Origin of the sequence: Micromonospora sp. LOL_023 (genome assembly GCF_048060115.1) — a bacterium.
Classification (GTDB): Bacteria; Actinomycetota; Actinomycetes; order Mycobacteriales; family Micromonosporaceae; genus Micromonospora_E.
In genome coordinates this window covers 1-55,544 of the sequence record NZ_JBHMIM010000048.1, presented here as the reverse complement: position 1 = coordinate 55,544, position 55,544 = coordinate 1, and the positions used below count along the sequence as shown (strand labels likewise).

Here is a 55,544-nt window from a genome sequence, read left to right as displayed (position 1 = left end):
GGTGGAGTCGTTCTCGACCCGGCGGGCGGCCAGCGCATGGACGTCGCGCTCGCGCAGCAGTACGTAGTCGCGGCCCTGCAGCTCGACCTCGGAGCGTTCCTCCGGGTCGAACAGCACCCGGTCACCGGTGACGATGGAACGCACGTTCGGCCCGACCCCGACGGCCGTCGCCCAGGACAGCCGTTTACCGACGGAGGCGGTGGCCGGGATGACGATGCCGGCCATGGATCGGCGCTCGCCCTCGTTGCCCTCCAACTTGACCAGCACCCGGTCATGTAGCAGGCGAATCGGCAGTCCGTTGTCGTGCGGTGCGTCGGCGGTGGTCACGCCCGAACCGTACCGCGTGGTGGCGGCCGGCCGGCCCCCGGTGGTTGCCGTCATCCCGCCTGATGGTTGGCCGCTGGTGGCGTTGGGCACATGGGGGACAGTTCAGGGTCTGCGCAGGTCCTGCGGGTCGCTGCGGACCGTTACCGTATACGGACCAACACTCCACGGAGGTGCGCTTGAGCCGGGTTCAGCAGATGAGGCGGCGGCTGCGTCAGGCGTACCAGGCCGGTCGCGATTCGGTGCGCGCCGCGCGCGACCGGGAGCGGTCCCGCCGGGGTGCGCGCGCCGGCAACGGTGACGATCTCGACTCGTTGAGCGACGAGTTGGTGGAGGACGTCCCGCCACCGGGCGATGGCCACCTGTCGACCACGAGCCGCGATGACGCGGACGTGCCGCACGCACTGCGGATCGCCGCCGCCTGGTCGTGGCGCCTGATCGTCATCGGCCTCCTCGGTTGGGCGCTGCTGCGGGTCATCGGCAGCGTTCGGATCGTCGTGATCCCGCTGCTGGTGGCATTGCTGCTCGCTGCGCTGCTGGCACCGGCGGTGGGCTGGCTGCTGCGTGTCCGGATGCCCCGGACCCTGTCCACCGCCGTGGTGTTGATCGCCGGCCTGGCCGGGGTCATCGGCACGCTCACGATGGTCGTCAACGAGTTCATCACCGGCCTGCCGGACCTGAGCGTCAAGGCACAGGATGGCATCGGGCAGATTCAGGAATGGCTGCGCACCGGCCCGCTGAAGGTGTCCGACGGACAACTCGACGAGTACATCGACGCCGGCCAGAACTGGATCAACGAGAACACTCAGACGTTGACCAGCGGGGCGGTCTCCACCGCCGGTACGGTCGTGGAACTGTTCACCGGTGCGTTGCTGGTGCTGTTCGCCACCTTCTTCTTTCTCCGGGACGGTCAACGGATCTGGCGGTTCATCGTCGGGTTGTTCCCGACCGCTGCCCGCTGGCGCGTCGACGACGCCGGGCGCGCCTCCTGGATGACGCTGGTCGCCTACGTCCGGGCCACCGTGCTGGTGGCCTTCATCGACGCGGTGGGCATCGGCATCTTCCTGGTGCTGTTCGACATTCCGTTCGCGTTCGCGCTCGCCGCGCTGGTGTTCCTCAGCGCGTTCATCCCGATCATCGGTGCGACGCTGTCCGGCATCGTGGCGATCCTGGTGGCGCTGGTCGACAGCGGCTGGGTCACCGCGTTGATCATCCTGGGGGTGGTCATCGGGGTGCAGCAACTGGAGGGAAACGTACTCCAACCGTTGATCATGGGCAGGGCGGTGGCGATCCACCCGTTGGCGGTGGTGCTGGCGGTGACCGCCGGTGTGGTGCTGGCCGGCATCGTCGGCGCGCTGGTCGCCGTACCGCTGATCGCGGTGCTCAACACGGCGGTGCGTCGGCTCGCCCGGCGGCGGCACGTCGCCGGGCCGCCATCGTCCCCGCCCGAGGCCGTGGTGGTCACCTCGACCCCGTCGTGAGCGTCAGCTGCCTGCCAGCCGACGCAACGCGCCGTGGACCACCTCCGGCCGGGTGGTGTACCAGAACGGCGGCAACGACCGGCGCATGAACGCGCCGTAGCCCCGGGCGGTCTCCAGCCGGGAGTCGAGCACCGCGACCACACCCCGGTCCCCGGCGGAGCGGATCAGCCGGCCGGCGCCCTGGGCCAGCCGGATCGCCGCGATCGGCACGCTGACCGCGGCGAAGCCGGAGCCGCCGGTGGCGTCCACGGCGGCGGCGCGGGCGGCGGCCAACGGCTCGTCCGGCCGGGGGAACGGCAGCCGGTCGATCACCACCAGTTGGCAGGCGTCGCCGGGCACGTCCACGCCCTGCCAGAGCGACATCACCCCGAACAGGCAGCTGGCCCGGTCCTCCCGGAACCGGCGGACCAGTAGCGGCAGCGCCTGCTCACCCTGTACGTGCACGGTCAGCCCGGTCCGCGCCCGGACCAGCTCCGCGGCCTGCTGCGCGGCCCGCCGGGAGGAGAACAAGCCGAGGGTACGCCCGCCGAGCGTGCCGATCAGCGACAGCAACTCCTCTCCGGCCTGGGCCGGCAGCCCGGAGACGGTCGGTCGGGGCAGGTGCGCGGCGACGTACAGGATGCCCTGCTTGGGGTAGTCGAACGGGGAACCGACGTCGAGTGCCCGCCAGGACAGGTCCTCAGGGGTGATCATGACCGGTGGCGGGTTCTTCGCAGCCTTGGCCGCCGACGGGGTGGTCTTGGCCGTTGGCTGCCCGGCGACGTCGGCCGGAACCGGGCCGACGGTCTCCAGGCCCAGCGAGCGGGCGACGGTGTCGAACCGGCCGCCCAACGCCAGCGTCGCCGAGGTCGCCACCACGGTCCGTTCCTCGTACAGGTGGGTGGCCAAGGTGCCGGCGACCGACAGCGGCGCGACGACCAGCGCCCGGCGGCCGGCGGCCGGACCGTCCGGTTTCTCCACCCAGGCCACGTCGTGATCGGCCTCTTCGAGCAGCCGCTGCGCGGTGGTCGACAGCTCGTCGAGCGCCGCCTTGGCCTGCTGTTTGCGCACCGGGTCCGGGTCGTCGGCCTTGACATCGCCGATCTTGTCCAGTGCGGCCCGGGTCGCCGAATCCAGCAGGGTGCAGGCCTCGTGCAGCACCTGCGGCAACCCGGTGGTCAGCCGCCCGGCCGGCGTCTCGGCCAGGGCGACGGCGAGGGCGTCGCCGGCCTCGACGAGTGCCTCGGCGGTCTCCGGTTGCAACAGCGGCCGGGCCCGGCGGCCGGCCCGGTCGATCACGTCGGGGGTGAGTTCGGCCTGGGCGGCGGACGAGACCCGGTCGGCCAGTTCGTGGGCCTCGTCGATGATCAGCAGCTTGTGCGGCGGCACGATGTGCCGGCCGGCGATCATGTCGACGGCGAGCAGGCTGTGGTTGGTGACCACCACGTCGGCCTCCCGGGCCCGGGCCCGGGACGCCTCGGCGAAACATTCGTCACCGTACGGGCAGCGGCCGGCGCCGACGCACTCCCGGGCCGGCATCGACACCTGCCGCCACACCTGGTCGTCGACGCCGGGATCCAGCTCGTCGCGGTCGCCGGTGTCGGTCTCCATCGCCCAGTCGTTGAGCCGCTGCACCTGCTTGCCGATCCGGCCGGCGGCACCCAGCCACTGGGTGCCGCCGCCGTTGCCGCCGCCGGAGGAGTCGAACAGGTCCTCCGGCTCCTCCTCGGCGGAGCCCTCCAGCCGGGCCAGGCAGAGGTAGTGGTGCCGACCCTTGAGTACGGCGAACGTCGGCCGGCGGCGCAGGATCGGCTCGACCGCGTCGGCGAGTCGGGGCAGGTCGTGCTCGACGAGCTGGGACTGCAACGCGAGGGTGGCGGTGGAGACCACCACCGGGCCGTCGACGGTCAGCGCCGGTGCCAGGTAGGCCAGCGACTTGCCGGTGCCGGTGCCGGCCTGCACCAGCAGGTGGGTGCGGGTGCGGACCGCCTCGGCGATCGCCGCCGTCATCTCCTGCTGGCCGGGTCGGTCGCCGCCGCCCGGGACCGCGCCGACGGCGGCGGCGAGCAGCTCTGCCGCGTCGGGCCGGCCGGAGCCGGACCGGCTGGCCGGCCGTGGTGCGGGCGCCGAGGTGGGCGCGGTGCTGGTCGTCGTCGCAGGGGTCACCCGGGTGAGGGTACCGACCGCGGCCGGCGACTGGTCGGCTATCCACAGCGGGTTGCCTGGCATCGGCGATCCGGGTCGCCGCGCGCACCGGGTGTCACCTGCACGTTGCCCGTCGGCGGGTTCCGATCGGTTAGGGTGCCAGCATGTCGAGCGATGTCGTGCAGGTGGTCTATCGCAAGTACGACGGCTCGGCCCACCGGGACTATCCGGCACGTCGGTTGACTGAGGACGATCTCGGTGTCTGGCTGGGGGTGGACCGGGGCACCAGGTCGATCTACCACGGTCGCCCGTCGGTGGAGCAGATCCCGTTCGTCTTGCTGGTGCCGCGTCAGCAGTGGTGGACCTGCATGTTCAACCCGCCGCCGCGCACCAGTGAGGTCTACTGCGACATCGCCAGCCCGGCGCGCTGGGAGGACGAGTCCACCGTACACATCATCGATCTTGATCTTGATGTGGTGCGACGTCGGGAGACCGGCCTGGTGGAGCTGCTCGACGAGGACGAGTTCGCCGAGCACCGGGTCCGGTACGGCTACCCGCAGGACGTGGTCGAGTCGTCCTGGGCCGCCGCCCGCTGGCTGCTCGACGCGCTCGGCGACGGCACCGAGCCGTTCGCCGGGGCGTACCGAAAATGGCTCGCGTCGGTCTCCTGACCGGCTGACCCGGCGCCGGTAGCTGGGCGGGTGGGCAGCGGCCCGCCCCCTGGGCGATGATCGTCGGATGACTGCTGAGCTGAGCGACGTACCTGTCCGGGAGCTGCTGCGGATCGGCGTCGGCCAGCCGGTCGACCTGGCCGCGATCGACCCGAGGTCGACCCCGGGGCTGCCAGGGCTGCCGGTCACCGGCCCGGACCGCAAGGCGTGGGCGCGCGACGAGGTGCGCCGGCTCGGCGCCGGGCTGGCCCGCCAGCAGGAGATGCTGTTCGCCCAGGCGGTGAAGGCGCCGGCGAGCGCCCGGCGGGTGCTGCTGGTGCTGCAGGCGATGGACTGCGGCGGCAAGGGCGGTGCGGTCAAGCGGGTGGCCGGTGCGATGAACCCGCTCGGCCTGCACATCCGGGCCTTCGGGGCGCCGACCGCCGAGGAGCTCGACCACCACTTCCTCTGGCGGGTCCGGCGGGCGTTGCCGGCCCCCGGGTACGTCGGGGTGTTCGATCGGTCACATTACGAGGACGTGTTGGTGGTCCGGGTCGACTCGCTGGTGCCCGAGGACGTCTGGCGGCCCCGGTACGACGAGATCAACGAGTTCGAGGCCGGCCTGGTCGACGACGGTTTCGTACTGATCAAGGTGTTTCTGCACATCTCCTACGAGGAGCAGCGGGTGCGGTTGATGTCCCGGTTGACCGATCCGACGAAGCACTGGAAGTACCACCCGAGCGACGTCGCGGCCCGCGCCCAGTGGCCGGAGTACCAGGCCGCGTACGCCGAGGCGCTGCGTCGGTGTGCGAGCGACGCGGCACCGTGGCACGTGTTGCCGGCCGACCGCAAGTGGTACCGGGACTGGGCATTGGCGCATCTGCTCCGGGAGCACTTCGCCGATCTGGAGTTGACCTATCCGCCGGCCGATTTCGATCTACGACGGGAGCAGGCGCGGCTACTGAGTGACACCTCAGGTAAACGGAAGATGAACGGCAGCTGACTCGAAGGTGGCCAAGGGTAGGCCGCGGGCGGACACGAATCTTCGGCACCTAGCATTCCCTCCAGTGCCCACGGATCGTTTACCGTGGCCAACCCTGTTCCCGCCGTCTGGACGAGGTCTGCCGACGTGAAGTTCTCCTTCCGCCCGATCGAGGGCGCCTTTTACGAACTCTTCACCAGAGCCGCGCAGAACCTCGTGCGGGGCACCGAGCTGCTCAACGAACTCGCCCTGCCGGGCGTGGAGGTGCAGTCGGTCAGTGAGCGGCTGACCGAGGTCGAGCACGACAGCGACCAGATCACCCACGACCTCTACAAGAAGATCAACTCAGCGTTCATCACCCCGTTCGACCGGGAGGACATCTACCGGCTCGGCAGCCAGCTCGACGACGTGATGGACCACCTGGAAGCGGTCGGCAGCCTGCTCTACCTGTACGGGCTCACCCAACTGCCGTCGCTGCCCCGGGAGATGCACGAACTGATCGCGGTGCTCGACCAGCAGGCCCGGCTCACCGCCGAGGCGATGCCCCGGCTGCGGGCGCTGAAGAACCTCGAGGACTACTGGATCGAGTGCAACCGGCTGGAGAACGAGGGCGACCGGGCGTACCGGATGCTGCTGGTCCGCCTCTTCTCCGGCGAGTACGACGCACTCACCGTGCTGAAGATGAAGGAGGTCGCCGACGAGCTGGAGGCGGCCTGCGACGCGTTCGAGCACGTGGCGAACACCGTCGAGACCATCGCGGTCAAGGAGTCCTGAGCCGCGTGAGTCCCGAACTCGTCGCCGTCCTCGCGGTGATCGCCGTCGCGATGGTCTTCGACTACACCAACGGCTTCCACGACGCGGCGAACGCCATCGCCACCAGCATCTCCACCCGGGCGCTCACCCCACGGATCGCCCTGATCATGGCCGCGATCGGCAACTTCATCGGCGCCCACTTCGGTGCCGAGGTGGCCAAGACCGTGGGCAGCGGTCTGGTCGACCTGCCGTCGGGGGTCTCCAGCCTCGGCATCGTCTTCGCCGGCGTCATCGGCGCGATCACCTGGAACCTGATCACCTGGTACTTCGGGCTGCCGTCGTCGTCGTCGCACGCGCTGATCGGCGGTCTGGTCGGCTCGACCATCGCGGCCTCGGGCACCGTGCTGTGGGGCGGCATCGCCGGCGACGTCCTGCTGCCGATGGTGCTCTCCCCACTGGTCGGCTTCGTCCTCGGCTTTCTCGTCATGCTCGCCGTGCAGTGGATCTTCCGCAACGGCCACCCGGGCAAGCTCAACCGCGGCTTCCGGATCGCCCAGTCGGTCTCGGCGGCGGCCATGTCGGTCGGCCACGGCATGCAGGACGCCGCGAAGACCATCGGCATCGTGGTGCTGGCCCTGTACGTCGGCGGCTACCAGTCCGACGCCGAGACCATCCCCGAGTGGGTCTTCTGGACCTCGGCGACCGTGCTGGCCCTGGGCACCTACGCCGGCGGCTGGCGGATCATCCGTACCCTCGGTCGCAAGATCATCGATCTGCGCCCGCCGGAGGGTTTCGCCGCCGAGGCCGTCGCCAGCTCGGTGCTCTACTTCAACGCCCTGGTGCTCGGCGCACCGATCTCCACCACCCACACCATCACCTCGGCGATCATGGGCGTCGGGGTGACGAAGCGGCTGTCGGCGGTGCGCTGGAACGTGGCCGGCAACATCGTCGGTGCCTGGGTGCTGACCTTCCCTGCGGCGGGGAGCATCGGCGCGCTGATGTACTTCGCCGTCCGCCCGCTGTTCAGCTGACCGCGCCGGCCGACCGGGTCAGCTGGCTGCCTGCCGCGTAGCTCAGCGGACCGGGCGGGCCGCCGGGACGAGCTCGGCGAGCAGCGCCTCGACGCGCTCCCGGATCTCGTCGCGGATCGGGCGGACCGCCTCGACGCCCTTGCCGGCCGGGTCGGTCAGTGCCCAGTCCTCGTAGCGCTTGCCGGGAAACGTCGGGCAGGCGTCACCGCAGCCCATCGTGACGATCACGTCCGAGGACTCGGCGGTCTCCCACTCCAACTTCTTCGGGGTCTGGCCGGTGATGTCGATGCCGACCTCGCGCATCGCCTCGACCGCCGCCGGGTTGATCGTCTCAGCCGGCGCCGACCCGGCGGACCGGACCTCGACCGCGTCACCGCCGAGGTGCCGCAGCCAACCGGCGGCCATCTGGGAACGACCGGCATTGTGTACGCAGACGAACAGCACGCTGGGCTTGGTCATCGTTCTTCCTTCGCAGGGGTGTCGGGGCGTGTCGGGACGGGTCAACGCCGGGCGGCGGCCGGTTCAGCCTTCTCGGCCGGCTCAGCTGGCACCACGACCTGGTCGGCGGCGCGCCCGACGCCGGGGTAGAGCGCCAGCAGCAGCGCCACACCGACGGCCAGCCCGATGACCTGCGCGACCAGGAACGCGGGGATTGAGGCCGGCTCGATGCCGGCGAAGGTGTCGGTGAAACCACGGCCGATGGTGACCGCCGGGTTGGCGAACGACGTCGACGAGGTGAACCAGTAGGCGGCACCGATGTAGGCACCGACCGCGGCCGGTGCGGCGCTTGCCCGGCCCGACCGGGCCAGCGCGAAGACCAGCAGGACCAGACCGGCGGTGGCGACCACCTCGCCGAGCCACAGGTTGCCCGCCGACCGGTCCGTGGTGGACAGGGTGACCGCCGGCAGTGCGAACATCAGGTTCGCCAGGATCGCCCCGGCGATGCCGCCGCTGGTCTGGGCGGCGATGTAGCCGGTCAGCTCCGACAGGGTCAGGCCGGTGCGGCTGCGCCGCCCGAGCAACCAGTCGGCGGCCGAGACGACCGGGTTGAAATGCCCGCCCGAGACCGGGCCGAAGATCAGGATCAGCGCGCCCAGCGCGAACGCGGTGGCGGTCGAATTCTCCAGTAGCTGAAGCCCGACGTCGTCCGGCGACAGGGTCTGGGCCATCACGCCCGAGCCGACCACCGAGGTGACCAGCAGGGCGGTGCCGGCGAATTCGGCCAGCAGCCGGCGCCAGAGTGCGATCGGGTTCACGTGATCTCCGGTTTCCCTCGGTGTGCGGTACGGACGGACGGTCAGCCGGACGGCGTCTGAATCTCGTCGAGGAGTTGGCGTACCCGGCGTTCGACTTCGTCGCGAATCGGGCGTACGGCGTCGAGGTCGTGCCCGGCCGGGTCGTCCAGCTCCCAGTTCTCGTACCGGGTGCCGGGAAAGACCGGGCAGGCGTCCCCACAGCCCATGGTGACGACGACGTCGGCAGCTCGGACGACCTCGTCGGTCCAGGGCTTCGGGTACTCGCCGGAGATGTCGATGCCGCGTTCGGCCATCGCGGCGATCGCAGCCCGGTTGACCTGGTGGCCGGGCTCGCTGCCGCCGGACCAGGCGACCACCGTGTCGCCGGCCAGCTGGGTGAGGAAGCCGAGCGCCATCTGGCTGCGGCCGGCGTTGTGGGTGCAGAGGAACAGCACCACCGGTCGGCCGTCGGAGTGCAGACCCTCGACCCGGGCCAGCGCCTGCAGCCGTTGCCGGGCGAAGCGTTCGGCGAGCAGCGGCAGGTAGTTGGGGATGGTGCTACCGGTCGCGAACTGGTCGTAGCTGGAGAGCAGGAACCGTTCGATCGTCTCGGAGTTGTAGGTGCCGTCGAATTCGCGGGCCAGCCGGGTGGCAGCGGTGCGCAGCGCGAGCTGCTGGTCGATCGACAGATCGGGCCGGACAGCCTGGGCGAGATCAGCCATTGGTGTCTCCGGGGGTGATGGCGGGCGCCAGCCGGTCGACCCGGCCGGCGAGGTCTGCGTACGCGGCGTCGAACGCCGCGTCGGTGTCGAGCCGGACCGGATCCGGCACCGACCAGTGCAGGTCCGGTGCGCTCGGGCCGGTGAGCTCCTCGTGTGCGTTGTCGCAGACGGCGATCACCAGGTCTCCATCGGCGATCACGTCGGCCACGTGGGCGGTGTGCCGGGGGTCCAGCTCGAGCCCGCGACGATCGGCGATCGCCACCGCACGCGGGTGGACCCGGGCGGCCGGCCTGGTGCCGGCCGAGGTGGCGGGTGTCGGGCCGGCCTTGCGCCACAGGGCGGCCGCGAGCTGGGATCGCGCGGAGTTGTGTGTGCAGACGAAGACGACCCGCCGCACCGCCGGCAGCGCGGGGGGAGTCAACTCGTCGAGGGCCTCCGGCGCCAGTTGCAGGTAGCTGCGGCGACGATCGCCCTCGGATCGGGTGCGGCGCAGCAGCCCGGCCGACTGCAGCACCTTGACGTGGTGCGCGATGAGATTGCTGGGCAACCCCAGCTGGCGACCCAGCTCGCCGGGAGCGGCGTCGCCGAGGCAGAGCAGGTCGACGATGGCGAGGCGGGCGGGATCGCCGAGGGCGGCGTGTACCCGGGCGCGACGCAGCAGCTGCGGGGACTGCGACGCCGTACCGTCGGATGGAACCGCCTCAGTATTCATTGACTCAATGATTGCTGAGGTATCTGGCGGAGTCAAGCCGGCTGCAACCCGCCAGGCCGAGTCGGCGCGTCGGTCACCTGGCCGATCAGCTGTAGCTGACGCCGATCTGGCCGCGGATCGTGTCCAGCAACTCCATGACCTCGAGGGTCACCGCGTGCGGCACCAGCGGGCTCTCCCGCAGGCCGGCGGCCAGACACCGCTGGACCTCGGCCGCCTCGTACTGGTAGCCGTTGCCGGCCGGCTCGACGACCCGGACCACCTCGGGGTCGGCGGAGCCCCGGCAAATGGTGAACTCGCTCGGGCAGAAGAACGGATCCGGCAGCCCGATCCGGCCGGCGCTACCGGTGATCGTCGCCGCGACCGGGGTCGCCCCGACAAGCCCACAGGTCAGCGCGGCCACCGCGCCTGAGTCGTAGCCGAGCAGGACGCCGGTGTTCTGATCCACCCCCTCCGGGGTCAGCCTGGCCCAGGAGTGCACCGAGTCTGGCCGGCCGAGGATCAGGTGCGCCAGGCTCACCGGGTAGACCCCGAGGTCGAGTAGCGCGCCGCCGCCGAGCGCGGGGTCGCGCAGCCGGCTGTCCGGCGCGAACGGTCCGGCTAGCCCGAAATCGGCGTGTACGGCGACGACCTCGCCGATCGCGCCGTCGTCGATCAGCTCGCGGACCCTGCGTACGGTCGGATTGCACCGCATCCACATGGCCTCCATCAGGAAGACGTCCCGGGCGCGGGCGGTCTGGACCAGCTCGGTGCTGGTCGCCAGGTCGAGGGTGAACGGCTTCTCGCACAGCACCGCCCGACCCGCCGCCAGGCAGGTCATGGTGGCGGCGTGGTGTGCGGAGTGCGGCGTCGCGACGTAGACGACGTCGATCTCGCCGTCGGCGGCCAGCTCGTCCCAGGATCCGTACGCCCGGGGAATGCCGTAGCGGTCGGCGAACACCTGTGCGCTGGCCGCCGAGCGGGAGCCGACCGCGAGCACCTCGGCGTCGGGCAGCAGCTGCAGGTCTTCGACGAAGCGGGCGGCGATGCCGCCGGTGGCGAGAATTCCCCAACGAGTCATGCCCGGCACGCTAGCCGACCGGTCGGGGCCGGTGCAGGTGAGTCGCCAATGGTCGACTGCCGGCGGGGCGGGTGGGCCGAGGCCCCTTCGGCGGCCTACCCTCACGGCGTGTCCCCCGACGAGGAAGTCACCGCCGCGGTCAACCTGTTCGCCGTCCCAGAGGCGATGGCCGAGCAGGCCAGCCGCTTCTACGCCGCCGGCCGGTCTCCGGCCGCCCCGCGCGTCGCGGCCACCGTACTGCTGCTGCGGCCGGCAGCGAGCGGGCCTGGCTTCGAGGTCTACCTGATCCGGCGGGTGGCGGCCGTCGCCTTCGGTGGGGTGTACGCGTTCCCCGGTGGCGGCGTCGACCCGTCCGACGCGGGCACCGATCTAGACTGGGCCGGCCCGGACCCGGCGGCTTGGGCGGCCAGGCTGGGCTGCTCGCCCGAGCAGGCCCAGACGGTGGTCTGCGCCGCCGTCCGCGAGGTGTTCGAGGAGTCCGGAGTGCTGCTGGCCGGCCCGGACGGCGACACTGTGGTCGGGGCGGTCGACGGGCCGGACTGGGAAGCCGACCGCCAGGCGTTGCTGGCCCGTACATCGAGCTTCGCCGAATTGCTGCGGCGGCGCCGGTTGACCCTGCGCTCGGACCTGTTGGCCGCGTGGAGTCGGTGGATCACCCCGGAGTTCGAGCCGCGCCGATTCGACACGTACTTCTTCGCCGCGCTGCTGCCGACCGGGCAGCTGACCCGGGACGTGTCGGGGGAGGCGGATCAGACCGTCTGGGCGACGCCGCAGACGGCCGAGCTGCGCGCGGCGGCCGGGCAGTGGAAGCTGCTGCCGCCGACCCGGGTGACGCTGGCCGAGATCGGTGCCTGTGCCGATCCGGCCGCGGTGTTCGCGGCTGCGGCGGGGCGGGATCCGTCGTCGGCGATCACCCCGGAGCTGTGGGTCGACCCCAATGGGACGGTCACCTTCGCGGTACCGTCGCGCTGACCCCGGCAGCGCACCTGTGCCGCCTGCTGCGCAGCCCTCGGCCAATAGATGATCTTGCGTTACCGGGCGGTGATACTTTGGCGCGCACGCGATCCAGGCTGCCGGGCGCTCCCTGCCCGCCGTGACCAGACGGGACAGATGGCTCCACGAACAGGAACCTCAGCAGCGAGTGGTACGCCGTCGCGTGGTGGCGACCTCGTGCACCTCGCCGTGCCCGCCGAGTACGTCGACCACATCGCCCGGTTGATCGAGGAACTCGACCAGCGACCCAGGCCGATCCCCAGGCCGGCGCGGCGGAACCGGTCCGCCGCCACCCGCGAGCCCAAGGAATGGCCGATCGAGGAACTGCGCCGGTTCGCCCAGGGACGGTCCCGGACCCACCAGACCGTGTTCGCGATCCTCGATCTGCTCTCCGGCAGCCCCGGCGAAACCATGGCGGTCGGCGACCTCGCGGCGCAGCTCGGCAGCCCGGTCGACAAGGTGATCGGCGCTCTGGGCGGCCTGACCCGGATCGTCAAGGCCTACCACGACTACCCCAAATGGGGCCTGCCGTTGCAGCGGATCGCCCGGACCGAGCCGGGACGCTCCGGCGCGGTCGCCTACCGGCTCACCACCGAGCAGGCCCGTCGGTGGCGGCTGGTGCGCGGCGACCTTTGTCACAGTCGAGCGTCGACTCAGCCTGAACGGTGACCGTACAACCCTCGTTCACCTTCTGTTCACCATGCTCCGGTCGTCAGTTTAGCCACGGCTCGTACCGTCCTCGGCGTTCGAGACGGTGAATTCGCCCCCCGCGACCCCTGGGCGGTGACTCGCCACCCGACCTTAGAGAGGCAACGCACCGTGAATCGTAAGTCCCTCCGGCTAGCCGCCCTGCCGGTCGCCGTCATGCTTACCCTCGGCGTGGCCGCGTGCGGCGACGACGGCTCGGAGACCGGCACCGGCTCCGAGAGCTCGGTCAGCGGCGACCTCGCTGGCGCCGGCGCCTCCTCCCAGGGCGCCGCGATGGAGGCCTGGATCGCCGGATTCACCTCGGTGGCACCCGACGCGACCGTCACCTACGACCCGATCGGCTCCGGCGGTGGCCGCGAGCAGTTCACCAGCGGCGGTGCCCAGTTCGCCGGTTCGGACGCCTACCTCAAGGAAGAGGAGATCGCGGCCGCGCTGGAGACCTGCGGCGAGCAGGGCTTCATCGAGTTCCCCGGCTACATCAGCCCGATCGCCGTGGCGTACAACCTGCCGAGCGTCGAGACGCTGAACCTGTCGGCGTCGGTGATCGCCCAGATCTTCGACAACAAGATCACCAACTGGAACGACCCGGCGATCGCCGAGCTGAACCCGGACGCCACACTGCCCGATCTGACCATCACCGCCGTGCACCGCTCGGACGAGTCCGGCACCACCGAGAACTTCGTCGACTACCTGTCCCAGGCCGCCCCGGCGGACTGGCCGTACGAGGTCTCCGGCGACTGGCCGACCCAGACCGGGGAGGCCGCCGCCCAGACCCAGGGGGTGGCCGCCGCGCTGCGCAGCGGTGAAGGCGCCATCGGCTACATCGATGCCTCCCAGGCGACCGACCTCGGCGTCGCCGCGGTCCAGGTCGGCGAGGGCTTCGTCGAGTACTCGGCCGAGGCCGCAGCCGCGGTCGTGGACGCCGCCGAGACCGTCAGCGGACGCCCCGAGTTCAGCTTCGCAATCGACCTGCCCCGGGACACCACCGAGGCCGGCGTCTACCCGATCGTGCTGGTCTCCTACCAGCTGGCCTGCGTCAACTACGACAGCCAGGAGCGGGTCGACCTGGTCAAGGCGTTCTTCAACTACTTGATCAGCGAGGATGGCCAGCAGGCCGCGGCCGACAACGCCGGCTCCGCGCCGATCTCCGACGAACTGCGTACCCAGGCGCAGACGGCCATCGACGCGATCACCGTCGGCTGACCAAGCTGAGTACGTCTGGCACCTGACCGCAGGTCCGGAGGGTCACCCGGTGGCCGTCCGGACCTGCGGTGTATCCCGTAGCACCCGTCACGACACGGCCCGAGGAGGCGTAATCCGTGACAAAGCCCGCCACCGCCGAGAGCAGCACCCCACCGAGCGACACGCCGACCGGCGGCACCTCACCGCGCGGCACGTCACCGATCAAGTCGCCGACCGACGAGGAGGACCAGTTGGCGAGCCGTTCTGGCAAGCGGATCGGTGACCAGGTCTTCACTGGCGCCGCCGTCGCCGCTGGCGTCCTGATTCTCGTCACCCTCGCCGCCGTCGCCGCGTTCCTGCTCTACGAGGGCTTTCCCGCCCTGGTCGCCGACGGCGAGGACCTGCCCGGCGGCGAGGGATTCCTCTCCTACGTCGCCCCGCTCCTGTTCGGCACCGTGCTCGCGGCGGTGATCGCGCTGGTGGTCGCCACTCCGCTGGCGATCGGCATCGCGCTGTTCATCTCGCACTACGCGCCGCGCCGGATCGCCGCCGGCCTGGGCTACCTGGTCGACCTGCTCGCTGCCGTGCCCAGCGTCGTCTACGGGCTCTGGGGCATCGCCTTCCTCGCCCCACAACTGGTGCCGGTGTACCGCTGGCTGGAGGAGTACCTCGGCTTCATCCCGCTCTTCGCCGGTCCCACCTCGACGACCGGCCGGACCATGCTGACCGCCGGGCTGGTGCTAGCGGTGATGATCCTGCCGATCATGACGGCGGTCAATCGCGAGGTCTTCCTGCAGACCCCTCGACTGCAGGAAGAGGCGTCGCTCGCCCTCGGGGCGACCCGGTGGGAGATGATCCGGATGACCGTGCTGCCGTTCGGCCGCTCCGGCATCATCAGCGGCAGCATGCTCGGGCTCGGCCGAGCGCTCGGTGAGACGCTCGCGGTCGCGATGATCCTCTCCGCGTACGACGTCTTCACCATCAACCTGATCGACTCGGTCAACAGCAACACGATCGCAGCCAACATCGCGCTGGACTTCCCCGAGTCCAGCGGTCTGGCGGTGAACGCGCTGATCGCCTCCGGCCTGGTGCTGTTCGTGCTGACGTTCATCGTCAACTTCGCCGCCCGGGCCGTCGTCGCCCGCCGGCGCGACTTCTCGGGAGCGAACGCATGACCACCATCACCCCGCCTCAGGCGGCGGCAGCCAACTCGTTGACCACCGGTGTCCTGCCGAACTGGGCACCGTGGACGGTGGCCGGTGTCGGCCTGTCGGTCGGGCTGCTCGGCGGGCTGAGCCTCGGGTCGGCGATGCCGATGGCGATCGCTTTCGGCGTGCTGCTCACCGTCGTGGCCCTGACCGGCGTCTCCTGGCGGGTCGAGGGCGGCCGCCGGGCCAAGGACCGGTTCGTGACGACCCTGGTCACCATCGCCTTCGCGCTGGCCATGCTGCCGTTGCTGTCGCTGGTGATCACGGTCACCCAGAACGGCGTCAACCGTTTCGACTGGACCTTTCTCAGCAGCGACATGCGGGGCGTCCTCGGTGAAGGCGGCGGCGCGTTGCACGCCCTCGTCGGCACCCTGCAGATCACCGGAGCCGCCGCGCTCATCTCGGTGCCGATCGGCGTGATGTGCGCCGTCTACCTGGTGGAGTACGGCAAGGGCCGACTCGCCCGCTGGGTGACCCTGCTGGTCGACGTGATGACCGGCATCCCGTCCATCGTCGCCGGCCTCTTCGCGTTCGCCTTCTTCGCGCTCTTCTTCGGCCCGAGCATCCGGTTCGGCATCGGCGGCGCGGTCGCTCTGTCGGTGCTGATGGTGCCGGTCGTGGTCCGCTCGGTCGAAGAGATGCTCAAACTGGTGCCGAACGAGCTACGGGAAGCGTCGTACGCCCTCGGCGTGCCGAAGTGGCGCACGGTGCTGCGGGTCGTGCTGCGTACCGCCGCACCGGGCATCGCCACCGGGGTCACCCTGTCGATCGCCCGGGTGATCGGGGAGACCGCCCCGCTGTTGATCATCGTCGGCGCCACCACCTCCCTCAACACGAACCTCTTCGACGGACGGATGGCGTCCCTGCCGGTCTTCACCTACTACTCGTACAGCATCCCCGGGGCGCGGCCGGAGTTCGGCGTGGACCGGGCCTGGGCGGCGGCGCTCACCCTGTTCATCCTCGTGATGCTGCTGAACCTGGTGGCCCGCCTCATCTCCCGGTTCTTCTCCCTGCCGAACAGCCGCTGAACGCGGAAAGGACCCCTCAAGTGGCCAAGCGCATCGAAGTCTCCGACCTCGACATCTTCTACGGTGCCTTCAAAGCCGTGGAACAGGTCGACATGACCATCCAGCCGCGTTCCGTGACGGCGTTGATCGGCCCGTCCGGCTGCGGCAAGTCGACCTTCCTCCGCTCGCTCAACCGGATGCACGAGGTCGTGCCCGGCGGACGCGTCACCGGCAAGGTCGCCATGGACGGCGACGACCTGTACGGCGTCGGAGTGGACCCGGTCGCCGTACGCCGGCAGGTCGGCATGGTGTTCCAGCGCCCCAACCCGTTCCCGACCATGTCCATCTACGACAACGTGGCGGCCGGGGTGAAGCTCAACGGCGGCCGGATGCGCAAGGCGGACCTCGACGAGCTCGTCGAGCAGACGCTGCGTGGCGCCAACCTGTGGGAGGAGGTCAAGGACCGCCTCGCCCGGCCCGGTTCCAGCCTCTCCGGTGGTCAGCAGCAGCGGCTCTGCATCGCCCGCGCGATCGCGGTCAAGCCCGCGGTGCTGCTGATGGACGAGCCCTGCTCGGCGCTCGACCCGATCTCCACCCTGGCCATCGAGGACCTGATGCATCAGCTGAAGGCCGAGTTCACCATCGTGATCGTCACGCACAACATGCAGCAGGCCGCCCGGGTCAGCGACCGCACCGGCTTTTTCAACATCGCCGGCACCGGCCAGCCGGGGAAGTTGATCGAGATGGACGACACGCAGAACATCTTCAGCAACCCGAAGGTGAAGGCCACCGAGGACTACATCACCGGCCGGTTCGGCTGATTCGGTAGTTTGGCCGGCGGCGTACGGTCACGGCCGCCTGCCGCCGGTCGGGTCCCTGCGGTAGTTCACGTCCGCCGACCACCGCAGGAAACCGAGCCGGGTGTAGAGGTGGACGGCGGCGACGTTCGACTCCTCGACGTAGAGCATCGCCCGGCGCAGCCCGGCGGCGGCCAGCTGCCGCAGCCCGGCCAGGGTGAGCGCCCGACCGAGACCGCCGCCGTGCGCCTTCGGGTCCACCCCGAGTACGTACACCTCACCGACCGCCGCCCCGGTGTGCACCTTGGTCCAGTGGAAGCCGAGCAGCCGGCCGGTGGCCTGGTCCTCGGCGAGCAGGAAACCGGCCGGGTCGAACCACGGTTGGGCCATTCGGGCGTGCAGCTCCGGCAGCCCCCACCGGCCCTGCTCCGGATGATCGACGAACGTCGTCGCGTTGAGCGCCACCCACGCCGCGTCGTCGCGGCCCGGTGCGAACGCCCGGACCCGCACCCCGGTCGGTAGCGTCGGCTCGGGCAGCGGATCGGTCAACCTGCGACGGAGCTGCAGCAGCACCCGATCGCGGAGGAACCCGTGGTCGAGGGCGAGAGCGGCGGCCGACGGGTGATCGCCGTGCGCCCAGGCCCGCAGCGTCGGCCGGCGGCCGACGGCATCGGCTTTGCCGGCATCGGCCGGGGTGGGGATCAGGGCTGCGGTGTCGATCACCGCGTTGGCCAGGCGTCGGCCGTGGCCGCGTCGCCGGTGCGCCGGGTGGACCACCAACTCGGCGACCGGGCCGGCCGGGTCGGCCGGGTCGAGGTGCGCGTACCCGATCAACTCGCCGGCCGGACCGGTCAGGGTGAGATGCCGGGCGGCCGACGTGTCACGCAGCGTGATGACGACCTGCTCCGGTAGCGGGTCGGCGCCGTCGGCGTCGGCGGCGGCCCCCGCCAGCGCCAGCACCCGACCGACCTGGGTCGGGTCGAGCCGGTCGAACCACTCGATGGTCGCGGTCGTCGGGGTCGCCAGCTCAGCCATGCCCCCACCGTATCGCCGGGGGCGTTCGATCCGGCCGCGTGGTCGACGCTGGCGGCGGTGGTGGTCAGATCTGGCCGAGGTGCAGGTGCAGGCGGCGGCTGCGCTGCTCGGCGGACTCGGCCATCGGCGGCAGCGCGTCGACCAGGAAACGTTGCCGCAGGTTGGGCAGGATCGAGCGGAGCGCCAGCACGGTCCCGGTCCGGTTGCCGCCGGCGTCGTGCAACAGCACGATCGACCCGGGTACGGCCTGCGCGGTGACGGTGGCGGTGATGCTGCCGGCGCCGGGCTGGTAGTAGTCGGCCGGATCGATGCTCCAGTGCACCGGGGTCATCCCCAACTCCCGGGCCACCTCGACGACGGCCGGGGACCAGAAACCGCCGGGCTGGCGGAAGTAGGAGACCGGATGCCCGGGTGCGGCCGCCCGGATCGCCGCCGAGGTGCGGGTCAGGTCGGCGCGGATGGATTCCAGCGGAAGGCTGCCGAGGTCGAAGTCGTGGCTCCAGGAGTGGTTGCACAGGGTGTGCCCGTCGGCGGCGATCGCCGCGACCAGTTCCGGGTAGGTCTCGGCGTTGCGTCCGACCAGGCAGAAGGTGGCCTTGACGCCGTACTGCCGTAGCACGTCGAGGGTCTGCTGGGTGTACACCGGGTGCGGGCCGTCGTCGAAGGTGAGGGCGACCGCGGCGCTGCCACTGGTCCGCCGGGTGCCGTGCGGGCCGCTGCGGTCGACGGCCAGTGGCGCGTACTCCGGCAGGTCATCGGCGGCGGGTGGGGTTTCGGCCGGTGGGTCCGCCTGCGTGGCCGGTGGGTCCGCCTGCGTGGCCGAGGGGGCGGGCGACGTGGGCAGTGGCGGCACCAGGTCCGGGTCGGGAGCGTCGCTGCCGGCGGGCACCGGAGCGGCGACCGGGGCGGGATCGGGGTTGGCGCCGGCCTGGTCGTTGCCTGGGCCAGTTGCCTGTCCGATGACGAATGCGCTGGCCAAGATGGCCGTCGCGGCCAGTGCGGCAAGGTGCAGCCCACGAGGACTCGCCAGCACCGCCACCGTTGCCTCCCCCGCGTCTGCGCCGTCAGGCCGAGGCTAGGAGGCTGTACCTCGCTAATGCGTGCAAATCAGACAATTAACGGATGATTCAGTCCTATCGGGCTAAAGACTGAGGCGCCATCCGGATCGATCCGGATGGCGCCTCAGTCGATGTCTCGGTGAATCGCCGGCAACTGGCGGCGGGATCCGCTAGACGGGCAGCGGCGCCGGCTCGTTGTCGGGCAGCGCCGAGCGGTTCGGGGGCACCACGAACTTGTAGCCGACCTGACGGACCGTGCCGATCATCGACTCGTACTCCGAGCCGAGCTTGGCGCGCAGCCGTCGCACGTGCACGTCGACCGTGCGCGTACCGCCGAAGTAGTCGTAACCCCAGACTTCACGCAGCAGCTGGTCACGGGTGAAGACCCGGCCCGGGTGCTGGGCGAGGAACTTCAACAGCTCGAACTCCTTGTACGTGAGGTCGAGCGGCCGGCCCTTGAGCTTGGCGGCGTACGTGTCCGGGTCGATGCTCAGCTCGCCGGCCCGGATCTGGCCGCCGGCCCCGGACGTGGCGTTGGTCAGCCGACCGACCGCCAGCCGCAGTCGTGCCTCTACCTCGGCGGGACCGGCGCTGGCCAGGATGACGTCGTCGACGCCCCAGTCGGCGTTGAGCGCGATCAGGCCGGCCTCGGTGACCACCGCGACCAGCGGGACACCCAGGCCAGTGGCATGCAGCATCCGGCAGGTCGCGCGGGCCTCGGACAGCTCTGACCGGGCGTCTATCAGGACCGCGTCCGGGCTGGGCCCGGACACCAGGGTACGAACGTCGCGGGGTGCGGTCCGCACCGAGTGGGGGAGCAGGTCGAGTGCGGGCAGTACGGCGGACGGCTCGCCCGCGCGTGCCGTCACCAGCAGCAGGATTTCCACACATCACCTCCGTCCTCGCGGCCTGATCCTGGCCGCGCGTGGTGACCGCGGTCTGTGCGGCGCGTCGGCCGCTACCGCAGACAGTGGCGTCGAGATCCCGGCTTCACTGACGGGTGGTTAAGCCAAGAGCTTAACCGATTAGGTGCCGGAAACACCGGGGTGGCCGGCCGTTCATCTGTGTGTTCCGCCATAACAGTTGAGGATTGCACTACCGGTCACCTTGCCTCTGCGGAAGGTTGAGGGTTTGACCAACGGTGCCGCCGTCAGCGGGCGACCCCGTACGTCTGGCACGATCAGGGCGTGTATCCCTCCTCCACGCCATCCGAGACAGGCCGCGAGCAGTGGCCCGACGGTAGCCGTCGGGGTCCGGCCGGGCCACCGCCCGGCGCCCCGCCCGGCGGGCGTACCGGATCCAGCGGGCCGCCGGCCGGCTCAGCACCTGGCCGGGCCCCCGCCCCCGGGCCGGGCGCACCTGGCCGGGCGACTGTCCCCGGGCCGGGAGCTCCCGGCCGGGCCCCCGCCCCCGGGCCCGGCGCACCTGGGCGGGCGGTGGCTCCCGGACCGGGTGTGCCGGGTCGCGGCCCAGCTCCCGGGGTGGCGAACCCGCCCGGTGCGGCGGGTGTGGCCGCCCCACGACCACCCCAGGCCGGCCGTCCCGACGCTGACCGGGGCCGCGTCGAGCCCGGTACGCGTGGAGCCGGGGCGCCAGCCGACGGCGACGACCACCCCGACGACCAGCCGACGCCGGCCGACAGCGCGTCGCGGGCCGCACCGGTGCCGGTCAACCGGACCGTCTCGCTCACCGTCGCCGGCTTCTCGGTGCTGCTCGCGCTCGGGCTGATCATCGGCGGTCAGACCGCCGGCCCCGGGATCGCCCGGGTGCCGTTCGCCGTGGTCATCCTCGGCGTACAGCTGCTGTTCGTCATCTCCTGGACGCTGGCGATCCGGCCGCCGGCGATGCCGGTCGTCGGCGCGGTGGGGCTGCTCGCCGGGGCCGCCGCGACCGTCGGCGCGCTGATGCCGACCGTCGCGTCCTTGGCGCCGGTCGGGTACGCCGCCGCCGGCGGGTTCGTCGCCGCCGTGCTGGCCCAGCTGATCCGCCCCGCCGACCGCACCCGGGTCACCGAGTCGCTCGGCGCGACCTTGCAGATCGTCGTCGGGGCGGTCGCCTTCGCCACCCTGCTGGTGCTCAGCCGACTGCAGCTCGGCGGGACCCAGACCATCGTGGTGGCGCTGGCCGGCACCGGTAGCGCGCTGATGCTCGCCCGGCTCACCGATGCGGTGCTGGCCCGTCCCCGGCTCGCCCCGCAGGTGCCCAGAGGTGCCGCCGGCGTCGTGCTCGGTGCGATGGGCGGCACGCTCACCAGCGCGGTGCTCGGGATCTACGTGGTCGGCTTCACCCCGGTGACCGCCGCTGTGGTCGGCCTGGTCGCCGCCAGTGCGGCAGTCCTGGTCGATCTGGCCACCGGGTACGCCGAGGCCAGCCGTCAGATGGCCGGTGATCCGGCGACGATGTGGGTGGCCCGGCACATGCAGGGCCCGCTCGGCGGATTCGCCCTCGCCGCCCCGCTGTCGTACGCGCTCGGGGTGCTGATCTTCAGCTGACCGCCTGCCGCCCCGGCCCGTCACACAGGTGTCGACCCGGTGCGCTGCCGGCGGCTGGGTTCGTTGTGCCCGCGCCGCGTGAGCTGCTTTCAGCTTGAGTGGATACGGTATCGCTCGCGTTGACCCGTAGGCGAGGAGGCACAGTGTCGACCTATCCGGCATTTCCGGAGCAAGCAGCCGCCAGGGTCAGGCCCCGGCGGCGATGGGGTCGCCAACTGCTCGTCGTCACCGTCGTGTTGGTGCTGATCCTGGCCATCGTGCTGGCCGTAGCCGACCGAGTCGCGGTCGCGTACGCCGAACGGGCCGTCGCCGACCAGATCCGCCAGCAGATCGTCGCGCAGAACATCGAGTCGTCCGAGCCGGAGGTGTCGATCGGTGGGTTCCCGTTCCTGACCCAGGTGCTCGCCGGCGACTACCAGTCGGTGTCGATCGTGCTCCGCGACGTCACCGGCGCGGTGAACGGCAACGCGGTGCGACTGCCGGAGCTCGACGTCGACGCGCGCGGCGTACAGGCACCGTTGGAGACGCTGCGCAGCGGGCAGGGTGAGGTCACCGCGGACACCGTGCTGGGCACCGCGACCGTGTCGTACGACAGCGTGGTCCAGCTCATCGATCAGCCAGGGCTCACGCTGTCCGAACGGGACGGTCAGCTCGGTGTCACCGCTCCGGTGGAGATCCTCGGCGAGCAGATCATCCTCACCGGCACCGCCGACCTGGAGGTCGCGCAGGGTGAGGTGCTGTTGCGTTTCGCCGACCTGGACGCCGAAGGGATGGCCGGCAACGACGCCGCGCAGAGCTTCGTCAGCGCGTACGCGCAGCAGATCTCGATCGCCGTACCGTTGCCGGTGTTGCCGTTCCAGCTCGACCTGCAGCAGGTGGACGTGACCCCGGCCGGGCTGGTGGTCACCGCCACCGCGCAGGACGTGCCGCTGAACGCGCTCGGCTGACGATCGGGCCACCCCGGCAGCCCGACGCGTCGCCGTCCGGGTGGTGACTGTCTCAGTGGCTGACCGTCTCAGTGCGTGGTCGGAGCGGTGACCGGCCGGAAACAGGCTGGTAAGCTCCGTGCTCATGGGGAAGTTCCTCACCAAGAGGCGCGCGGTCGACCTGTGCCGTGTGGCCGCCTGCCTGTGTCGCCCTGTCCTTTGACGGCGGGCTGACCCGGCGGGCCTTCGCCGACCCTCGAACCGGTCGGTGGCAAGCGCCCGAAGATTCCTCACCATCGCCCGGCAGTGGCGCCGTCGCACGTCCGTGATCCGTCCTCCAGGGTTTACGCACAGGTGCGACACCTGCGGCGTGGACTCACCACCTACTCGCCTTTCCCCACTCGTCCGATCGACGGGCGGGGAGGACCAAACCAGGGAGTGATTTGATGAGTCGCGACACCGCACTCGTTTCGGCCGACTGGGCCGAGAAGAACATCGACGCCCCGGGCGTCGTCTTCGTCGAGGTCGACGAGGACACCAGCGCGTACGACGGTGGCCACATCGCCGGCGCTATCAAGATCGACTGGAAGACCGACCTGCAGGACCCGGTGCGCCGCGACTTCATCAACAAGTCGCAGTTCGAGGCGCTGCTGTCCGAGCGCGGCATCGGCAACGACGACGTGGTCGTGCTCTACGGCGGCAACAACAACTGGTTCGCCGCGTACGCGTACTGGTACTTCAAGCTGTACGGCCACGGCGACGTCAAGCTGCTCGACGGTGGCCGCAAGAAGTGGGAGCTGGACGCCCGCCCGATGACCACCGAGGTGGCCACCCGCCCCGCCACCCAGTACGTCGCCCAGGAGCCGGACAGCTCGATCCGGGCGTTCCGCGACGAGGTGGTCGCCGCGATCGGCACCCAGAACCTGGTCGACGTCCGCTCGCCCGACGAGTTCGCTGGCAGGCTGCTCGCCCCCGCCCACCTGCCGCAGGAGCAGGCGCAGCGGGCCGGGCACATCCCGACCGCGGTCAGCGTGCCGTGGTCCAAGGCGGCCAACGAGGACGGCACCTTCAAGTCCGACGACGAGCTGCGGGCGCTGTACGCCGAGGCGGGCCTCGAAGACGGCAAGGACACCATCGCGTACTGCCGGATCGGCGAGCGTTCCTCGCACACCTGGTTCGTGCTCAAGGAGCTGCTCGGGCACGCCAACGTGAAGAACTACGACGGATCCTGGACCGAGTACGGCTCGCTCATCGGTGTGCCGGTGGTGCTCGGCGACGAACCTGGAAAGGCGTGATCATGACAGCAGTGACATCGTCGGGCGCAGCGACCTCGTCGGGCTGCGCCGCCCCGGACCAGTCGGCGCCGCTGCCGGCCGGCGTCGACCTGGCCAAGGAGACCGTGATCACCGGCATCGTGCGCTCCGCCGGGGGCGAGGCCGTCGCCGGGGCGTACGTGCGGCTGCTCGACGCCACCGGGGAATTCACCGCCGAGGTGGTGACCTCACCGGCCGGCCAGTTCCGGTTCTTCGCCGCTCCGGGCAGCTGGACCCTGCGGGCCCTGTCCCGGCATGGCAACGGCGATCTGCCGGTGACCGCCACCCAGGGCGTCAACGAGGTGGGTGTCACCGTCGGCAGCTGACCGTCGGCCCGATCCACGACGAGGCCGCCGCCCGGAACCCGTTCCGGCCGGCGGCCTCGTCGTTTGTCCACGGATCCGCACGGCTGTCGGCTGGCCGACAGCGGACCTTCCTTCGCTGTCGTCTCGTCGACAGCGGAAACGGCCGACCGGTGGCGTCACCCCGTCGGTTCTCTGCGTCCGGGCAGCCATTTGCCAGCTGTGACCGCCGACATGACCTTCGCAGTCGACGTACCGGCGCGCGATGACGAACTGACATGATGACGTCACTATCTGGTATTTCCGTGGGTTCGTCGCACACAATTGCTGGTAGCGACGCCCTGGTGAATCGGTCACCAACCGAATCGGCGCTCGCGAAAATCGTTCATTCCACGGGGGGAATCATGCGAAAGACTGTCGGTGGCCTGATCGCGGTGGTGCTAGGTCTGGCTACCTCACTGACCATCGCCGCGCCCGCGAGCGCCGCACCAAGCCTGCGGGTACACAGTGTCCAGTACCACCCGAAGGGCGTCAACGACGGTAGCGGGACGTTCGCCAACCGGGAATGGCTGCAATTGGTCAACCGGGGTAAGGAGGCAATCAACCTGCGCGGCTACACGGTGCACAACAAGAACGGCCGGACGTACCTGTTCGGCGACGTCGTCATCCCTGGGAAAGGCGGCCGGGTGTGGCTGCGTTCCGGCGCTGGCGATGACACCGCGCGGACCGTCTACTGGCACACTGCCGGTTTCGTATGGGCCGCAGACGGCGACAAGGCGTTCCTGCGGAACCGGAAAGGACAAGTTCTGCACACCTGCTCCTGGACCTACGCGAAGAACCGGGACTGGGTGCGATGCCCGGTCAGCCCGTGACCAGCCCGGGGTGACCGCCGGCGGGTGCCGGGCCAGAGCTGGGCTGGCCCGGCACCCGTCCTTTCCGTTCGGCACTACCTCAGGTGCGACGCTGCCGGTCAGATCCCGCTCAGCCGGGCCGGGCAGGGATCGACCGGATCGAGCACCGAGTCGACCGTGGTGACGATCCCGGCCGGCAACCGGTGTCGGCCAGCCTGCGGCACCCAACCGTCCTTCGCGGTGATGATCTCGTACTGCCCGCGCGGCAGCCAGTACGCGTAGCCGCCCGCGGCGTCGGTGCGCAACGTGTAGCCGGTTCCCGGATCGGTCCGCGAGTTGAGCCGGATGGTCGCCCCGGCCACACCGACCTCGACCCCGGCGCAGCTGACACCGGAGACGGTGCCCTGGACCTTCGCCCAGGACGCCGGCGGTGACACGTTCATCTGCACGCCGACGGTGCCCACCGGGTACGGGGTGTTCGAGCGCAACCCGAGAGTGGCGGTGTACCGACCCGGCTGGACCACCCCGGCGTCCGCGGTGGCCGCCAGCGTGACGGTCACCCTGCGGGTCGCCCCGGGAGCCAGGGTGAAGGCGGTCGGGCTGCTGGACAGCCAGCCGACGTCCGACGCGGCGTCACACAACTCCAACCCGGCCAGCACCTCGACGTGCGTCGACCCGACGAACGACGTCGGCGACCCACCGATCTTGTACGCGCCGCAGGCACCGGCGCCCCGGTAGCGGGCGAACTGGGTGTTCGGCAGGTCCCGCCAGGTGCCGGCGGCCGGGTCGAAGCCGACCGTCCGGTTCGTCACCGTGGTCGACGCCCCGGTGACCCCGCCGGCAATCACCAGCAGGCCGCCCGCCGCCGCGAACTGGCCGCCCCACAGGTCCAGCGGCAGGTCCGGCAGCGGGCTCCAGGCGTCGACCGCCGGGTCGTAGGCGTACGCCGAGCGGTACTCGACCGCACCGGCTCCACCGGCGCAGTAGGCCCGCTCGCCGATCCCACCGCAGGCCAGCCAGGAGGCGGCCACCGGGTAGTCGGCGCGGGCCCGGAACGTGCCGGCGGCCGTGTCGAAGGCCAGCACCGTGCGGGAGTCGGTGCAGGTGCCGTCGGTACAGCCGCCGATCAGGTAGACGGTGTCGCCGATCACGGCGGAACCGGACGCCGCCCGGGGAGCCGGGCTGGTCGTCCCGAGAGTGGCCCAGGCGCCGATCGCCGGATCGAACATGTCCACGCTGGCCACCGGCGTACCGCCGGCACCCCAGCCGCCGAAGACGTAGAGCTTGCCGCCGGCCGCAGCCAGCACCGGCTTGCTGCGGGCCGTCGGCAGGTCGGGCAGGGCGCTCCAGGCGTCGGTGACCGGGTCGTACACCCAGGCGTCGCGCTCGGTGCCGGTGGTGCTGCCACCGGCGACCGAGTAGACCTTGCCGCCGAGGGTGGCCGCCGCGTTGTCGAAGACCGCGGTCGGGTGGTCCGGAGCCCGGGTCCACGCCTCGTCGACCGCCGGGGCGGCACTGATCCGGGTCGGTGCCGCCGCTGCCGCAGCACCGTACGCCTGACCCTGCCAAGCCTTGCTGATCCCCTTGACCCGGTGTTCGGCCAGCTCCGCACCGGTACGCGAGAGCAGTTCGAAACCACTGCCGGCGGCGAGCATCTCCACGTCGGCCGGCGCGCTACCGGTGTTGGTCACTGTGACGGTGGCCTTGCGGGTGCTGCCGTACGGCTGGTGGGAGATCACCGGGCTGGTCGGGCTGAGCACCACCCGGCCGGCCTTGACCGAGAAGTCGGCGCGTCGGGCACCATCGGCGACCACCGTCACCGTGCGGCTGCGCACCTGGTACGGCGCCCGGGTGGCGGTGAACTCCTGCTCCCCGACCAGCGGGGAGAACAGTTGGTAGAAGCCGTCGGCCAGGGCCGGGTCGGCCGGCGTGGCGGCGGCGACCGCCCGGATGGTCGGGTCGGTGGCGCTGGCCACGGTGACCCCGTTCAGCGCCGCCCCGGTGTTGTGGTCGGTCGTGTTGCCGACCAGCAGGGCACCGGGTTGCGGGGCGCAGCTGCGGTCGACCACCTCGACGTCGTCTACCTGCCACCACCAGGCGTAGGTGCCCTGGTAGCGGAACCGGGCCAGCACCTGCTCGGCGCCGGCCAGCCCGGTCAGCGGGATCTCCTCGACGCGTGGGCCGCGCCGGCTGGCGGTCTGGTGCCACACGCTGGTCCAGGTGGTGCCGCCGTCGACGGAGACGCCCACCTCGGCGCGGTCGGTGAAGCCGACCGCCCGCCAGTCGCTGGCGAACCGCAGGTACGGGGCGTCCGCCCCGGACAGGTCCAGCGTCGGGGTGACCAGGTCGGTGTCCTGGGTCCGGCCGACGCCGAGCGCGTCACTGTCGAGGTTGGCGAAGCCGCCGGCACCGCCGGTGAGGTTTCCGCGCGAGCCGATGTCGGTGAACTCCCAGCCGCCGCCGGTGGTGTGCTCCACCACCGACCAGCCAACCGGGGTTTCGGCGCCGGCGAAGTCCTCGGCGAGCAGCGGATCACTGAAGCTGGCCGCGTACCCGGGGGCGACGCAGTCGGCGGTGACCGCCACAGCGAGGTTCACCGTACGGTCGGTCTCGCCGGCCGGCACCTCGACCCGGGTCTGCCGGTAGCCCGGCAGGGTCGCGGTGGCCACCAGCGACAGCGTGGTGCCGCCGGGCACGGTCAGGGTGTAGCGGCCGGTGGCCGGGTCGGTGAAGGTGACCGCTCCCGGCTGGCCGTCCACTTCGATCTTGGCGTACAGCGGCCAACCGTGGCCGGAGCCGTCGGTGACCCGCCCGGTGAGGGTGACCACGGTGGTCGCTTCGAGGTCGAAGCCCTGCGTGACGGTGCCGTCCTCGGTGACGGTGACGGTGGCGGTGGCCGGTTGGTAGCCGAACGCGCTGGCGGTGAGGGTGTGCTCGCCGGGCGGCAGGGTCAGCGTGTAGCTGCCGTCGGCCGCGCTGGTGACGCTGCGCTCGTCGGTGGCCACGGTCGCGCCGGCCAGCGGTCCGCCGTCGCCGGTGACGACGCCGGTGACCCGGCCGGCGGGTCCGCGCGGCGCCGAGTCGACGACAGCGTACGCGTCGAGCCGCCCTTCGCCGAAGTTGTTGTTGTTGGCCGCGGTCCCGCCGCAGCTGGTGTCGTCGGTGTCGATCGCGGTGCCGTCGAGCAGGGCCCGGGTGGCGGCGAGGTCGCCGTGCAGGGTCGGCGCCGCCGACCAGGCCAGCGCGACGGTGGCGGCCACGTGCGGGGAGGCCATCGAGGTGCCGCTGTACGCCGCGTACCCGCCTCCGGGGACGCTGGAGCGGACCGCGGTGCCCGGTGCCGCGATGTTCGGCTTGACCGCGCCGTCGACCAGCGACGCGCCCCGGCTGGACCGGGCGGCGATCACGTTGTTGACGTCGTAGTTGCCGGTCGCGTACGCCTGCGGGTAGTCGCCGGGGGAGCTGGCGGTGCCGCAGGCCGGGCCGTCGTTGCCGATGGCGAAGGCGGGGAAGATACCGGCGGCGACCCAGGCGTCGACGGTCTGCCGGTACCAGGGGTCGTTCTGGCCGCCGCCCCACGAGTTGTTGACCACGTCGGCGCGCAGGTCCGGTCGCGGGTTGGCGCCGGCGCTGTCGGTCGGGGCGAGCACCCACTGGCCGGCGGCGAGCAGCGAGGCGTCCGAGCAGGTGTCGACCTCGCAGCCCTTGGCGGCGATCCAGCGGGCGCCCGGGGCGACACCGGTCTGGTTGGTGCCGCCGTCGTCGCCGGTCATCGTGCCGGTGACGTGGGTGCCGTGGCCGTTGTTGTCGCACGGGGTGCCGGCCGGGCAGATGCCGGTGGGGTCGAACCAGTTGTAGGCGTGGTCGTATCCGCCGGCACCGTCGGCACCCCGGTAGCTGGCGGCCAGCGCAGGGTGGTCGTGCTGGACGCCGCTGTCGATGGTGGCGACCACGATTCCCTCGCCGCGGGTGCCGAACTCCGACCATACCTGTGGGGCGCGGACGTTGGTGAGGTTCCACTCGACGGCGGTGGTGCCCGCTTCGTCACCGGTCACCGGGGCCGCCGGTTCCGGGGTGAGCAGCGGGTAGCTGCGGGTCAGCTCCAGCCGTTGCACCTCGGGCAGCGCGGCGATCTGGTCGGCGAGCTCACGGTCGCCGGTGACCCGGACCGCGTTGGCGATCCAGTACGCGGTGTAGTCGGCCTTGTGCTTGTCCAGCAGTCGCCGCAGGTCCTGCTGGCTGTGCTCGGCGGTGTCGGTCAGTTCGTGGAACACGGCGGCGGCGCGGGCGTCGGCGCGGCGACCGCCGGCCGGCAGCCCGGCCCCAGCGGCGCTGACCGCCCGGGGCAGGTCGGCCTGTTCCCGCAGGTAGACCAGGAAGTCGGTGGTGCCGTGCCGGTCCAGGTTGGCGGCGAGTTCGGCGCTGATCTGCGCGGTGGTTGCGGTCGACGCTGACGTCGCGGTGGTCTGCGGCGGCGCGGCCGAGGCGGTGGCCGGCTGGGCGGTGACCGCGAGCAGCGCGACCAGCCCGATGGCGACCGCGTGACGCAGCCCCGTCCCTCGATGGTCGCCGTGGCGATGTCCGGTACGTCGGCGAGGCAGGTCGACCACACGGTCCCCCCATGCTCGTGGCGACCCGAGCTGGTCGGGACCGCCGGACCGGCGGACCGGAAGCCCGGAGTCCGCCCCGTACGTGGAGAAACTTGATCTACGGGCAGTCCTCGCACGACGGCTACGAGTCATGCTTTAGCGGCTGCGGTCGGTGATCAATGGGATGTGTCGGGCAGTTTTCAGGCAGTAGCCGGACAGTTTGTGGTCGAGCGTCGGGCCGGACTGGTATCGGTAACTGTCGCTGTTGACTCCGGCGACTAAACGGCGTTGTCTGATGACACGCAGCTACCTGGGGAGGAATGCGGTGGTCAACGGTGAGGTGCCACTGGTGGTGTGTGTCACCGCTGACGTCGCGGTTCGTGAGCGGGTCGTGAGACGGCTCGACGACTGCGGCACGGTAGTGATATGTGCTGATTTAGCCGAGTTGAGGGCGATGCTCTTTCCGCCCGTACCGGTGGAGACTCCGGCACCGACGGCACCGGTCGTTCTCGGCGACCTGGTCGTCGACGTGCCCGGTCACCTGGTCACCTGGCAGGGTGAACAGCTGGCACTGACCCGCCTGGAGCGGGAACTACTCGCCCGGCTGGCCACCCCGCCGGTGGTGGTCTGGACCTACGAGCGGCTCTTCGGCACGGTCTGGGGTGGTGCCTACCTCGGTGACACCGCCATCCTGCACTCCGCCGTCAAACGGTTGCGTCGCAAGTTGCGTAGCGCCGGCGGCGGGCTGGAGATCCAGACGGTACGCGGGGTCGGCTACCGGCTGGCCAGTCCGGCGACCCCGGATCTGGCCGACGGCTCGGTCGGCGATTCGGCCCACGATCCGGTCGACGACGAGTCAGATCCGGACTATTCGGATGTCGATCCGGCGTTGACCCCGCTGGCTGCGGCCGGAGCGGGGACCCAGCACCTGCTGGAGCAACGCTCCGCGCAGGCGGTGGATCAGCGGGTGGGAATGCCGGTCTAGCGGCAGTTCAGCCGTCGGCCCGAATCGAGGCTCGGCCGACGGACAAGGCGGGCGGGTCGGAACCACCCTGGTCGGCACCTGGCACGATGGCCGGGTGAGTGCCGACCCGCCACCAGATCCGTCCGTCCGGCCAGTGGCCGGGCAACTGCCAGCGGTGGCCTGGCCGCCTGCGGTGGGTACCCCGTCGCCAGTCGAGGAGCGGCCCCGACCACGTCGACGCTGGCGTTGGCTGCTGGTGGCTGCCGTGACGGCGTGGAGCGTGCTACTGGTCGGCCTGGCCGTCGGATCCGTCCGGCACGACACCCCGACCGTGCGCGAGCAGCACGACATCGCCGAGGCCCGTCCGGTGGTCGATCGGGCGGCGATCGATCTCACGGCGGCGGTCGGTGACGCTGGCGTGCTGGTCGTCGGCGCGGAGGAGATCCGCGAGAGCTGCCGGATCACCCCAGTGCGACCCGGCGCGGAGCTGACCCGGTTGCTCACCGCGTACACGGCGGCCGACTCGGGCCCCGAGTTGGTGGACCGGGTCGCGCGGCAACTGCCGGCCAGCTACGCGGCGCGGGCCCGGCACGGCGGCGCGGCCGGCGGATCGAGGTTCGGTGCCGACGCGGGCGACTTCGTCGTCGTCCGGGGCGAGCTGACCGCCCCCGGTGTCGTCGAGTTCCGGATCACCACCGGCTGTCGGCCGACATCGGGTCAGTTCCAGAGCGCCGCGGCCGATCCCCGACCGGGAACCACTCCCGGCGTGCGGGCACGCAGTGCCGCCGAGGTACTGGCGTTCACCTTCCAGACGGCCGAGGTGCGGGCCGAGTCGTCGGTGGAGCTGGCCTGCCCGAACGGTGAACTCCTGCGCAGCCAGGTGGTGACGGCGGCGACCACGGCGGAGTCCGACGAGTGGGCGGCCGAAGCCTTCACCTTGCCGCACTCCACTGTCGTTTCCGAGCGGTCGCCGCTGTTCGTGCACCGGTACGGCACCCAGGGCAGCGTGGTGCGGGTCGACGGCGACAGTCTCTGGATCGCCTCGACCGTCTTCGGTTGCTGAGTATCCACGCTCAGGACCGGCGACCGGCGACCGGCGACCGGCGACCGGCGCGCGGCGCGCGGCGAGGCTGGGAGCCATGACCGAACTCACGTCTCGCGACGATCTTGCGCTCATCGAGAGCTTTTGTCCGATCTGTCCATCGATAACTGCAAGATCGTCGTGATCATGGGTGGGGGTGGGTTCAGTAGACGAGGGCCTGGCTGTCGTCGGCCATGATCTCCTCGACGAAGACGGCCGCCCCGGCGATGCGTACGCCGGGCAGCACGTCGTCCGGGCCGATCCGGCGACGGGCGGCGCACTGCGTACAGACTGTCACCCTGCCCCCACTGGCCAGTACCGCGTCCAGCAGGTCAGGCAACGGGGCCGAGTGCGGCAGGTCGAACTCGGCGGCCCGGCCAGGCAGTCCGAACCAGGCCGATTCACCGGTCAGCCACAGCGACACCTCGATGCCGGCCGCAGCGGCGGTGCCCGCTACGGTGAACGCTTGGGCGCACCGCTCCGGCTCGTCCGAGCCGGCGGTCGCCTTCACGACGAGAATGCGAGCCATGCGGCCAGCATAGGATGACCTTGTCATGGTTACCGAGATCGGGTTCGTCAGCCTGCTGGTGGCGGGACTGGGCGCGCTCGCCGGTGGCCTGGTCTACCTCGCGGTCCGCATCTGCCGTGGACGCTGGTGAGAGGCGGAGAATCGATGAGCGCGAGCAGCGCCCCCGACGCGGGGCAGTCCGGCGCACCGGAGAGCCCACCCCGGCCGCCGTGGCTGGACGCTCCGCCGGTGGACCCGTATCCGTACGAGGAGAGCCACGACCTGCGCGTCGGCCCGAAGCTGCACCCGGCGCTGAATGCCCTGCTGCCCTACATCGGGGTGTGGCGCGGGCGCGGTGGTGGCACCTACCCGACCATCGAGAACTTCGACTATGCGCAGGAGATCCGGCTCAGCCACGACGGCCGGCCCTTCCTGCGGTACGAGTCGCGGGCCTGGCTGCTCGACGACGAGTCCCGCCCGGTACGCCCGGCGGGCCGCGAGGTCGGCTGGTGGCGGGCGGTGACCGACGCCGAAGGGCGGGCCACCGGTGAGCTGGAAGCGACGATGATGACCCCGACCGGGGTGATGGAGCTCTACCTGGGCCGGATCACCGGCGTGCGGGTCGAGTTGGCCACCGACGCCGTGGTGCGTACCGGCACCGCCAAGGAGGTCACCGCCGGGCACCGGCTGTTCGGCATCGTCGACGGTGCCCTGCTGTACGCGCAGGAGATGGCGGCGGTCGGCCAGCCACTGTCCCCGCACCTGTCGGCCCGGCTGATCCGGGTCGCGGGCTGACGTCGTGGACACGGCGGCCCGGTGTGACAGCGTTATGATGTGAACGGTGGCTGACTCTTCGCTGGCTGAGGTGCTGCGCTCGCGTGGGCTGCGGCTCACCGCACAGCGCCAGTTGATCCTGGAGGCGGTGCACGAGCTGGGGCACGCCACCCCGGAGCAGGTGCACAACGCGGTGCGTGAGGTCGCCGCCGGGGTCAACATCACCACCATCTACCGCACCTTGGAGCTGCTCGAAGAGCTGGGCCTGGTCACCCACGCCCACCTGTCGCACGGCTCACCGACCTTCCACCCGGTGACCGACGACCAGCACGTGCACCTGGTCTGCCGGTTCTGCAAGTCGGTCTCGGAGATGGACCCGGCGCTGGCCGAGCCGCTGATCGCCGCGTTGGCCAAGGAGCAGGGCTTCAAGGTCGACATCGGGCACATGGCCTTGTTCGGCACCTGCGAGCGCTGCGGAGACAAATCATGATGAATCTGCCTGGTGCGGTGGACATCGCCGCCGTTGTCCCCGGGTCCCGCGACGCCGGGGTGGCCGCCCACTACGGCGACCCGATGCGTGAGCAGCGCCGACTGGCCACCGAGGTCGGCCTGGTCGACCGGAGCAACCGTGGCGTGCTGGCGGTGCCGGGCGTGGAGCGGATCGGCTGGCTGCACACCCTGACCACCCAGCACCTGGCGACGTTGCGCGCCGGGCAGGGCACCGAGTTGCTGGTGCTCTCCCCGAACGGGCACGTCGAACAGCACGCCATGGTCGCCGAGGACGGTGCCACCACCTGGCTGGACACCGAGCCGCTGATGGCCGACGAGCTGCTGGCGTACCTGTTGAAGATGCGCTTCTTCGCCCAGGTCGACCCGGCGGTGGTGACCGCCGACTGGGCGCTGCTGTCGCTGGTCGGCCCGGGTGCGGTCGAGGCCGTCGGCCGGCTGGGCGTGACCGGGCTGGCCGAGCCGGACCTGCTCGCGGTGCCGGGCCCGAAGTTCGCCGCCGGGTCGCTGCCCGGCCGACCGACCACGCTGTACGCGGTGACGGCGCTGCCGGCCGACGGCCCGTACGCGGGTGGCTGGGCGCGGCGGGTGCCGCTCGGGGTCGACCTGTTGGTGCCCCGGGCCGCGATGCCGCAGCTGGTGGCCGCGTCGACCGGCGCGGGGATCACCCCGGCCGGTCTGTGGGCGTACGAGGCGGTCCGGGTCGAATCGCGTACCCCGAGGGTCGGTCTGGAGACCGATCACCGGGCCATCCCGGCGGAGGTCGGCCTGCTCGGGCCGGCGGTCCACCTGGACAAGGGCTGCTACCGGGGGCAGGAGACCGTCGCCCGGGTGCACAACCTGGGCCGACCGCCACGCCGGCTGGTGCTGCTGCACCTGGACGGGGTCGTCAGCGACACCCCGCCGGACGCCGGCACGCCGTTGACGCTCGACGGACGCGCGGTCGGCTTCGTCGGCACCGCGGTGCGCCACCACGAGCTCGGCATGGTCGCCCTCGCGGTGCTCAAGCGCAACGTGCCGGACGATGCCGAACTGCGCGCCGGCGAGTTCGTCGCGGCCATCGAGCCCTGACCATCACGTCCGGCGGCAACATCCCGTCCGACCGTGCGTCGGGCGCATCGGGCCTGGCCCTGATCGGCGCGGGGGCGGCTGGCCCTGATCTTGCGGCGTCCGATGTGCGAGGATCGCCGGATGACGACAACGACGTTGATCACGGTCGCCCCGACCGGCGCCGAGTCGGCCAAGAGCGAGGCGCCGGCCCTGCCGGTGACCCTCGACGAGCTGCTGCGTACGGCGATCGAATGCGAGGCGATCGGCGCCTCGGTGATCCACGTCCATGTCCGGGACGACGCTGCCGCTCCCACCCTCGACCAGGGTCGGCTGCGGGCCACCGTCGAGGCGCTGCGCGAGCGGACCGACCTGATCGTCCAGCTCTCCACCGGCGGCGCGGTCACCGACCCGGAAGCCGACCGGCTGGCCGTGCTCGACGCCGGCCCGGAGATGGCGTCCTGCACGATGGGCACCGTCAACTTCGGTGACGACGTGTTCCTCAACCGCTGGGAGTTCATCGTCGAGTTGCACACCCGGATGCAGGACCGGGGGATTGTGCCCGAGTACGAGATCTTCGATCTGGGGCAGCTCGCGGCGTTACGACGGCTGCTCGACCGCCACGGGCTGCCTGCTGGCGGGCACGTGCACGTCGATCTGGTGATGGGGGTGCCGGGCGGGATGCCGGGCACGGTGGCGGCGCTGGTCGCCTGCCGGCAGGCGATGCGGGACCTGCCGGCCGGCAGCACCTTCTCCGCGACCGGTATCGGCCGCGCCAGTCTGCCGGTGATGTTCGCGGCGCTGGCCGACGGCGGGCATCTGCGGGTCGGCATGGAGGACACCTTGAGTTACGCCAAGGGGCGCCCGGTGGAGTCGAACATGCAGTTGGTGGCGCGGGCGGTCAGCCTGGCGCAGTTGGCGCAGCGCCCGCCGGCCACTCCGGCCCAGGCGCGGGAACTGTTGGGGGTGGGGGCGAAGTGACCGGGTCCGGTGTGGTGACGGCCCGACCCCGATACGCCGGTGGGACGCCGTTGGTGGAGGTGGTCCGTTCCGGTTTCGCCGAGAGCCGGCACCTCGGCTCACTGGTGGCGCTCGACGGCGACGGCCGGGTACGCGAGCAGGTCGGCGACGTCACGTCGCCGGTGTTTCCCCGGTCGGCGAACAAGCCGCTGCAGGCCATCGGCATGCTCCGGGCCGGGCTGCGGCTGGCCGACCCGGCCGACCTGGCTCTGGTCTGTGCCAGCCACAGTGGCGAGGACTTCCATCTGGCCCGGGTCGCGGCGCTGCTGCGTAGCGTCGGGTTGACCGAAGCGGCGCTGCGGTGCCCCCCGGACCTGCCGGCCGGGGAAGCGGCGGCGGCCGCCGTACTGCGCACCGGCGGCGGTCCGAGCCGGTTGCAGATGAACTGCTCCGGCAAGCATGCCGGAATGCTGCTGACCTGCCGGGCCGCCGGCTGGTCGGCGGAGGAGTACTGGCATCCGGAGCACCCGCTACAGGAGCAGATCCGGGCCGCCGTCGAGGAGTTCGCCGGTGAGCCGGCCGGCGCTGTCGGGGTGGATGGCTGCGGTGCGCCGGTGCTGGCGTTGTCGCTCACGGCGGTGGCGCGGGCGTTCCTGCGGCTGGTGAACGGCACGCCCGGCTCGGTGGAACGGACCGTCGCCGACGCGATGCGGGCGCATCCGGAGCTGGTCGGCGGCACCGGCCGCGCGGACACCCGGTTGATGCGGGCGGTGCCGGGCCTGTTGGCGAAGGTCGGCGCGGAGGGCGTGTTGGCGGTGGCCGTGCCGGGGTTCGGAGCGGTCGCCGTCAAGATCGACGATGGGGCGATGCGGGCGACGGTGCCGCCGGTGGTGGCGGCGCTGCGCCGGCTCGGTGTCGGCGACGACGAATCGGCGCAGCCGGCCTTCACCGAGCTGGCCGGGCCACCGGTGGTCGGCGGCGGCCAGCCGGTCGGCATACTGCGCGCCCTGCGCTGAACCCGTGCCGAGCGGGTGCACCGCGCTGACCGCCGGGTTCAGTTCGTCTGGGTGGCCAGGAAGTCGCGTAGCGCTGCGTTGACCTCGTCGGGTCGTTCCAGCGGTAGCAGATGCGCCGCGCCGGGCACGTCGGGCAGCCGTCGGGCGAGTGGGATACCGGCGGCGAGCAGGTCGGCCAACGCCGGGATCTCGCCGACGTCGAGCGCGCCGGCACCGACCAGCACCGGTACGCCGATCTCGCCGAGCCGCCGCGCCGCCGGTGGGTCGAGTTCGTGCTGGGTGACGTCGCCGAGGGCGGCTTCGGCGGCGAGAGCACGCCGGTCCATCTCCCGGGCGAGGGCGAGTAGATCCGGGTCGACCTCGGCTGGCTGCCGGTGCGGACCGACGACCCAGAACCGGACCTCGGCGTCGGCCATCGCGTCCAGGTCCGTCCGGTCCACCTGCCCGACCAGGTCGTCCCAGAGCTGTTCGGCGTCGTCAGACCAGTCGTGGCCGCCGAGCGCGGAGCCGAACAGGGCCAGGGCCGTGACCCGGCCCGGGTGGGCGAGTGCCACGTCGAGCGCCACCGCGCCGCCGAACGAGCAGCCGACGAGCGCGGCGCGGGCGACTCCGAGCGAGTCCAGCAGCCCGATCACGTCGTCGTGGTGGGCGAACGGGGCCGCCGGCAGGTCCGATTCGCCGTACCCGCGCAGGTCCATGGCGATCAGCCGGTGCCGGTCGCGCAGCGCGGCGAGCTGCGCCCGCCACATCCGGCGATCGGCGATGCCGGCATGGATCAGCAGTACGGGTGGCCCGTCGCCGGTCTCGTCGTAGCTGATCGTCGCGTCGCCTACTCGGATCGATGCCATCGTTCGGTGAGCCTAGCGGTGGACGACGGAGCCGGGCGCCCGAGATCCGGGTGACGCCGCTAACTTTCGCAAGCATTCGCTAGCAGTTGCAAGCGGATGGGGCTACCGTCGAGCCATGGCCACACCGAAGGACCTGCCTCGCGACATCGGGGGTTTCATCCGCGACCTGCGGCACAACGCCCGCATCTCGCTGCGGCAACTCGCCGAGCAGACCGGCGTGAGCAACCCCTATCTCAGCCAGGTCGAGCGTGGCCTGCGCAAGCCCAGCGCCGAGGTGCTGCAGCAACTCGCCAGCGCCCTACGGGTCTCCACCCCGGTGATGTACCTGCGGGCCGGGCTGCTCGACGACAAGGACGGCCAGGGTGTCCTGGCCTCCATCGCCGCCGATACCGAGCTGACGATGGCGCAGAAGCAGTCGCTGAGCCAGATCTACGAGACGTTCCGCCGGGAGAACTCGCGGCACGCCGAGCCGGACACGAGCACCCAGGCCGGCCCTGACGACAAGGCGGGTCCCGAGGCCGCCGCCGAGCGGGCCGAGGAGCAGACCCTGCAGTCGGTCGCGGTTGCCGAGGCCGGCGCGGCGCCCGCTCCGGCCGCCGAGAAGCAGCCGGCGGATCCGCCGAAGAAGACCACCTCCCGGCGTCGTGCGCCCCGCGCCGGAACAACCGATCAGGCCGCCGCGACGGCCAAGAAGGAGAAGCCATGAGCGAGCCGAAGACCAAGCGAATCCCCGCCCCGCTGTACGCCGTCGCCGGCGTCGGTGACCTGGCGTACCAGCAGCTGCGCAAGCTGCCGGAGACCGTGACCGAGCTGACCGGAAAGGCGACCGGCACCACCGCCGAGCTGCGTACCAAGGCCGTGCAGACCACCGCTGAGCTGCGTGAGCGCGCCAACAGCGGTACCGAGTTGGAGCGGCTGCGGGCCGTGGCGCTGCGCAACCGCGACGCGGTGGTGGCCGGGGCGCACTCCGCCGGTCAGCGCGCGGTGGCGATCTACGGCTCCCTGGTCGCGCACGGCGAGCGGGTCGTCGGCACCGGCGTGGTCCGTGCGGCCGACACGGTCAACGCCGACATGGAGGCCACCGAGGCCCCGGCCCAGGTCGCCGCCGTGCCACAGCCGACCCCGGCGGCAGCCGCACCTGCGGCGACCGACGAGGCCGAGTCCCCGGCAGCGACCGGGACCCCGGCGACGGTCGACGGAGCCAAGCCGGCCAAGCGCAACCGTCCCGCCAAGTAGTCCGTCCCGCCAAGTAGGCCAGCCCGCGGCCCGGATGCAGGTGGCACGCATCCGGGCCGCGCGGCTTAAGCTTTGGACATGGACCTTGCCGCGCCACAGTTCTACGTCGAAGTCCAGTACGTCCTCAACCTGGTGGTGTTCGTCTTCGCACTCGTGGTTCAGGGTGTCGCGCTGGTGCACTGCGTCACCCAGAAGGGCGAGGCGTTTCCGGCGATCGGCACCCTGCCCAAGGGTGCCTGGCTTGCCATCCTCGGCGTCTGCCTGTTGCTCACCCTGCTGTTCCAGATCAGCCTCTTCGGGCTGATCGGGATCGCCGCCGGGCTGATCTATCTGCTCGATGTACGGGTCGGGCTGCGGGACATAACCGACGGCAGAGGCTCCTGGTGAGAGACTTCCGCTGGCCGCCGCCACCGGACGGCGGTCCGCGTACCTACGGGCCCGGCCCATCCGCCCCCCGCACCGGCCGCCCGGCGCTGCCCGACCCGGAGACCGAGGTCGTCGCCACCCCGCACGGCGTTGAGCTGGAGCGGCTGGTCACCGGAGCGGGCGAGCCGGCCACCGTCTTCGCCCACGGGCTGGCCCACGGCATCGCCACCACCCGGCCGCTGGGCAGCGGCGTCGCCGGGCGCAAGGTGTTCTTCCAGTTCCGTGGACACGGGCGGTCCGCCGTCCCGGCCGGTCCGTGGGGCTACCCCGACCTGGCCCGGGATCTGCGGGCCATCGCCGACCTCGCCGGAGCCAGCCGGGCCGTGGGCATGAGCCTCGGGGCGGGTGCCCTGGCCCGGTTGCTCACCGACAGCCCGCAGCGGTTCGAGCGGATGGTGTTCTTCCTGCCGGCGGCCTTCGACACCGGCCGCCCGTCGGCCGCCCGGCAACGCGTCGCCGAGCTGGTCACCGCCGTCAACGAAGGCGACGTGTCCGGGGTGGCCGAGGTGATCGCCGCGGAAACCCCGATGCAGGTGCGTAACACCCCCGGTGCCTGGGCCTACCTGCGTACCCGGATCGACCAGCTGCTCCGCGACGGCCTGGCCACCGAGTTGGTCGACCTCGCCGAGGCGGCGCCGGTGCCGGATCCGGCGGCGCTGCGCGCGGTCACCGCCCGGGTCCTGGTGATCGGCTGTCTCGGCGACGACCAGCACCCGGTCGAGGCGGCCGAGCGCCTCGCCGCCGCCATCCCCGGGGCGGCCCTGCACGTCTACGACCGACCGGGCGTGCTCTGGAACCACCGCACCGACCTGCGGCAACGTGTCTCCGGTTTTCTCAACGACCCGGCCTAGAACCGATCCGGCCTAGAACCGATCCGGCCCGGCCGCGGCGTCACCAGTCGGCCTGCCCACGGCGGCCACCGCCAGCGCGGCGACCACGCAGCAGGCGGCTACCGTCGCCCAGACCACCGGGTAACTGCCGGTGGCCTCGCGTAGCAACGCGGCCCCGAGCGGGGCCAGCGCGGTCACCAGGGTTATCGGCACGACCAGCACCGCCGAGATGGTGGCGAACCCGGTGGTGCCGAACAGTTCGCTGAGCAGGGTCGGTCGGGCTATGGTCGCCACCCCGAAGCCGAGTCCGAAGCAGACGATGCCGGCGATCGCGCCGGGCACCCCGGCGGCGACCGCCGGCAGCACGCCGGCCGCCACCGCCTGCAGGGCGAACACGCTGGCGGTGACCGTGGTCGGGGTCCGCCAACGTTGCAGAGCGGTCACCATGATCCGCCCGGCGACCGACAGCACGCCGAGCAGTCCGGTGAGGCTCGCCGCGAACGTGGCGCTGTGCCCTACGTACTGCAGGTAGCTGACCAGGTGGATGGTGACGGTGACCAGCCCGGCGGCGTGGGCGACGAACGCGGTCGCCAGCAGCCAGAACCGGCGGTCCCGGACCGCCCGATGCAGCGCCGCCCGACCCGGATCCGGTGCCTGAGCCGGATCCGCCGACCGCCGCCGGCTGCGCGTTCGCTCTGTCCGCGCCGTCGGTTGGACCGCCGGCCGGGTCGTGCTGGCGTACGGCGGGTGCCGGATCACCGCGGCGTGCAACGGTACGGTGAGGGCGCCGTACACGGCGGCCAGGGCCAGCGCGGTGACCCGCCAGCCGTACCGGTCGACCAGCAACCCGGTCAACGGCAGGAAGATCGTGCTGGCGAAGCCGGCCACCAGCGTCACGGCCAGCAGGGCGGTGGACCGACGGGCGGCGTCGAACCAGCTGACCACCACGGCGAAGGCCGACTCGTAGAGCACCAGGGCGCCCACCGCGCCGATCCCCGTCCACACCAGATACAGCCCGATCAGCGTGTCGACCTGGGAGAAGCCGGCCAGCAGCAGAGTGCCGGCGATCGATCCGACGGTCATCGACCCCCGCCCGCCGTGTCGGTCCAGCCAACGACCGACCGGTACCGCGAGTGCGGCACCGGCCAGCACCGACGTGGTGAACGCGCCGGTCGCCTGGATCTGGGTGACGCCGAGGCCGGCGGCTACCGCCGGCAGGAAGACCGGGAACGAGTAGTAGAGGGTGCCGTAACCGACCGTCTGCGTGACCGCCAGCGCCGCCACGATCCACCAGGCCCGGCGGTACGGGGACCGGCCGGTGCCGCCGGGCTGGGTCGGCGGCACCGATGTGGCGGCGTCGGCGCTGGTGGTGGCGGTCAACCGCAGCAGCCGCCGGACCCGGCCGGCTGGGCCGCCGCAGCGGACTGCGGGTCGTCGTCGACCCGATCATCGGTGAGCGTCACCGAGCAGACGCCGGTCTCCGGCAGGTCGAGTTGGACGTCCCGGGCGGAGGTCCAGTCGCCGGCCAGCGCCGCCGCGATCGAGCGGACCTGCTCGTAGCCGGTGGCCATCAGGAACGTCGGCGCCCGGCCGTAGCTCTTCATCCCGACCGGGTAGTAGCCGGGCTCCGGCTGGGTCAGTTCGTCCACGCCGTGCGGCCGTACGGTGCCGCAGGAGTGCTCGTTCGGGTCGATCAGCGGGGCGAGTACCCGGCTGCAGCCCAGCGCCGGGTCCAGGTCCAGTCGTAGCTCGTCGGCGATCCGGTGGTCGGGCCGGAAGCCGGTGGCCGACACGATCCGGTCGGCGGTCAGCGTACGGCCGTCGGTGGCGACCAGTTCGACGCCGGTGTCGTCGACGGTCCGTACGGCGTGTACACCGAACCCGGTGACCAGCTCGACGCGGCCGGAATCGACCAGCAGCCGCAGTCCGGTGCCGAGCTCGCCGCGACCGGGCAGCGCGTCGGCGTCGCCGCCGCCGACCGCACGGTCGATGGTGCTGCCCCGGGTGACCCAGGTGATCCGGGTGTCCGGCTCCTGCCCGGCCAGCTCGGCGAGGGCCAGCAGGGTGTTGGCGGCGGAGTGGCCGGCGCCGACGACGATGGTGTGCCGGCCGGCGTGGTCGACCCGGTCGGCACCGAGCACGTCCGGCAGGGCGGCACTGACCAGGTGGGCGGCCTGCGATTCGCCGTGGGCGGGCAGCCCGTTGGCACCGAGGACGTTCGGGGTGTCCCAGGTGCCGGAGGAGTCGAGGACGGCGCTGGCGCTGATCTCCGTACCGTCGGCGAGCCGGACCACGAACGGAGCCTGCTCCCGGCCGGCGGTGCGGATCCGGTCGATGCCGGCGCGGCCGAGTGCGACGACCCGGGCGCCGTAGCGAATCCGGTCGGCGAGGTCGGGTAGCTTCGCCAGTGGTTCGAGGTAGTCGCCGACGAGTTCGGCGCCGGTCGGCAGACGGTCGGGGTCGGGCGTGGCCCAGCCGGCGGCGTCGAGGAGTCGGCGGGCGGCGGCGTCGATGTTGTACCGCCAGGGGGAGAAGAGCCGGACGTGGCCCCACTGGCTGACCGCCGCGCCTGCGTGGGCACCGGCCTCGAGCACCAGGAACGGCAGTTGGCGCTCGTGTAGTTGGGCGGCGGCGGCCAGGCCGACCGGTCCGGCGCCGATGACGACGACCGGCAGTTTCTCGTTGATCATGGACCCCTCCGTAGCGGTGCTCGTTGTCTTGATGATTGTCGAACCAGCACCACGATGCCGGTTGATTCGACAACAGTCAAGTTCGATGTTCATCGAATCAGGCCGGGTTGGTGGACACGTACTAGGCTTCCGCTTCGTGGCAGGACAAGACGGCGTGATTCGCTCGTTCGTCGATGGGGTGCGGCTCTTCCTGCGCGGTTTCGCCGCGTACGCCCGTAACCCGAAGATGGTGCTCCTCGGCCTGATCCCGGCGGTGATCTCCGGGAGCCTGTTCGTCGGTGCCTTCATCGCCTGGGTCAACGTCGTGGTCGACGTAGCCGGCTGGCTCACCCCGTTCGCCGACGGCTGGTCACCAGGCCTGCAGGACGCGGTACGCGGCACCACCGCCATCGGTCTGCTGGCCCTCGGCGGACTGCTCGGCGTGCTCACCTTCACCGCCGTCACCCTGCTCATCGGGGACCCGTTCTACGAAAAGATCTCCGAGTGGGTCGAGGAACGCCACGGCGGCGTACCGGGCGGGGTCGACGTGCCGTGGTGGCGATCGCTGTGGCACAGTCTGCTCGACTCGTCCCGGCTCATCGCGTTCGGCATCGCCATCGGCGTCCCGCTGTTCGTCCTCGGGTTCATCCCGATCGTCGGGCAGACCGTCGTGCCGGTGCTGGCCGCCGTGTTCGGCGGCTGGCGGCTCGCCCTGGAACTTGTCGGCTCCGCCTTCTACCGCCGCGGGCTGCGGCTGCCCGACCGCCGGGTCGCGTTGCGCGCCAACCGCTCGAAGGCGCTCGGCTTCGGCGTCGCCGTCTTCTGCTGCTGTCTCATCCCGTTCGGCGCGGTACTGATCATGCCGGCGGCGGTGGCCGGCGCGACCCTGCTGGCCCGGCAGTCCCTCGGTCAACCGACCGAGGGACTGCCGTCGGCACCTGTCGCGGTGACCTAGGCACGGCATCAGCGCCGCGCCTGTCGCGCCACCAGCGCCCGACCTATCGCGGAGTCGGCGTCCGACCTATCGCGTGGCGGTCTGGGTGGCGTCGCGAACCTCGCCGACCAGCTCCTCGATCACGTCCTCCAAAGCGGCCAGCCCGGTCAACCGTCCGTCAGCGTCGATCACCCGGGCCAGGTGGGCGCCCTGCTGCTGCATCGTGGTGAGGGTGTCCCGCAGCGGCTGACCGGCCGGCACGGTAGCCAGCGGCCGGATCAGGTGGGCGTCCACCGGCTGGTCCCGCTCCTGCTCCGGCAGGCCGAGCAGATCCTTGACGTGTACGTACCCGGCCACCTCGGAGTCGGTGCCGAGGACCGGAAACCGTGAGTAGCCGGTGTCGGCGCAGCGCTGCTCCAACTCGACCGGAGTGGCCGTGGCGGACACGGTGACCAGCGACTCCAGCGGGATGGCCACCTGGGCGGTGGGATGGTCGCTGAACGCCAGCGCACCGGTCAGCAACCGGTGCTCGTGCTCGTCGATCAGGCCCTCGCGGCGGGACTGGGCGATGAACCCAGCGACCTCCTCCCGGGTGAACGCCGAGGTCACCTCGTCCTTGGGCTGCACTCGCAGCAGCCGTAGCACGATGTTCGCCAGCTGGTTGAGCAGCCAGATCAGTGGCCGCAGCACGGTGACGACGCCGTACAGCGGTGGACCCAGGGCGAGCGCGGAGCGTTCCGGCCCGGCCAGGGCGATGTTCTTCGGCACCATCTCGCCGATCACCATGTGCAGGAAGACCACGACGGCCAGGGCGATGGCGAACGCGATCGGATGCACCAGCGCTTCCGGCACCCCGAGCGCGGCGAAGCCGGGTTCGATCAGGTGGGCCACCGCGGGCTCACCGATGGCACCGAGGCCGAGGGAGCAGACGGTGATGCCGAGCTGGGCGCCGGCCATCATCAACGACACGCGCTCCATCGCCCGCAGGGTGATGCGGGCCAGCCAGGAACCGGCGGCGGCCCGTGGTTCGATCTGGGTGCGTCGAGCCGAGATCAACGCGAACTCGGCACCGACGAAGAAGGCATTGCCGGCGAGCAGCAGCACGCCGACCAGGATGGCGACTCCGTCGCTCACGAGGACGCTCCATGGGAACGGGCGGCGGCGACCGCGGCGTCGGCACGGCGTAGCAGCAGCCGGTCGACCCGGCGGCCGTCGATCCGGGTCACGGTCAGTTCCACCGGTACGGGGGTCGGCAGACCGTCCGCGTCCGGGTGTTCCCGGTCGTCGGCGGTGACGGTGACGATGTCGCCGACCCTCGGTAGCCGGCCGAGTTCCTCGATGATGACGCCGCCGAGCGTGTCGGAGGTCCGCCCCTCCGGCAGGTCCAGGCCGGTCAGCCGGGCGGCCTCGTCCGGTCGCAGCAGGCCGGAGAGCTGCCAGGAACCGTCGGCGGCCTGCTGGTGCCGGCCGGTGGGCCGGTCCTGCTCGTCGGCGATCTCGCCGACGATCTCCTCGACCAGATCCTCCAGAGTGACGATGCCGGCGGTCCCGCCGTACTCGTCGATCACCACCGCCATCTGCAGTCCGCGGCTGCGCAGCGTGGCGAGCAGCGGATCCAGTTCAACGGTCTCCGGCACCTCGGGCAACTCCACCATCACAGACTCGACGTTCTGGGCGTCCCGGCGGCCGGGTGGGACAGCGAGGGCGTGCTTGAAGTGGACCACCCCGAGGACCTCGTCGACTCCGGACCCGATGACCGGGAAACGGGCGTGGCCGGTTGTCGCGGCCAGGCGCAGTACCTCGGCGACGGATGAGTCGGCGGCGACGAATCGTACCCGTGGTCTGGGGGTCATCACGTCGGCGGCGGTCCGCTCGCCGAAGTCGATCGACCGGGAGACCAGCTCGGCGGTCTCGGCGTCCAGGGTGCCTTCCTCCCCGGATCGGCTGACCAGCGAGGCCAGCTCCTGCGGCGATCGGGCGGAGGCGAGTTCCTCGGTCGGTTCGATGCCGAATCCGCGCAGGATCCGGTTCGCGGTGCCGTTGAGGAACCGGATCAGCGGGCCGGCCACGGTGGTGAAGCGGCGCTGTGCGCCGGCGACGACCCGCCCGACGCGTAGCGGTTCGGCGATGGCCCAGTTCTTTGGCACCAACTCCCCGAGAATCATCTGGAAACCGGTGGCAAGGATGAGCGCCAGGGTCAACGAGACCGCGGTGGCCGCTCCGTCGGGGAGGCCGGCGAGCCCGAGTGGGCCGCGTAGCAGGGTGGCCAGCGACGGCTCGGCCAGGAAGCCGACCAGCAGGCTGGTCACCGTGATGCCCAGTTGGGCGCCGGACAACTGGGTCGACAGCGTACGTAGTGCGCGCAGCAGGCTGGCCGACCGACGATCGCCAGCGGCCGCCTGCCGTTCCACGGTCGCGCGGTCGACCGTGACGAAGGCGAACTCCGCTGCCACGAAGAGGGCGTTGGCGGCGATCAACAGCACTGCGGCGCCGAGCAGGACCCATTCCATCACCGCCTCGCCGCTCCCTCGGGGGCGACGGGGCGGCCAAGACTATGGGGGTCGCTGTCATTCGACATGCCGTCAGCATAGTCAGGCCGGAGGGCGGGCAAGCTGCGAGTTGGCTGAGAGAAGTCTCGAAGAGTATTCGCGATATAACTTTGCGTAGTTGATATCTGGTGTTCAGGGTCCTCCCAGAAATCGCCTCTAACATGGCGAGCGTCCGAATTCCTATTTAGACGGCCAGTGATCGTGTTGTTCCACAACACCTTTGGCTCGTTGTCGGAGTACTCGCAGCTGCGATCGCAGGGGAGAAGCCAGGTGGTCTTCAAACGGATGCTCGGTGCCTTCGGAGTCGGCGGGCCCAGCGTCGACGCCGAACTGTCCAACCCGAACACCCGGCCCGGCCTGACCCTGGCCGGTCAGGTCAACCTCACCGGCGGGAACTTCGACACCGAGATCGACCAGGTGGTGGTCGGGCTGGTCACCCACGTCGAGGTCGAGGGCGGGGAAGGTGAACACTCCGCCGGGGTCGAGTTCCATCAGGTGTACGTCGCCGGGGCCCTGCAGTTGCCGGCGGGCCAGCAACTCGCCCTGCCGTTCCAGGTCGCGCTGCCCTGGGAGACCCCGGTGACCCACGTCTACGGTCAGCCGTTGCCCGGCATGACCATGGGCCTGCGTACCTCGGTGTCCGCGCGTGGGTCGGCCGACCCCGGCGACCTCGACCCGGTGGCGGTCCATCCGCTGCCGGTGCAGGAGCGGATCCTCGAGGCGTTCGGCACGCTCGGCTTCCAGTTCATCGGCGCCGACCTGGAGTACGGGCAGCTGGCCGGGCTGCCGCAGACGCTGCCGTTCTATCAGGAGATCGAGTACGTCGCCCCGCCGCAGTACCCGGGCGTACGCCAGGTCGAGCTGACCTTCCTCGCCGACCCGTACGGGATGACCGTGGTTCTGGAGTTCGATCGGCAGGCGGGGTTGTTCGCCCCCGGCCACGACTCCTACGGCCACTATCGCGTCGAGCACGGCGCCGCCGAGAGCCTGGACTGGACGAGCCACGTCGACGGCTGGATCCGCCAGGCACTCGACCAGCGACAGACGATGCTCGGCGGCGGCGTTGGCTACCCGCCCCCCGGCTACGGCGTCCCGGCCGGCTACGGCACCCCGGGTCCGTACGGACCCGGCCACCACCAGGAGCATGAGGGCCGCGGCCCGGGGATGGGCGGCGTGATCGCCGGTGCGGTCGGCGGCGCCGCGCTGGGCTTCGGCGCCGGGATGCTCGCCGAGCAGGCGGTCGACGCGTTCGGCGACGACGACAGCGCGGTGGCCGAGGGCGACGAGGAAGAGTTCGACGAGGAGTAGCCTCCCCCCACGACCTGGCCGGCCCGACCCGGGCCGTGCCACGACCCCGAACAGAAGGAGAAGACACCCGATGCCGGTCACCGCTGACCTCACGACCCTGGTCGACAAGGCCTACCAGGACAAGTCCCTGGCCGAGATCGTCGACGCTCCGGTCGCCGCCCTGAAGGGCGTCAGCGACAGCGATGCCAAGCTGCTCAAGGACGCGTTCGGCGTGGTCACCGTCGGTGACCTCGGCCGCAACCCGTACTTCCGGACCGCGCAGGCGTTGGTGAGCCTGACCGACGGCGCCAAGTAGTTCGACGGCGGGCGGCGGGCCGGCCGGGGCGCTACGCCCCGGCCGGCCCGCCTCGTTTCGTGCAGGTGTCGAAGAGATGTCGGACAACCCTTGACCCCGGTCGATGTTAACGCGAACATTGCTGTGCGAACCGGGGCCGCGTCGCGTCCGACCGGCACAGCCCTGCCCGTCCATCGAAAGGCAGCGTCGATGCACCGAACGAGACCGGTGACGAGGCAGCTGGCGACAGCCGTCATCCTGGCCACCGTGGCGACGACCATCGTGACTACCCCGGCCAGCGCGCAGCCCCCGGCGTCAGTACAACCCACGGCGTCAGCGGACCCCGCCGCGTCAGCGGACACCGTGACGGCGTCGAACCTCTCCGCCACGGCGCAGTTCACCAACCCGATCGCCGAGCAGCGCGCCGACCCGCACGTCTACCGGCACACCGACGGCTACTACTACTTCATCGCCACCGTTCCCGAGTACGACCGGATCGTGATGCGCCGGGCCACCACCCTGCAAGGTCTGTCCACCGCCACCGAGCGGGTGATCTGGCGCAAACACTCGACCGGCGAGATGGGCGCGCACATCTGGGCACCGGAGATCCACTTCATCGACGGCAAGTGGTACATCCACTTCGCCGCCGGCCGGGCCGAGGACATCTGGGCCATCCGCCCGTACGTGCTGGAATCCTCCGCCGCCAACCCGCTCGACGGCCCGTGGATCGAACGCGGCCAGATCCAGCCACCGCGCCCCGGCTTCTCGCTCGACGCCACCACCTTCGTCCACAACGGAGTCCGCTACCTGGCCTGGGCCGAGTACGTCGGCAACAACTCCAACATCTACCTGGCCCGGATGACCAACCCGTGGACCTACACCGGCACCCCGGTCATGATCAGCACCCCGACGCATGCCTGGGAGACCCGCGGCTACCGGGTCAACGAAGGCCCGGCGGTGATCATCCGTAACGGCCGGATCTTCATGACCTACTCGGCCAGCGCCACCGACGCCAACTACGCCGTCGGGCTGCTCACCGCGTCAACCAGCAGCAACCTGCTGAACGCGGCATCCTGGACCAAGAGCCCGAACCCGGTGCTGGCCAGCAACAGCCGGACCGGCCAGTGGGGGCCGGGGCACAACTCGTTCACCGTCGCCGAGGACGGCAGCGACGTGATCGTCTACCACTCGCGCAACTACGAGCGGTACCTCGGCAACGGCTACGACCCACTGAACGACCCGAACCGGCGTACCCGGGTGCAGAAGATCTACTGGAACGCCGACGGCACCCCCAACTTCGGCGTACCGGTGCCGGACGGCATCACCCCCATCCGGCTCGCCGCCCACGACCAGCCCGACCGCTACCTGCGACACTGGGAGTACCGGGTCAGGCTCGAACCGAACGTGACGAACCTGGCCGACTCGCAGTTCCGGGTCGTCACCGGGCTGGCCAACTCGGCCGGCATCTCGTTGGAGTCGACCAACTTCCCCGGCTACTACCTGCGGCACCGCAACCATCAGCTGTGGGTGGAGGCCAACGACGGTTCGGCACTGTTCCGGCAGGACGCCACCTTCATGGCGCGCGCCGGGCTGGCCGACGCCGGCAAACTCTCCCTGGAATCGGTCAACTTCCCCGGCCAGTACGTCCGGCACCGCGACGGCCTGCTCTACCTGGAAGCCGTACCGGACGCCGCCGGCCGGGCCTCGGCCACCTTCGCCGTCAGCTGACCCGGCTGCCCGCACCGAGCGGCAAGCCCTCGCCGAGCGGCAAGCCCGTCATCGAGTGGAGCCGGACATACGTAATCGCTGGCGCATAACGTATGTTCGGCTCCACTCGATGACGACGCGACAACGCCGGCTGCCGTACGGTGCAGGGTGTGGCACAAGCGGAGATCTACGTCAGCACGGACGTCGAGGCCGACGGACCCATTCCCGGACCGCACTCGATGCTGAGCTTCGCCTCGGCGGCCTACACCGCCGGCAAGGAGTTGGTCGGCACGTTCAGCGCCAACCTCGTCACCCTGCCGGACGCCAGCGGCGCTCCGCAGACGATGGCGTGGTGGGAGGCGCACCCGGAGGCGTGGGCGGCGTGCCGGGCCGACCAGGAGGAGCCGGCGGCCGCGATGGCCCGCTACATCGAGTGGCTGGCCCAGTTGCCGGGGCGGCCCGTGTTCATCGGCTACCCGGCGGCGTACGACTTCATGTTCGTCTACTGGTACCTGATCCGCTTCACCGGAGCGAGTCCGTTCTCCCACTCGGCGCTGGACGTCAAGACGTACGCGATGGCGATGCTGGGCACCGGCTACCGGACGACATCGAAGCGGACCATGCCCCGCGAATGGTTCGACGACCTCCCGCACAACCACGTCGCCCTCGACGACGCGATCGAGCAGGGCGCACTGTTCTGCGCCATGCTCGCCGCCAACCCCGCAGCGGGATCTCGATGAGCTGGCAGGAGCAGGTGCGGCTCTGCTAGAGGCGGCTCAGCTTCGCTTCGGCCTCGTGTGTGCGTCCTTGTCCTGGAACAGCCGATCAATCCGGAAGAGCTCGCTGCCGCCACCCAACGCGGGACTTGGCCGGACGACCGAGGCATGGCCGGCAACCACAGGTGCCGCCAACGAAGTACGGCGTGAAATGTACCGCACCGTGCAGGCTGTCGCCGTCGGAGTCGAATGCGCTCCAGATATTCTCGGCATAGTCGACTCCTTGTCGATCCGGGTCGTAATGCCGGTAGAGCGCATAGGAGACCAGGTCAGCAGCTTGGATCAGCCGGGAGGCGCGTGAGTCGGCGAAGAGAGGAACGTCCGCGAGGTTGCGTAGCTGGCCGACGGTTCCTGCTGCCTTACGCCACTCCTTCGTCCAGTCTTGAATGTCGCGCTCAGCAACGACCCTCCGGTCGTGGATGACAAGGCCGCGGTTGTCGAGAGCAGAGTGGGAGCGGATGCGTTTCAACATTACATCAAACTTGTTGAGTAGCACCTCGTATGCGAACCGTTCTCGCTCGAACGTCGTCCACTCCGGATGGAAGTTTCGGTCGACGAAGGCCCACGGGCTGGGGACCGCCTTGCTTCCGTCTTTTGGTTAATTGGCGTTGCGGATCTCGGCCGCATGGAGTTCGTACTCCTCGACCTGCCCGATGCTGAAGTGCTGCTGAACGCAAGTGTCGAGCGCGCGTTGCAAGGACTGCGCATCCTGTTCGTGCACCGCCAGCCCGCCGATGACAAGTGCATGACTGCCGCCATGCGTCCCAGACTCGTCGGCAAAGAGAAGATACAATCGGATTCTCCTGAATGTCGAAGGACCCCATCGCGCACGATGGGGTCCTCGAACGAAGGCAGTCGGGCTAGCGTGCAGGCACCACGTTGGCAGTCCTGCTGGCTAGACGGCACCGCGTCGGCAGTCCTCCCGACCATCAATCATGGTGTGCCGGCTCGGCGGCATCGTCAAGCCGATTCGTGACAAAAAGTAACGGTGACGTTGCTGGTACTGGGATGGGGGTACCCGGGTCGGCGGGGATCAGGTCGCCGAGGGCGTCGGGCAGCGAGCCAAAGCAGTCGGCGACCGCCCGCTCGACGGTGGCGGCTGAGCGGAGACCGCCGAGCTCGATGCCGCCGACGGTGACGGTCAGGCCGAGGCGGAGCGCCACGGCGATCACGGTCGCCGGTGACGGTGGGTGGGTGCCGCCCGGTGGTGCGGGTGTCCGGCCGAGCCACAGCCGCCACGGGTCGATCGACTCGGCGGCGATCGCCTGGGCTTCCAAGGCGTACCGATGGTTGGCGGGCAGGTCGGGCCGCCACGGTGTCGGCAGTTGCAGCCAGGGGGCGAGCACCGGATCGTCCGGGGCCTGCGGGTCGTAGAGCTGGGCGATGCCGGCCGCTGCCGCCAACTCGCCGAGCAGCCCGGCCAGGTCGAGGCACCAGAAGTCGCCGCACCCGGTCGGCGTCGGGGTTACCGTGCCGGGCACCACGCTCGCCGAGGCGACCGCGCCGGTGTCGACGTTGGCGACGCTGAGCACCAGCTGGGCGCGTCGCCGACTGAACCCGTCGCAGTGGCCGCAGGGCCGGCCGTCCGCGCCGCTGGCCGCCGTGCCCCGGCATTCGCCGCAGTCGACGACGACAGCGGCGGCGGGCGGTGCGGGCACGGGCGCGGCGGGGTGCGGGACGGCGGCGTACGGGTCTGTCACCGGTAGCCCGACGGCGTGACCTTCGCGGCGTGGCTGCTCTGCCAGCGGCGCAGCGCGTCCTTGATCCGGTCGTTCTGCTCCCAGGTGCGCTCCAACTCGGCGTAGACGATGCCCAGGTCGTGGGCGACCCGGTCGAGGAACGCGGCGACGTCGGCCGGGTCGAGCCCACCCCGACCGGTGATGCCGCTGACCGGGCGGAACTGGTGGCTGCGGACCTGCCAGGGCCGGATCGGCCGGTACGCCGCCGGCCGCTGGTTACGGCTGCTACTGGGGTTGCGGTACACGCCGTTGCCGCCGGGCCACTGGTGTGGTGGGGTCGACGCCATCCGGCGTCGTTGCCACCGGACGCGCCACCGTCGCCACAGTTCTCGCATCACATTTCCTTCCTCGGACATCGGAGATCGGAATTCGGACATCTGGCGTCTGTGGAAGGGGTGGCCCTGTCGATTGCCGTCCGGCAGGGCCACCCCGCCCCAATCACCGCAGCCTTCCTCGGCGGTACGGCAACCAGGGCAGTCATCGATTTCACGACACAGCAATTGGTTAGCTGATTGGCCCGGGGCGCGTGCGTACTCCATTTCGGTGGTGCTGGCGGGAACGCGGTGTCGGCCGCGTCTCGGCCACCTGTCAGTGCCGGACAAGCCCTGGCACGGGGGTTCCCGGGCTGCTCCGGTCGTTGACGGGGTGGCCGGCGAAAGGAGTTCTCGCACGCGCCCCGGGGGCTTCGCGTGACTCCTCGCTCAGTCGTAGCCGAGCATGCCGGTGCCGCGATTGCTGATCATGAAAGTCCTCCGTGGATCTTGTTATTGAAATCTCCTACCTCTCCACCCTGGACTATCCAGCCCTTGCAATGGAAGATATCCGGGTCGGAGTGATGTCGGAGAGTTCACTACGGATCTGACAAGGCGGGCGGATAATGATCGACTTGCAGGAGACCATTCGCAAGGAGCGGACCACGCGCGGGCTGTCGCAGGAGCAGCTCGGCGGGCTGATCGGGGTGAGCGCCTCCACGATCGGCAGCTACGAGTCGGGGCGGCTGATCCCGGTGCGGGCCCTGGCCAAGGCGCTGGACGGCGTCTTCGAGACCAGCGAGCGGGTCCAGCGGTTGGCGGCGCAGGCGCGCGGGCTGTCGATCGCCCCGTTCCTGCGGTCGTGGGCCGAGAACGAAGCACAGGCGAGCATCCTGCGCTACTTCGAACTGTCCGTCGTGCCTGGCCTGTTGCAGACCGAGGCGTACGCCCGGCATGTGCTCACCGACATCGGCCCGGTCGACGACGTCGAGACGGCGCTGGCCAACCGGCTGACCCGTCAGGAGGTGCTCACCCGGGCAGAGAATCCGGCGCACTTCGTCGCGGTGCTCGACCGGTCGGTGCTGCACCGGCAGGTCGGCTCGCCGGACGTGATGGTGGAGCAGTTGACCGCGCTCGCCGCCGCCTGCGACCGGCCCAACGTGAACGTGCATGTCGTGCCGGCGACCGCCGGGGCGTACGCCGGGCTCAACGGTCCGTTCGTGCTCGGCACGGTGCACGATCGGAGGGTGGGCTACCTGGACACCCACTTCGGCGGCGAGCTCATCGACGACCCGCAACGGGTGCGGCGGCTCGAACAGGTGTGGGAAGATGTCCGCAGCCACGCCCTGCCCATCGCGGAGTCCCGCGAGATGATCGAGAAAGCGGCGCTGACATGGAGCTGAGCGGCACCCCTCGTTTTCGTAAATCGACCAGGTCCAATGGTGCCGGCGGCGCGTGTGTCGAGGTTGCCGACAACCTGCCCGGCGCGGTGTTGGTGCGTGACAGCAAGGACCAGACCGGCCCGGTGCTGACCTTCGCCCCCACCGCCTGGTCCACCTTCGTCACCCACCTCCCCACCCACCTCTGAGCCCGTGATTGCCCGCTCGAGATTCCGTCTCGATCCCGAGCGGCTGGTGTGCAGGGGCTGGCTGTAAACCACTACTGGTTGACAAGCCGTCCAACGAGTGAGATTATCGGCCTGCGTGATCGTGGATCGTTTAACGATTCGTGATCGCGACGGCACCCTCGCCTCAAGCGTCAACTTGAAACGAGGGCAGGTCCGGCGAATAGTTACGCCGAGCCGCCGCTCCAGGAAGTTAGAGCTTCCAGGAGCCGCACCGCCAGGCTGAGCAGTCTCAACGCGAGATCTGCCGCACCGCTGACCCGTCGGTTGAGCCTCCTCGGATCATTCTCCGACGGGTCGCCTTGTGCTTGTGTAGGCATACGCGTTCACCTCCCTCCGCGCCGAGGCGGCGACTTGCCAGCCTCGGTGCGCAAGGAGGTGGGCATCCTCACTGCACAGTCCTACTCGAACGGACTCTAGCGCATGCCGTCGCAGCGACAGATTCGGGGTGGTACTACCTCATTGACATGGGCCGTTGGGTAGCAGGCGGCTTAGCTGATCGCTGGTGCTGGTTGCCAGGACAAGCGGGTCGGTCGCCTGCCCGTGGCGATGAAGTCGCGTACTGCCTGCCAGGCTGCGGCAGGGGTGACCCGCAGTTCGTCCGGCTCGGGGAAGACTGGTTGACCGCCGTAGTCGAAACGGAGCCCGGCCGGGCCGGGGTCGAGGCCGGGCTCGTATCCGTACCCGCCGCCGTCGCCCATCCAACGCACGAACCCTCGGTCTGGGTGGCCGATCCCGACTTCGAGGGAATCAGGAAAGTCGTCGTCGAATGGCGAAAGGTGCTCGCTGCCCGCTGGTAGGACCGTCACCACCACTGGGAGGGACGCAACCGAAGCCGTCGCCGCCTCGTCGAGTGCTGCGTCGACTTCCGCGACTGAGGAAACGACGCGGTTGTTACCTGTCCAAATGATGCGGTAGGTCATCTTCTGATCGCCTTCCCGGTGCCGTGGTAGGTGCTGTGTAGACGGGCCCCACCCTCCTCGACTACGTACACGGTAAGCCGTGAGCCGGCAGGGATGATGTGTGGGAGGAGCTGGTGACAGCCGAACGGCCGGTCGTCACAGGGAGGCTTGTTGATGACGAGTGTGACGTCTCGTGGTCCGTCCTCGGCCCGCATCCGTGCCGCCACGTGCCCTTCGACGTGATCGGTGACCGTGACTGGCAAACCACCGCCGCGCACCGGACGTAGCCCGAGTCCAGCCGACTTGATCCGGCCGCTGATGAACGGGACGTCGTCCAATTGCCTACGGTCGGCAGCGAAGGCATAGCCTTGGACGTTGTCACCCTGGCGCCAGGGTGCAAGGCGGTCGCCCAGGCGGACGACGTCCGTTGGCGCGGATGGTGGTATATCAGGCGCGGTCGGAGATTGTGCTGACCCTGCCGCAGGGATCGAGCCCGTCAGCGTTACCCCGAGCGCGGCTGCAAACTCCGTCAATCCCGCCAGCGCCGCGGTGAGCAACTGATCCACTTCCCGGAGGCGATCGGCTGCCGTGGTTTGCCTGCGCAGTGTTTCACCGACGAGTTGGTCACGGCCCCGGCGTTGTTCCTCTATGTCTGATTTGATCACCGTTTGTTAGATGTCGTAGACGGCGAAGGTGTCGGCGCGGTCGTGGAGGTCACGGCGGGCGTGGGCGATGTTGGCGCGTCCGGCGAGGCGGAAGGTGTTCAGGGCCAGGTTGCGCATGGCGGCCACGTTGCGGGGAGCCGCACCCGTCCTGAGCTGGGAGTCGTCCTCGTTGAAGGTGACGTCACGGGTCCAGTGCAGGCGGGTTTCCACCGACCAGTGTCCTCTGACGTAGGCGTTGAGGTGCTGTGGTCCGGCCTGGGTGGCGTCGAGGCTGACGATGCCGTGGATGATCTGTTTGCTGGTGCGGATCCCGTCGAGTCCGCCGGTGTCGCGGCGTAGTCGGAAGACCTGGCGGGCTCCGGGGAACAGGGTGTCGTCGCAGCCGGTGACGCGGATCGTGCGGCGTTCGGCGCGTCC

The 55,544-nt window shown here is 70.8% G+C and carries 59 protein-coding genes and 1 pseudogene (1 of these 60 running past the window's edge); 36 read left to right on the top strand and 24 right to left on the bottom strand.

The annotated features are described in order from the left end of the window. Positions 1-327: the 5' portion of a GroES family chaperonin gene (locus tag ACFHVL_RS23405; RefSeq protein WP_416630576.1), read on the bottom strand. Its footprint begins 15 nt before the window's first position; the window shows 327 of its 342 coding nt (coding positions 1-327); it begins with the start codon at positions 325-327; the stop codon falls past the left edge of the window. Between the two features lie 62 nt (positions 328-389). Here ACFHVL_RS23405 and ACFHVL_RS23400 point away from each other — a divergent pair, with 62 nt between their 5' ends. Then, positions 390-1,805 carry an AI-2E family transporter gene (locus tag ACFHVL_RS23400; RefSeq protein WP_416630575.1) on the top strand — a complete coding sequence of 472 codons (1,416 nt, stop codon included), beginning with the start codon at positions 390-392 and terminating at the stop codon, positions 1,803-1,805. 3 nt (positions 1,806-1,808) lie between these two features. On the opposite strand, the gene ACFHVL_RS23395 is transcribed toward ACFHVL_RS23400, so the two are convergent. Further along, complete coding sequence (locus tag ACFHVL_RS23395) at positions 1,809-3,950, bottom strand: ATP-dependent DNA helicase (protein WP_416630574.1); 2,142 nt, start codon at positions 3,948-3,950, stop codon at positions 1,809-1,811. Positions 3,951-4,093: 143 nt separating this feature from the next. Between ACFHVL_RS23395 and ACFHVL_RS23390 the strand changes: the two genes are divergently transcribed. From ACFHVL_RS23390 to ACFHVL_RS23375, 4 genes are all read left to right on the top strand, one after another. Further along, the gene (locus tag ACFHVL_RS23390; protein WP_416630573.1) at positions 4,094-4,600 is read left to right on the top strand and encodes a DUF402 domain-containing protein; all 507 of its coding nucleotides are present in this window, start codon (positions 4,094-4,096) and stop codon (positions 4,598-4,600) included. A gap of 67 nt (positions 4,601-4,667) precedes the next feature. Beyond that, positions 4,668-5,582, top strand: coding sequence for a PPK2 family polyphosphate kinase (locus ACFHVL_RS23385; RefSeq protein WP_416630572.1), 915 nt, complete (start codon positions 4,668-4,670; stop codon positions 5,580-5,582). A 126-nt stretch (positions 5,583-5,708) separates the two neighbouring features. After that, the gene (locus ACFHVL_RS23380; RefSeq protein ID WP_416630571.1) at positions 5,709-6,335 is read left to right on the top strand and encodes a DUF47 domain-containing protein; all 627 of its coding nucleotides are present in this window, start codon (positions 5,709-5,711) and stop codon (positions 6,333-6,335) included. Between the two features lie 5 nt (positions 6,336-6,340). Beyond that, positions 6,341-7,345, top strand: a complete 1,005-nt coding sequence (locus ACFHVL_RS23375) for an anion permease (RefSeq protein WP_416630570.1) — start codon at positions 6,341-6,343, stop codon at positions 7,343-7,345. Between the two features lie 42 nt (positions 7,346-7,387). Here ACFHVL_RS23375 and ACFHVL_RS23370 read toward each other — a convergent pair whose 3' ends face one another. The 5 genes from ACFHVL_RS23370 to ACFHVL_RS23350 form a co-directional block, all read right to left on the bottom strand. Further along, positions 7,388-7,804: an arsenate reductase ArsC gene (locus ACFHVL_RS23370; protein WP_416630569.1), complete on the bottom strand. Its 417-nt coding sequence runs from the start codon at positions 7,802-7,804 to the stop codon at positions 7,388-7,390. Positions 7,805-7,845: 41 nt separating this feature from the next. Beyond that, positions 7,846-8,601 (bottom strand): aquaporin, encoded by a 756-nt coding sequence (locus ACFHVL_RS23365; RefSeq protein ID WP_416630568.1) that lies wholly within the window; start codon positions 8,599-8,601, stop codon positions 7,846-7,848. A 41-nt stretch (positions 8,602-8,642) separates the two neighbouring features. Further along, complete coding sequence (locus ACFHVL_RS23360) at positions 8,643-9,302, bottom strand: arsenate reductase ArsC (RefSeq protein ID WP_416630567.1); 660 nt, start codon at positions 9,300-9,302, stop codon at positions 8,643-8,645. After that, positions 9,295-10,014 (bottom strand): helix-turn-helix domain-containing protein, encoded by a 720-nt coding sequence (locus ACFHVL_RS23355; protein WP_416630566.1) that lies wholly within the window; start codon positions 10,012-10,014, stop codon positions 9,295-9,297. Before ACFHVL_RS23355 ends, ACFHVL_RS23360 begins: the two co-directional genes overlap by 8 nt. An 85-nt stretch (positions 10,015-10,099) precedes the next feature. Continuing rightward, on the bottom strand, positions 10,100-11,071 hold the full coding sequence (locus ACFHVL_RS23350; protein WP_416630565.1) for a Gfo/Idh/MocA family protein: 972 nt from the start codon (positions 11,069-11,071) through the stop codon (positions 10,100-10,102). A gap of 165 nt (positions 11,072-11,236) precedes the next feature. Here ACFHVL_RS23350 and ACFHVL_RS23345 point away from each other — a divergent pair, with 165 nt between their 5' ends. From ACFHVL_RS23345 to pstB, 6 genes are all read left to right on the top strand, one after another. After that, complete coding sequence (locus tag ACFHVL_RS23345) at positions 11,237-12,043, top strand: NUDIX hydrolase (protein WP_416630585.1); 807 nt, start codon at positions 11,237-11,239, stop codon at positions 12,041-12,043. Positions 12,044-12,241: 198 nt separating this feature from the next. Next, entirely contained in the window at positions 12,242-12,733 is a 492-nt protein-coding gene (locus ACFHVL_RS23340; protein ID WP_416630564.1) for a hypothetical protein, read from the top strand. A 150-nt stretch (positions 12,734-12,883) separates the two neighbouring features. Continuing rightward, positions 12,884-13,975, top strand: coding sequence for a phosphate ABC transporter substrate-binding protein PstS (gene pstS, locus ACFHVL_RS23335; protein ID WP_416630563.1), 1,092 nt, complete (start codon positions 12,884-12,886; stop codon positions 13,973-13,975). 116 nt (positions 13,976-14,091) lie between these two features. Next, positions 14,092-15,129 (top strand): phosphate ABC transporter permease subunit PstC, encoded by a 1,038-nt coding sequence (gene pstC, locus ACFHVL_RS23330; protein WP_416630562.1) that lies wholly within the window; start codon positions 14,092-14,094, stop codon positions 15,127-15,129. Continuing rightward, positions 15,126-16,190: a phosphate ABC transporter permease PstA gene (gene pstA / locus ACFHVL_RS23325; protein ID WP_416630561.1), complete on the top strand. Its 1,065-nt coding sequence runs from the start codon at positions 15,126-15,128 to the stop codon at positions 16,188-16,190. Before pstC ends, pstA begins: the two co-directional genes overlap by 4 nt. Before the next feature lie 20 nt (positions 16,191-16,210). Next, positions 16,211-16,990: a phosphate ABC transporter ATP-binding protein PstB gene (gene pstB, locus ACFHVL_RS23320; protein ID WP_416630560.1), complete on the top strand. Its 780-nt coding sequence runs from the start codon at positions 16,211-16,213 to the stop codon at positions 16,988-16,990. 27 nt (positions 16,991-17,017) lie between these two features. Here pstB and mshD read toward each other — a convergent pair whose 3' ends face one another. The 3 genes from mshD to ACFHVL_RS23305 form a co-directional block, all read right to left on the bottom strand. Next, complete coding sequence (gene mshD, locus ACFHVL_RS23315) at positions 17,018-18,001, bottom strand: mycothiol synthase (RefSeq protein WP_416630559.1); 984 nt, start codon at positions 17,999-18,001, stop codon at positions 17,018-17,020. Between the two features lie 64 nt (positions 18,002-18,065). After that, positions 18,066-19,040: a polysaccharide deacetylase family protein gene (locus tag ACFHVL_RS23310; RefSeq protein ID WP_416630558.1), complete on the bottom strand. Its 975-nt coding sequence runs from the start codon at positions 19,038-19,040 to the stop codon at positions 18,066-18,068. Positions 19,041-19,229: 189 nt separating this feature from the next. Further along, positions 19,230-19,946, bottom strand: coding sequence for a winged helix-turn-helix transcriptional regulator (locus ACFHVL_RS23305; RefSeq protein ID WP_416630557.1), 717 nt, complete (start codon positions 19,944-19,946; stop codon positions 19,230-19,232). Between the two features lie 549 nt (positions 19,947-20,495). Here ACFHVL_RS23305 and ACFHVL_RS23300 point away from each other — a divergent pair. From ACFHVL_RS23300 to ACFHVL_RS23275, 6 genes are all read left to right on the top strand, one after another. After that, positions 20,496-21,551: a hypothetical protein gene (locus ACFHVL_RS23300; protein ID WP_416630556.1), complete on the top strand. Its 1,056-nt coding sequence runs from the start codon at positions 20,496-20,498 to the stop codon at positions 21,549-21,551. 143 nt (positions 21,552-21,694) lie between these two features. Then, the gene (locus ACFHVL_RS23295) at positions 21,695-22,498 is read left to right on the top strand and encodes a DUF2993 domain-containing protein (protein WP_416630555.1); all 804 of its coding nucleotides are present in this window, start codon (positions 21,695-21,697) and stop codon (positions 22,496-22,498) included. Positions 22,499-22,622: 124 nt separating this feature from the next. Then, positions 22,623-22,700 carry an Ms5788A family Cys-rich leader peptide gene (locus ACFHVL_RS23290; protein ID WP_326555821.1) on the top strand — a complete coding sequence of 26 codons (78 nt, stop codon included), beginning with the start codon at positions 22,623-22,625 and terminating at the stop codon, positions 22,698-22,700. 223 nt (positions 22,701-22,923) lie between these two features. Then, positions 22,924-23,772, top strand: a complete 849-nt coding sequence (locus ACFHVL_RS23285; protein WP_416630554.1) for a sulfurtransferase — start codon at positions 22,924-22,926, stop codon at positions 23,770-23,772. A 2-nt stretch (positions 23,773-23,774) separates the two neighbouring features. Next, positions 23,775-24,116: a DUF1416 domain-containing protein gene (locus tag ACFHVL_RS23280; protein ID WP_416630553.1), complete on the top strand. Its 342-nt coding sequence runs from the start codon at positions 23,775-23,777 to the stop codon at positions 24,114-24,116. Between the two features lie 380 nt (positions 24,117-24,496). After that, positions 24,497-24,964, top strand: coding sequence for a lamin tail domain-containing protein (locus ACFHVL_RS23275; protein ID WP_416630552.1), 468 nt, complete (start codon positions 24,497-24,499; stop codon positions 24,962-24,964). A 98-nt stretch (positions 24,965-25,062) separates the two neighbouring features. Here the strand turns inward: ACFHVL_RS23275 and ACFHVL_RS23270 are convergent, their stop codons facing one another. Further along, entirely contained in the window at positions 25,063-29,544 is a 4,482-nt protein-coding gene (locus tag ACFHVL_RS23270) for a S8 family serine peptidase (RefSeq protein ID WP_416630584.1), read from the bottom strand. A gap of 313 nt (positions 29,545-29,857) precedes the next feature. Here ACFHVL_RS23270 and ACFHVL_RS23265 point away from each other — a divergent pair. Further along, a pseudogene (locus ACFHVL_RS23265) lies at positions 29,858-30,316 on the top strand (winged helix-turn-helix domain-containing protein); the annotation flags it as partial. Positions 30,317-30,611: 295 nt separating this feature from the next. Then, complete coding sequence (locus ACFHVL_RS23260; RefSeq protein WP_416630551.1) at positions 30,612-31,559, top strand: hypothetical protein; 948 nt, start codon at positions 30,612-30,614, stop codon at positions 31,557-31,559. A gap of 181 nt (positions 31,560-31,740) precedes the next feature. Here the strand turns inward: ACFHVL_RS23260 and ACFHVL_RS23255 are convergent, their stop codons facing one another. Beyond that, positions 31,741-32,106 carry a DsrE family protein gene (locus ACFHVL_RS23255; RefSeq protein WP_416630550.1) on the bottom strand — a complete coding sequence of 122 codons (366 nt, stop codon included), beginning with the start codon at positions 32,104-32,106 and terminating at the stop codon, positions 31,741-31,743. A 25-nt stretch (positions 32,107-32,131) separates the two neighbouring features. Between ACFHVL_RS23255 and mtfM the strand changes: the two genes are divergently transcribed. The 6 genes from mtfM to ACFHVL_RS23225 all read left to right on the top strand — a co-directional run bounded on the left by mtfM (position 32,132) and on the right by ACFHVL_RS23225 (position 36,389). Beyond that, positions 32,132-32,236: a small membrane protein MtfM gene (gene mtfM, locus ACFHVL_RS23250; RefSeq protein ID WP_416630549.1), complete on the top strand. Its 105-nt coding sequence runs from the start codon at positions 32,132-32,134 to the stop codon at positions 32,234-32,236. A 14-nt stretch (positions 32,237-32,250) separates the two neighbouring features. After that, the gene (locus ACFHVL_RS23245) at positions 32,251-32,880 is read left to right on the top strand and encodes an FABP family protein (RefSeq protein WP_416630548.1); all 630 of its coding nucleotides are present in this window, start codon (positions 32,251-32,253) and stop codon (positions 32,878-32,880) included. 46 nt (positions 32,881-32,926) lie between these two features. Then, positions 32,927-33,349: a Fur family transcriptional regulator gene (locus ACFHVL_RS23240; protein ID WP_326549645.1), complete on the top strand. Its 423-nt coding sequence runs from the start codon at positions 32,927-32,929 to the stop codon at positions 33,347-33,349. Further along, a complete protein-coding gene (locus ACFHVL_RS23235) occupies positions 33,346-34,437 on the top strand; it encodes a YgfZ/GcvT domain-containing protein (RefSeq protein ID WP_416630547.1) in 1,092 nt (363 codons plus the stop codon). Before ACFHVL_RS23240 ends, ACFHVL_RS23235 begins: the two co-directional genes overlap by 4 nt. Positions 34,438-34,557: 120 nt before the next feature. Next, positions 34,558-35,394, top strand: coding sequence for a 3-keto-5-aminohexanoate cleavage protein (locus ACFHVL_RS23230; protein ID WP_416630546.1), 837 nt, complete (start codon positions 34,558-34,560; stop codon positions 35,392-35,394). Continuing rightward, complete coding sequence (locus ACFHVL_RS23225) at positions 35,391-36,389, top strand: asparaginase (RefSeq protein ID WP_416630545.1); 999 nt, start codon at positions 35,391-35,393, stop codon at positions 36,387-36,389. The genes ACFHVL_RS23230 and ACFHVL_RS23225 overlap by 4 nt, the downstream gene beginning before the upstream one ends. Before the next feature lie 38 nt (positions 36,390-36,427). On the opposite strand, the gene ACFHVL_RS23220 is transcribed toward ACFHVL_RS23225, so the two are convergent. Then, a complete protein-coding gene (locus ACFHVL_RS23220; RefSeq protein ID WP_416630544.1) occupies positions 36,428-37,237 on the bottom strand; it encodes an alpha/beta fold hydrolase in 810 nt (269 codons plus the stop codon). 115 nt (positions 37,238-37,352) lie between these two features. Between ACFHVL_RS23220 and ACFHVL_RS23215 the strand changes: the two genes are divergently transcribed. The 4 genes from ACFHVL_RS23215 (at position 37,353) to ACFHVL_RS23200 (ending at position 39,750) form a co-directional block, all read left to right on the top strand. Then, positions 37,353-37,943, top strand: coding sequence for a helix-turn-helix domain-containing protein (locus tag ACFHVL_RS23215; protein WP_416630543.1), 591 nt, complete (start codon positions 37,353-37,355; stop codon positions 37,941-37,943). After that, positions 37,940-38,473 carry a hypothetical protein gene (locus ACFHVL_RS23210; protein ID WP_416630542.1) on the top strand — a complete coding sequence of 178 codons (534 nt, stop codon included), beginning with the start codon at positions 37,940-37,942 and terminating at the stop codon, positions 38,471-38,473. The genes ACFHVL_RS23215 and ACFHVL_RS23210 overlap by 4 nt, the downstream gene beginning before the upstream one ends. Positions 38,474-38,551: 78 nt before the next feature. Then, complete coding sequence (locus ACFHVL_RS23205; RefSeq protein WP_416630541.1) at positions 38,552-38,860, top strand: DUF2516 family protein; 309 nt, start codon at positions 38,552-38,554, stop codon at positions 38,858-38,860. Then, entirely contained in the window at positions 38,857-39,750 is an 894-nt protein-coding gene (locus ACFHVL_RS23200; RefSeq protein WP_416630540.1) for an alpha/beta fold hydrolase, read from the top strand. The genes ACFHVL_RS23205 and ACFHVL_RS23200 overlap by 4 nt, the downstream gene beginning before the upstream one ends. Before the next feature lie 12 nt (positions 39,751-39,762). Here the strand turns inward: ACFHVL_RS23200 and ACFHVL_RS23195 are convergent, their stop codons facing one another. Continuing rightward, positions 39,763-41,109, bottom strand: a complete 1,347-nt coding sequence (locus ACFHVL_RS23195) for an MFS transporter (protein WP_416630539.1) — start codon at positions 41,107-41,109, stop codon at positions 39,763-39,765. Beyond that, the gene (locus ACFHVL_RS23190; RefSeq protein ID WP_416630538.1) at positions 41,106-42,419 is read right to left on the bottom strand and encodes an FAD-dependent oxidoreductase; all 1,314 of its coding nucleotides are present in this window, start codon (positions 42,417-42,419) and stop codon (positions 41,106-41,108) included. Before ACFHVL_RS23190 ends, ACFHVL_RS23195 begins: the two co-directional genes overlap by 4 nt. An 85-nt stretch (positions 42,420-42,504) precedes the next feature. Between ACFHVL_RS23190 and ACFHVL_RS23185 the strand changes: the two genes are divergently transcribed. After that, positions 42,505-43,353, top strand: a complete 849-nt coding sequence (locus ACFHVL_RS23185; protein ID WP_416630537.1) for an EI24 domain-containing protein — start codon at positions 42,505-42,507, stop codon at positions 43,351-43,353. Positions 43,354-43,419: 66 nt separating this feature from the next. On the opposite strand, the gene ACFHVL_RS23180 is transcribed toward ACFHVL_RS23185, so the two are convergent. Beyond that, entirely contained in the window at positions 43,420-44,466 is a 1,047-nt protein-coding gene (locus ACFHVL_RS23180; protein ID WP_416630536.1) for a hemolysin family protein, read from the bottom strand. Then, positions 44,463-45,842: a hemolysin family protein gene (locus ACFHVL_RS23175; protein ID WP_416630583.1), complete on the bottom strand. Its 1,380-nt coding sequence runs from the start codon at positions 45,840-45,842 to the stop codon at positions 44,463-44,465. The genes ACFHVL_RS23180 and ACFHVL_RS23175 overlap by 4 nt, the downstream gene beginning before the upstream one ends. A 309-nt stretch (positions 45,843-46,151) precedes the next feature. Here ACFHVL_RS23175 and ACFHVL_RS23170 point away from each other — a divergent pair, with 309 nt between their 5' ends. The 4 genes from ACFHVL_RS23170 (at position 46,152) to ACFHVL_RS23155 (ending at position 49,910) form a co-directional block, all read left to right on the top strand. Continuing rightward, positions 46,152-47,189, top strand: coding sequence for a sporulation protein (locus ACFHVL_RS23170; protein WP_416630535.1), 1,038 nt, complete (start codon positions 46,152-46,154; stop codon positions 47,187-47,189). A 70-nt stretch (positions 47,190-47,259) separates the two neighbouring features. Further along, entirely contained in the window at positions 47,260-47,484 is a 225-nt protein-coding gene (locus ACFHVL_RS23165) for a hypothetical protein (RefSeq protein WP_416630534.1), read from the top strand. A 246-nt stretch (positions 47,485-47,730) separates the two neighbouring features. Continuing rightward, the gene (locus ACFHVL_RS23160; RefSeq protein ID WP_416630533.1) at positions 47,731-49,191 is read left to right on the top strand and encodes a family 43 glycosylhydrolase; all 1,461 of its coding nucleotides are present in this window, start codon (positions 47,731-47,733) and stop codon (positions 49,189-49,191) included. A 149-nt stretch (positions 49,192-49,340) separates the two neighbouring features. Beyond that, positions 49,341-49,910, top strand: a complete 570-nt coding sequence (locus tag ACFHVL_RS23155) for an exonuclease (protein WP_416630532.1) — start codon at positions 49,341-49,343, stop codon at positions 49,908-49,910. 85 nt (positions 49,911-49,995) lie between these two features. Here the strand turns inward: ACFHVL_RS23155 and ACFHVL_RS23150 are convergent, their stop codons facing one another. The 4 genes from ACFHVL_RS23150 to ACFHVL_RS23135 all read right to left on the bottom strand — a co-directional run bounded on the left by ACFHVL_RS23150 (position 49,996) and on the right by ACFHVL_RS23135 (position 52,020). Continuing rightward, entirely contained in the window at positions 49,996-50,442 is a 447-nt protein-coding gene (locus ACFHVL_RS23150; RefSeq protein WP_416630531.1) for a DUF3800 domain-containing protein, read from the bottom strand. 102 nt (positions 50,443-50,544) lie between these two features. Then, positions 50,545-50,739, bottom strand: a complete 195-nt coding sequence (locus ACFHVL_RS23145; RefSeq protein ID WP_416630530.1) for a DUF3800 domain-containing protein — start codon at positions 50,737-50,739, stop codon at positions 50,545-50,547. A gap of 136 nt (positions 50,740-50,875) precedes the next feature. Further along, positions 50,876-51,646 (bottom strand): hypothetical protein, encoded by a 771-nt coding sequence (locus tag ACFHVL_RS23140; protein ID WP_416630529.1) that lies wholly within the window; start codon positions 51,644-51,646, stop codon positions 50,876-50,878. Beyond that, positions 51,643-52,020, bottom strand: a complete 378-nt coding sequence (locus tag ACFHVL_RS23135; protein ID WP_416630582.1) for a DivIVA domain-containing protein — start codon at positions 52,018-52,020, stop codon at positions 51,643-51,645. Before ACFHVL_RS23135 ends, ACFHVL_RS23140 begins: the two co-directional genes overlap by 4 nt. A gap of 542 nt (positions 52,021-52,562) precedes the next feature. On the opposite strand from ACFHVL_RS23135, the gene ACFHVL_RS23130 reads away from it, so the two are divergent. Together ACFHVL_RS23130 and ACFHVL_RS23125 are read left to right on the top strand one after the other, a co-directional pair. Further along, positions 52,563-53,339: a helix-turn-helix domain-containing protein gene (locus ACFHVL_RS23130; RefSeq protein WP_416630528.1), complete on the top strand. Its 777-nt coding sequence runs from the start codon at positions 52,563-52,565 to the stop codon at positions 53,337-53,339. Further along, positions 53,330-53,524: a DUF397 domain-containing protein gene (locus ACFHVL_RS23125; protein WP_416630527.1), complete on the top strand. Its 195-nt coding sequence runs from the start codon at positions 53,330-53,332 to the stop codon at positions 53,522-53,524. The genes ACFHVL_RS23130 and ACFHVL_RS23125 overlap by 10 nt, the downstream gene beginning before the upstream one ends. Before the next feature lie 527 nt (positions 53,525-54,051). Here ACFHVL_RS23125 and ACFHVL_RS23120 read toward each other — a convergent pair. The 3 genes from ACFHVL_RS23120 to ACFHVL_RS23110 form a co-directional block, all read right to left on the bottom strand. Beyond that, positions 54,052-54,483: an Imm1 family immunity protein gene (locus ACFHVL_RS23120; protein ID WP_416630526.1), complete on the bottom strand. Its 432-nt coding sequence runs from the start codon at positions 54,481-54,483 to the stop codon at positions 54,052-54,054. Then, entirely contained in the window at positions 54,480-55,127 is a 648-nt protein-coding gene (locus ACFHVL_RS23115; RefSeq protein ID WP_416630525.1) for a DddA-like double-stranded DNA deaminase toxin, read from the bottom strand. Before ACFHVL_RS23115 ends, ACFHVL_RS23120 begins: the two co-directional genes overlap by 4 nt. Before the next feature lie 6 nt (positions 55,128-55,133). Continuing rightward, the coding region (locus ACFHVL_RS23110) for a transposase (protein WP_416630524.1) at positions 55,134-55,544 on the bottom strand (411 nt) is incomplete at its 5' end.

What these genes read in the sequence shown, in the direction of transcription:
- ACFHVL_RS23400 (WP_416630575.1), top strand. Translation starts at nt 390, where the DNA reads ATGGTTGGCCGCTGGTGGCGTTGGGCACATGGGGGACAGTTCAGGGTC.
- ACFHVL_RS23390 (WP_416630573.1), top strand. Translation starts at nt 4,094, where the DNA reads ATGTCGAGCGATGTCGTGCAGGTGGTCTATCGCAAGTACGACGGCTCG.
- ACFHVL_RS23385 (WP_416630572.1), top strand. Translation starts at nt 4,668, where the DNA reads ATGACTGCTGAGCTGAGCGACGTACCTGTCCGGGAGCTGCTGCGGATC.
- ACFHVL_RS23370 (WP_416630569.1), bottom strand. Translation starts at nt 7,804, where the DNA reads ATGACCAAGCCCAGCGTGCTGTTCGTCTGCGTACACAATGCCGGTCGT.
- ACFHVL_RS23360 (WP_416630567.1), bottom strand. Translation starts at nt 9,302, where the DNA reads ATGGCTGATCTCGCCCAGGCTGTCCGGCCCGATCTGTCGATCGACCAG.
- ACFHVL_RS23355 (WP_416630566.1), bottom strand. Translation starts at nt 10,014, where the DNA reads ATGAATACTGAGGCGGTTCCATCCGACGGTACGGCGTCGCAGTCCCCG.
- ACFHVL_RS23350 (WP_416630565.1), bottom strand. Translation starts at nt 11,071, where the DNA reads ATGACTCGTTGGGGAATTCTCGCCACCGGCGGCATCGCCGCCCGCTTC.
- ACFHVL_RS23345 (WP_416630585.1), top strand. Translation starts at nt 11,237, where the DNA reads ATGGCCGAGCAGGCCAGCCGCTTCTACGCCGCCGGCCGGTCTCCGGCC.
- pstA (WP_416630561.1), top strand. Translation starts at nt 15,126, where the DNA reads ATGACCACCATCACCCCGCCTCAGGCGGCGGCAGCCAACTCGTTGACC.
- mshD (WP_416630559.1), bottom strand. Translation starts at nt 18,001, where the DNA reads ATGGCTGAGCTGGCGACCCCGACGACCGCGACCATCGAGTGGTTCGAC.
- ACFHVL_RS23290 (WP_326555821.1), top strand. Translation starts at nt 22,623, where the DNA reads ATGGGGAAGTTCCTCACCAAGAGGCGCGCGGTCGACCTGTGCCGTGTG.
- ACFHVL_RS23285 (WP_416630554.1), top strand. Translation starts at nt 22,924, where the DNA reads ATGAGTCGCGACACCGCACTCGTTTCGGCCGACTGGGCCGAGAAGAAC.
- ACFHVL_RS23280 (WP_416630553.1), top strand. Translation starts at nt 23,775, where the DNA reads ATGACAGCAGTGACATCGTCGGGCGCAGCGACCTCGTCGGGCTGCGCC.
- ACFHVL_RS23275 (WP_416630552.1), top strand. Translation starts at nt 24,497, where the DNA reads ATGCGAAAGACTGTCGGTGGCCTGATCGCGGTGGTGCTAGGTCTGGCT.
- ACFHVL_RS23255 (WP_416630550.1), bottom strand. Translation starts at nt 32,106, where the DNA reads ATGGCTCGCATTCTCGTCGTGAAGGCGACCGCCGGCTCGGACGAGCCG.
- mtfM (WP_416630549.1), top strand. Translation starts at nt 32,132, where the DNA reads ATGGTTACCGAGATCGGGTTCGTCAGCCTGCTGGTGGCGGGACTGGGC.
- ACFHVL_RS23245 (WP_416630548.1), top strand. Translation starts at nt 32,251, where the DNA reads ATGAGCGCGAGCAGCGCCCCCGACGCGGGGCAGTCCGGCGCACCGGAG.
- ACFHVL_RS23235 (WP_416630547.1), top strand. Translation starts at nt 33,346, where the DNA reads ATGATGAATCTGCCTGGTGCGGTGGACATCGCCGCCGTTGTCCCCGGG.
- ACFHVL_RS23230 (WP_416630546.1), top strand. Translation starts at nt 34,558, where the DNA reads ATGACGACAACGACGTTGATCACGGTCGCCCCGACCGGCGCCGAGTCG.
- ACFHVL_RS23220 (WP_416630544.1), bottom strand. Translation starts at nt 37,237, where the DNA reads ATGGCATCGATCCGAGTAGGCGACGCGACGATCAGCTACGACGAGACC.
- ACFHVL_RS23215 (WP_416630543.1), top strand. Translation starts at nt 37,353, where the DNA reads ATGGCCACACCGAAGGACCTGCCTCGCGACATCGGGGGTTTCATCCGC.
- ACFHVL_RS23210 (WP_416630542.1), top strand. Translation starts at nt 37,940, where the DNA reads ATGAGCGAGCCGAAGACCAAGCGAATCCCCGCCCCGCTGTACGCCGTC.
- ACFHVL_RS23205 (WP_416630541.1), top strand. Translation starts at nt 38,552, where the DNA reads ATGGACCTTGCCGCGCCACAGTTCTACGTCGAAGTCCAGTACGTCCTC.
- ACFHVL_RS23190 (WP_416630538.1), bottom strand. Translation starts at nt 42,419, where the DNA reads ATGATCAACGAGAAACTGCCGGTCGTCGTCATCGGCGCCGGACCGGTC.
- ACFHVL_RS23185 (WP_416630537.1), top strand. Translation starts at nt 42,505, where the DNA reads ATGTTCATCGAATCAGGCCGGGTTGGTGGACACGTACTAGGCTTCCGC.
- ACFHVL_RS23175 (WP_416630583.1), bottom strand. Translation starts at nt 45,842, where the DNA reads ATGGAATGGGTCCTGCTCGGCGCCGCAGTGCTGTTGATCGCCGCCAAC.
- ACFHVL_RS23165 (WP_416630534.1), top strand. Translation starts at nt 47,260, where the DNA reads ATGCCGGTCACCGCTGACCTCACGACCCTGGTCGACAAGGCCTACCAG.
- ACFHVL_RS23135 (WP_416630582.1), bottom strand. Translation starts at nt 52,020, where the DNA reads ATGCGAGAACTGTGGCGACGGTGGCGCGTCCGGTGGCAACGACGCCGG.
- ACFHVL_RS23130 (WP_416630528.1), top strand. Translation starts at nt 52,563, where the DNA reads ATGATCGACTTGCAGGAGACCATTCGCAAGGAGCGGACCACGCGCGGG.
- ACFHVL_RS23125 (WP_416630527.1), top strand. Translation starts at nt 53,330, where the DNA reads ATGGAGCTGAGCGGCACCCCTCGTTTTCGTAAATCGACCAGGTCCAAT.
- ACFHVL_RS23120 (WP_416630526.1), bottom strand. Translation starts at nt 54,483, where the DNA reads ATGACCTACCGCATCATTTGGACAGGTAACAACCGCGTCGTTTCCTCA.